This is a genomic window from Nocardioides sp. 616, assembly GCF_002930065.1.
In the GTDB taxonomy this organism is placed as follows: Bacteria; Actinomycetota; Actinomycetes; order Propionibacteriales; family Nocardioidaceae; genus Nocardioides; species Nocardioides houyundeii.
Window position 1 is genome coordinate 55,781 of the sequence record NZ_POAG01000011.1, and the last position, 57,671, is coordinate 113,451.

The 57,671-nt window shown below is 71.0% G+C and carries 48 protein-coding genes and 1 tRNA gene (2 of these 49 running past the window's edge); 17 read left to right on the plus strand and 32 right to left on the minus strand.

The features are described 5' to 3' along the window. On the minus strand, positions 1–744 hold the 5' portion of the coding sequence (locus C5H89_RS04120; protein WP_240181693.1) for an aminoglycoside phosphotransferase family protein. The gene continues 174 nt to the left of window position 1, outside the view; only the first 744 of its 918 coding nucleotides appear in the window; the start codon lies at positions 742–744; its stop codon lies beyond the left edge, outside the window. A gap of 2 nt (positions 745–746) precedes the next feature. Then, positions 747–2,618, minus strand: coding sequence for a translation elongation factor 4 (gene lepA / locus C5H89_RS04125; RefSeq protein ID WP_240181694.1), 1,872 nt, complete (start codon positions 2,616–2,618; stop codon positions 747–749). Positions 2,619–2,728: 110 nt separating this feature from the next. Between lepA and C5H89_RS04130 the strand changes: the two genes are divergently transcribed. Together C5H89_RS04130 and rpsT are read left to right on the plus strand one after the other, a co-directional pair. Beyond that, positions 2,729–3,688, plus strand: coding sequence for a phosphotransferase (locus tag C5H89_RS04130; RefSeq protein ID WP_104105823.1), 960 nt, complete (start codon positions 2,729–2,731; stop codon positions 3,686–3,688). Between the two features lie 129 nt (positions 3,689–3,817). Beyond that, a complete protein-coding gene (gene rpsT / locus C5H89_RS04135; protein WP_101524868.1) occupies positions 3,818–4,078 on the plus strand; it encodes a 30S ribosomal protein S20 in 261 nt (86 codons plus the stop codon). A gap of 128 nt (positions 4,079–4,206) precedes the next feature. On the opposite strand, the gene holA is transcribed toward rpsT, so the two are convergent. The 4 genes from holA to C5H89_RS04155 form a co-directional block, all read right to left on the minus strand. After that, positions 4,207–5,193 carry a DNA polymerase III subunit delta gene (gene holA, locus C5H89_RS04140; protein WP_104105824.1) on the minus strand — a complete coding sequence of 329 codons (987 nt, stop codon included), beginning with the start codon at positions 5,191–5,193 and terminating at the stop codon, positions 4,207–4,209. A gap of 23 nt (positions 5,194–5,216) precedes the next feature. Further along, a complete protein-coding gene (locus C5H89_RS04145; RefSeq protein WP_240181695.1) occupies positions 5,217–7,532 on the minus strand; it encodes a ComEC/Rec2 family competence protein in 2,316 nt (771 codons plus the stop codon). Between the two features lie 109 nt (positions 7,533–7,641). Further along, on the minus strand, positions 7,642–8,787 hold the full coding sequence (locus C5H89_RS19055) for a ComEA family DNA-binding protein (protein WP_205304853.1): 1,146 nt from the start codon (positions 8,785–8,787) through the stop codon (positions 7,642–7,644). Positions 8,788–8,857: 70 nt separating this feature from the next. Beyond that, positions 8,858–9,715 carry a DegV family protein gene (locus tag C5H89_RS04155; RefSeq protein WP_104105826.1) on the minus strand — a complete coding sequence of 286 codons (858 nt, stop codon included), beginning with the start codon at positions 9,713–9,715 and terminating at the stop codon, positions 8,858–8,860. 109 nt (positions 9,716–9,824) lie between these two features. On the opposite strand from C5H89_RS04155, the gene C5H89_RS04160 reads away from it, so the two are divergent. Together C5H89_RS04160 and C5H89_RS04165 are read left to right on the plus strand one after the other, a co-directional pair. Next, positions 9,825–10,718 carry an XRE family transcriptional regulator gene (locus tag C5H89_RS04160; RefSeq protein WP_162799202.1) on the plus strand — a complete coding sequence of 298 codons (894 nt, stop codon included), beginning with the start codon at positions 9,825–9,827 and terminating at the stop codon, positions 10,716–10,718. Between the two features lie 88 nt (positions 10,719–10,806). Next, positions 10,807–12,396: a S8 family peptidase gene (locus C5H89_RS04165; protein WP_104105828.1), complete on the plus strand. Its 1,590-nt coding sequence runs from the start codon at positions 10,807–10,809 to the stop codon at positions 12,394–12,396. An 86-nt stretch (positions 12,397–12,482) separates the two neighbouring features. On the opposite strand, the gene leuS is transcribed toward C5H89_RS04165, so the two are convergent. From leuS to C5H89_RS04245, 16 genes are all read right to left on the minus strand, one after another. After that, complete coding sequence (gene leuS, locus C5H89_RS04170) at positions 12,483–14,972, minus strand: leucine--tRNA ligase (RefSeq protein ID WP_104105829.1); 2,490 nt, start codon at positions 14,970–14,972, stop codon at positions 12,483–12,485. A 216-nt stretch (positions 14,973–15,188) separates the two neighbouring features. After that, on the minus strand, positions 15,189–15,572 hold the full coding sequence (locus tag C5H89_RS04175; RefSeq protein ID WP_205304854.1) for a DUF4870 domain-containing protein: 384 nt from the start codon (positions 15,570–15,572) through the stop codon (positions 15,189–15,191). Positions 15,573–15,798: 226 nt separating this feature from the next. Continuing rightward, positions 15,799–15,871: transfer RNA gene (locus tag C5H89_RS04180), tRNA-Ala, on the minus strand. Positions 15,872–15,941: 70 nt separating this feature from the next. Then, positions 15,942–16,568 carry a histidine phosphatase family protein gene (locus C5H89_RS04185; protein ID WP_104105831.1) on the minus strand — a complete coding sequence of 209 codons (627 nt, stop codon included), beginning with the start codon at positions 16,566–16,568 and terminating at the stop codon, positions 15,942–15,944. Continuing rightward, positions 16,561–17,001, minus strand: coding sequence for a ribosome silencing factor (gene rsfS / locus C5H89_RS04190; RefSeq protein ID WP_104105832.1), 441 nt, complete (start codon positions 16,999–17,001; stop codon positions 16,561–16,563). Before rsfS ends, C5H89_RS04185 begins: the two co-directional genes overlap by 8 nt. Next, complete coding sequence (gene nadD / locus C5H89_RS04195; RefSeq protein WP_275887099.1) at positions 16,998–17,630, minus strand: nicotinate-nucleotide adenylyltransferase; 633 nt, start codon at positions 17,628–17,630, stop codon at positions 16,998–17,000. Before nadD ends, rsfS begins: the two co-directional genes overlap by 4 nt. Positions 17,631–17,632: 2 nt before the next feature. After that, a complete protein-coding gene (locus tag C5H89_RS19060) occupies positions 17,633–17,779 on the minus strand; it encodes a hypothetical protein (protein WP_205304855.1) in 147 nt (48 codons plus the stop codon). A gap of 46 nt (positions 17,780–17,825) precedes the next feature. Next, entirely contained in the window at positions 17,826–19,076 is a 1,251-nt protein-coding gene (locus C5H89_RS04200) for a glutamate-5-semialdehyde dehydrogenase (protein WP_104105834.1), read from the minus strand. A gap of 32 nt (positions 19,077–19,108) precedes the next feature. Next, entirely contained in the window at positions 19,109–21,964 is a 2,856-nt protein-coding gene (locus tag C5H89_RS04205) for a DEAD/DEAH box helicase family protein (RefSeq protein WP_240181696.1), read from the minus strand. Positions 21,965–22,105: 141 nt separating this feature from the next. After that, positions 22,106–23,059, minus strand: a complete 954-nt coding sequence (locus C5H89_RS04210) for an electron transfer flavoprotein subunit alpha/FixB family protein (protein ID WP_104105836.1) — start codon at positions 23,057–23,059, stop codon at positions 22,106–22,108. A 14-nt stretch (positions 23,060–23,073) separates the two neighbouring features. Then, positions 23,074–23,862: an electron transfer flavoprotein subunit beta/FixA family protein gene (locus C5H89_RS04215; RefSeq protein WP_104105837.1), complete on the minus strand. Its 789-nt coding sequence runs from the start codon at positions 23,860–23,862 to the stop codon at positions 23,074–23,076. A gap of 167 nt (positions 23,863–24,029) precedes the next feature. Next, positions 24,030–24,878, minus strand: a complete 849-nt coding sequence (locus C5H89_RS19065; RefSeq protein WP_205304860.1) for a hypothetical protein — start codon at positions 24,876–24,878, stop codon at positions 24,030–24,032. A 301-nt stretch (positions 24,879–25,179) separates the two neighbouring features. Further along, positions 25,180–26,127 carry a DUF6801 domain-containing protein gene (locus C5H89_RS04230; RefSeq protein WP_104105839.1) on the minus strand — a complete coding sequence of 316 codons (948 nt, stop codon included), beginning with the start codon at positions 26,125–26,127 and terminating at the stop codon, positions 25,180–25,182. 212 nt (positions 26,128–26,339) lie between these two features. After that, the gene (locus tag C5H89_RS04235) at positions 26,340–27,233 is read right to left on the minus strand and encodes a hypothetical protein (RefSeq protein ID WP_104105840.1); all 894 of its coding nucleotides are present in this window, start codon (positions 27,231–27,233) and stop codon (positions 26,340–26,342) included. A gap of 191 nt (positions 27,234–27,424) precedes the next feature. Next, positions 27,425–27,763: a hypothetical protein gene (locus C5H89_RS04240; RefSeq protein ID WP_162799203.1), complete on the minus strand. Its 339-nt coding sequence runs from the start codon at positions 27,761–27,763 to the stop codon at positions 27,425–27,427. Positions 27,764–27,783: 20 nt separating this feature from the next. Then, entirely contained in the window at positions 27,784–28,563 is a 780-nt protein-coding gene (locus C5H89_RS04245; RefSeq protein WP_104105888.1) for an enoyl-CoA hydratase-related protein, read from the minus strand. 53 nt (positions 28,564–28,616) lie between these two features. Here C5H89_RS04245 and glgX point away from each other — a divergent pair, with 53 nt between their 5' ends. Both glgX and C5H89_RS04255 read left to right on the plus strand, forming a co-directional pair. After that, complete coding sequence (gene glgX, locus C5H89_RS04250) at positions 28,617–30,779, plus strand: glycogen debranching protein GlgX (protein WP_240181698.1); 2,163 nt, start codon at positions 28,617–28,619, stop codon at positions 30,777–30,779. 83 nt (positions 30,780–30,862) lie between these two features. Further along, positions 30,863–31,387, plus strand: coding sequence for a DoxX family protein (locus tag C5H89_RS04255; protein WP_104105843.1), 525 nt, complete (start codon positions 30,863–30,865; stop codon positions 31,385–31,387). Between the two features lie 28 nt (positions 31,388–31,415). Here C5H89_RS04255 and glgP read toward each other — a convergent pair whose 3' ends face one another. Next, positions 31,416–33,998 carry an alpha-glucan family phosphorylase gene (gene glgP, locus C5H89_RS04260; RefSeq protein WP_104105844.1) on the minus strand — a complete coding sequence of 861 codons (2,583 nt, stop codon included), beginning with the start codon at positions 33,996–33,998 and terminating at the stop codon, positions 31,416–31,418. Positions 33,999–34,135: 137 nt separating this feature from the next. Between glgP and C5H89_RS04265 the strand changes: the two genes are divergently transcribed. The 6 genes from C5H89_RS04265 (at position 34,136) to ppdK (ending at position 44,661) form a co-directional block, all read left to right on the plus strand. Further along, positions 34,136–36,106 carry a maltotransferase domain-containing protein gene (locus C5H89_RS04265; RefSeq protein WP_104105845.1) on the plus strand — a complete coding sequence of 657 codons (1,971 nt, stop codon included), beginning with the start codon at positions 34,136–34,138 and terminating at the stop codon, positions 36,104–36,106. Between the two features lie 14 nt (positions 36,107–36,120). Continuing rightward, complete coding sequence (treS, locus tag C5H89_RS04270) at positions 36,121–37,848, plus strand: maltose alpha-D-glucosyltransferase (RefSeq protein ID WP_240181702.1); 1,728 nt, start codon at positions 36,121–36,123, stop codon at positions 37,846–37,848. Then, positions 37,845–39,251 (plus strand): hypothetical protein, encoded by a 1,407-nt coding sequence (locus C5H89_RS04275; RefSeq protein ID WP_104105847.1) that lies wholly within the window; start codon positions 37,845–37,847, stop codon positions 39,249–39,251. The genes treS and C5H89_RS04275 overlap by 4 nt, the downstream gene beginning before the upstream one ends. After that, positions 39,248–41,128 (plus strand): 1,4-alpha-glucan branching protein GlgB, encoded by a 1,881-nt coding sequence (gene glgB, locus C5H89_RS04280; RefSeq protein ID WP_104105848.1) that lies wholly within the window; start codon positions 39,248–39,250, stop codon positions 41,126–41,128. Before C5H89_RS04275 ends, glgB begins: the two co-directional genes overlap by 4 nt. A gap of 70 nt (positions 41,129–41,198) precedes the next feature. Beyond that, complete coding sequence (locus C5H89_RS04285; protein ID WP_104105849.1) at positions 41,199–41,951, plus strand: NUDIX hydrolase; 753 nt, start codon at positions 41,199–41,201, stop codon at positions 41,949–41,951. A gap of 52 nt (positions 41,952–42,003) precedes the next feature. Continuing rightward, a complete protein-coding gene (gene ppdK / locus C5H89_RS04290) occupies positions 42,004–44,661 on the plus strand; it encodes a pyruvate, phosphate dikinase (protein WP_104105850.1) in 2,658 nt (885 codons plus the stop codon). A gap of 10 nt (positions 44,662–44,671) precedes the next feature. Here the strand turns inward: ppdK and C5H89_RS04295 are convergent, their stop codons facing one another. After that, on the minus strand, positions 44,672–45,607 hold the full coding sequence (locus C5H89_RS04295) for a tetratricopeptide repeat protein (RefSeq protein WP_104105851.1): 936 nt from the start codon (positions 45,605–45,607) through the stop codon (positions 44,672–44,674). A gap of 76 nt (positions 45,608–45,683) precedes the next feature. Next, positions 45,684–46,892, minus strand: a complete 1,209-nt coding sequence (locus C5H89_RS04300; RefSeq protein ID WP_104105852.1) for an acetyl-CoA hydrolase/transferase C-terminal domain-containing protein — start codon at positions 46,890–46,892, stop codon at positions 45,684–45,686. A gap of 154 nt (positions 46,893–47,046) precedes the next feature. Between C5H89_RS04300 and C5H89_RS04305 the strand changes: the two genes are divergently transcribed. Continuing rightward, positions 47,047–47,790 carry an SDR family oxidoreductase gene (locus C5H89_RS04305; RefSeq protein WP_162799204.1) on the plus strand — a complete coding sequence of 248 codons (744 nt, stop codon included), beginning with the start codon at positions 47,047–47,049 and terminating at the stop codon, positions 47,788–47,790. Positions 47,791–47,806: 16 nt separating this feature from the next. Here the strand turns inward: C5H89_RS04305 and C5H89_RS04310 are convergent, their stop codons facing one another. The 5 genes from C5H89_RS04310 to C5H89_RS04330 all read right to left on the minus strand — a co-directional run bounded on the left by C5H89_RS04310 (position 47,807) and on the right by C5H89_RS04330 (position 51,330). Beyond that, positions 47,807–48,295 carry a MarR family transcriptional regulator gene (locus C5H89_RS04310; RefSeq protein ID WP_104105854.1) on the minus strand — a complete coding sequence of 163 codons (489 nt, stop codon included), beginning with the start codon at positions 48,293–48,295 and terminating at the stop codon, positions 47,807–47,809. After that, positions 48,295–48,819, minus strand: coding sequence for a PH domain-containing protein (locus C5H89_RS04315; RefSeq protein ID WP_104105855.1), 525 nt, complete (start codon positions 48,817–48,819; stop codon positions 48,295–48,297). Before C5H89_RS04315 ends, C5H89_RS04310 begins: the two co-directional genes overlap by 1 nt. Positions 48,820–48,853: 34 nt before the next feature. Beyond that, positions 48,854–49,024 carry a hypothetical protein gene (locus C5H89_RS04320; RefSeq protein WP_162799205.1) on the minus strand — a complete coding sequence of 57 codons (171 nt, stop codon included), beginning with the start codon at positions 49,022–49,024 and terminating at the stop codon, positions 48,854–48,856. 126 nt (positions 49,025–49,150) lie between these two features. Beyond that, complete coding sequence (meaB, locus tag C5H89_RS04325; protein ID WP_104105857.1) at positions 49,151–50,140, minus strand: methylmalonyl Co-A mutase-associated GTPase MeaB; 990 nt, start codon at positions 50,138–50,140, stop codon at positions 49,151–49,153. Then, the gene (locus C5H89_RS04330) at positions 50,137–51,330 is read right to left on the minus strand and encodes an acetyl-CoA C-acetyltransferase (RefSeq protein ID WP_104105858.1); all 1,194 of its coding nucleotides are present in this window, start codon (positions 51,328–51,330) and stop codon (positions 50,137–50,139) included. The genes meaB and C5H89_RS04330 overlap by 4 nt, the downstream gene beginning before the upstream one ends. Before the next feature lie 125 nt (positions 51,331–51,455). Between C5H89_RS04330 and mce the strand changes: the two genes are divergently transcribed. The 3 genes from mce to C5H89_RS04345 all read left to right on the plus strand — a co-directional run bounded on the left by mce (position 51,456) and on the right by C5H89_RS04345 (position 54,773). Then, the gene (gene mce / locus C5H89_RS04335) at positions 51,456–51,908 is read left to right on the plus strand and encodes a methylmalonyl-CoA epimerase (protein WP_101526221.1); all 453 of its coding nucleotides are present in this window, start codon (positions 51,456–51,458) and stop codon (positions 51,906–51,908) included. Positions 51,909–52,019: 111 nt separating this feature from the next. Further along, positions 52,020–53,357, plus strand: a complete 1,338-nt coding sequence (gene ccrA / locus C5H89_RS04340; protein WP_104105859.1) for a crotonyl-CoA carboxylase/reductase — start codon at positions 52,020–52,022, stop codon at positions 53,355–53,357. A 156-nt stretch (positions 53,358–53,513) separates the two neighbouring features. Further along, positions 53,514–54,773 carry a hypothetical protein gene (locus C5H89_RS04345; protein WP_104105860.1) on the plus strand — a complete coding sequence of 420 codons (1,260 nt, stop codon included), beginning with the start codon at positions 53,514–53,516 and terminating at the stop codon, positions 54,771–54,773. Between the two features lie 125 nt (positions 54,774–54,898). Here C5H89_RS04345 and C5H89_RS04350 read toward each other — a convergent pair whose 3' ends face one another. Together C5H89_RS04350 and C5H89_RS04355 are read right to left on the minus strand one after the other, a co-directional pair. Next, positions 54,899–55,678 (minus strand): alpha/beta fold hydrolase, encoded by a 780-nt coding sequence (locus C5H89_RS04350; protein WP_205304856.1) that lies wholly within the window; start codon positions 55,676–55,678, stop codon positions 54,899–54,901. Positions 55,679–55,686: 8 nt separating this feature from the next. Further along, positions 55,687–56,448, minus strand: coding sequence for a hypothetical protein (locus tag C5H89_RS04355; RefSeq protein ID WP_104105861.1), 762 nt, complete (start codon positions 56,446–56,448; stop codon positions 55,687–55,689). A gap of 207 nt (positions 56,449–56,655) precedes the next feature. Between C5H89_RS04355 and C5H89_RS04360 the strand changes: the two genes are divergently transcribed. Beyond that, on the plus strand, positions 56,656–57,671 hold the 5' end (the start) of the coding sequence (locus C5H89_RS04360) for a LuxR C-terminal-related transcriptional regulator (RefSeq protein ID WP_162799206.1). 1,411 nt of this gene lie beyond the right edge of the window; only the first 1,016 of its 2,427 coding nucleotides appear in the window; it begins with the start codon at positions 56,656–56,658; its stop codon lies beyond the right edge, outside the window.

Genomic DNA, 57,671 nt, shown 5'->3' on the forward strand with positions numbered 1-57,671 from the left:
GAAGCGGCGTCGAACGCCGGCCCGAACGTCGCCGGCGAGCTCGTCCCAGCGGTTCCACAGCAACGGAGCCACCTCGTAGTGCGGGTCGCCGCCCAACGGCTTGGGATCGATCGCCAGCCAGGGATCCCGGACCCCGGCGCGCACGTTGTCGTAGTGCAGGTCGGTGTGGAGCAACCGGGGCGCAGAGGTGTCGGCGCCCAGGTCCCGTCCCAGCGACACCGCCTGGTCGACGAGCCGTCGAGGCAGCGGCGCCCCTGCGGCAAGCTCGCCCAGGGACGCGGTCCACCTCTCCAGGCAGGAGGTGAGCAGGCGCACCTGCGCGGGGGCGGGTCGGTGCAGGCGGCGGTAGAGATCGCCGACGATCTCGCAGGCCTGCACGTCCCACAGGTCGGCGAGGCTCTCGGGCGCCAACCGCTCCAGCAGCAGCACCCGACGAGCGGGGTCCGCCCGCAGCAGTCGGACCGCACCGTCGCCGGCCCAGCGCTGCAGCGCGAGCGCCTCGTGCTCGGACTCCTCGTCGGGGAGCGCGAGCTTGAGCACGCACCCGTTGCCCTCACGGTCCGAGACGGGAAGCACCAGGGAGCAGTGGCCGTGCATGGCTGCACCGTCCAGCTCCAGCTGCCACTCCCCGAGCATCTCGCGCGCCAGGGCGGGGAGGCGGTCCAGCCAGGAGACCCACGGCTCACCGAGCACGCGACGAGCCTCCAGGCCGTCGGGCACCCGCACCGCCGTGTGCTCCGGCACGGCTACTTCTTGGACTTCTCCGTGGGCTGCGTGGTGGAGAGTGCGGCGACGAACGCCTCCTGGGGGACCTCGACGCGGCCCACCATCTTCATCCGCTTCTTGCCCTCCTTCTGCTTCTCCAGCAGCTTGCGCTTGCGGCTGATGTCGCCGCCGTAGCACTTGGCGAGCACGTCCTTGCGGATCGCGCGGATGTTCTCCCGGGCGATCACCCGGGCCCCGATGGCGGCCTGGATCGGCACCTCGAACTGCTGGCGCGGGATCAGCTCCTTGAGCTTGCCCGCCAGCATCACTCCGTAGCCGTACGCGGCGTCGCGGTGCACGATCGCGGAGAACGCGTCCACCGGCTCGCCCTGGAGCAGGATGTCGACCTTGACCAGGTCGGCGGCCTGGTCGCCGGAGCGCTCGTAGTCCAGGGAGGCGTAGCCCTTGGTGCGCGACTTGAGCTGGTCGAAGAAGTCGAAGACGATCTCACCCATCGGGAGCGTGTAACGCATCTCCACCCGGTCCTCGGAGAGGTAGTCCATCCCCTGGAGGTTGCCGCGCTTGGTCTGGCACAGCTCCATGATCGTGCCGATGTAGTCCGAGGGCGACAGGATCGTGGCCTTGACCACCGGCTCGCGAACCTCGGCGATCTTGCCGTCGGGGTACTCGCTCGGGTTGGTCACCTCCACGACCGAGCCGTCCTCCATGACGACTTCGTAGACCACGTTGGGTGCGGTGGAGATGAGGTCGAGGTTGAACTCCCGCTCGAGCCGTTCGCGGACGATCTCCATGTGGAGCAGACCGAGGAACCCGCACCGGAACCCGAACCCCAGGGCGCCGGAGGTCTCCGGCTCGTAGGCCAGGGCCGCGTCGTTGAGCTGCAGGCGCTCCAGGGCGTCGCGCAGCGTCGGGTAGTCGTCGCCGTCGATCGGGTAGAGCCCGGAGTAGACCATCGGGTTGGGGTGCTTGTAGCCGCTCAGCGCCTGGGTCGCGCCGTGGTGCTGGCTGGTGACGGTGTCACCGACCCGGGACTGACGCACGTCCTTGACCCCGGTGATCAGGTACCCGACCTCGCCGACACCGATCTCGCCGGCCTTGACCGGCTCCGGGCTGATCACGCCCACCTCGAGCATCTCGTGCACGACGCCGTTGGACATCATCTTGATCCGGTCGCGGTGGCTCAGCTTGCCGTCGACCACCCGGACGTAGGTCACCACGCCGCGGTAGGTGTCGTAGACCGAGTCGAAGATCAGGGCTCGCGGCGGAGCGTCCGCGTCGCCGACCGGGCCCGGAGTCTGCTTGACGATCTCGTTGAGCAGCGCCTCGACGCCCATGCCCGTCTTCGCGCTCGTGCGCAGCACGTCCGAGGGGTCGCAGCCGATCAGCCCCGCCAGCTCCGCGGCGTACTTCTCGGGGTTGGCGTTCGGCAGGTCGATCTTGTTGAGCACGGGGATGATGTGCAGGTCGGCGTTCATCGCCAGGTAGAGGTTGGCCAGCGTCTGGGCCTCGATCCCCTGGGCGGCGTCGACCAGCAGGACCGCCGCCTCGCAGGCCTCCAGCGAGCGGGAGACCTCGTAGGTGAAGTCGACGTGGCCGGGGGTGTCGATCATGTTGAGGACGTAGGTGCCGGGCTCGGCACCCTCGTCGTTGTCGGCCGGCACGGTCCAGGGCATCCGGACGGCCTGGCTCTTGATGGTGATGCCGCGCTCGCGCTCGATGTCCATCCGGTCGAGGTACTGTGCCCGCGCGGCACGCGCGTCCACCACACCGGTCAGCTGCAGCATGCGATCGGCCAGGGTCGACTTGCCGTGGTCGATGTGCGCGATGATGCAGAAGTTCCGGATGATCGACGGGTCGGTCTTGCCGGGCTGCGGCGCGTTCTTCAGGGACACGGATGACTTTCGGTACGGCGTACGTGCGGGTCGCCTCCATTCTTCCATGCCGCAAACCCCGTGTCCGAACCCGCGACGACCCGAACGAGCCACCAGCAGGATGGAGCACCATGACGACCTACCCCGTGCCCGGTGACGGGAGTGCGATACGCCTGGACTGGCCGTTCCTGCCGCCGCGGCTGCGCACGTTCATCGAGCGCAAGTGCGGCTCGCCGGTGGTGGCGTCGCACTCCCGCGACGCCGGCTTCACTCCGGGCTTCGCCTCGGTGCTGGTGTGCGAGGACGGGACGCGGCACTTCGTCAAGGCGGCCTCCGCGGTCGCGCAGCGGATGTCTGCCTCCTCCTACCGGACCGAGGGCCGCACCCTGGCGGCGCTCCCGCGCTCCGTGCCGGCGCCGCGACTGCAGTGGATGCTGGACGACGACTGGGTGGCCCTCGGCATCCAGTACGCCGAAGGCCCAGCCCCGCGCCGCCCCTGGTCGCCTGTCGACCTCTCGGCCACGCTCGACGCTCTGCAGGCCGTGGCCGAGGACCTCAGCAGCGCTCCGGCCGGTCTGCAGCTCGGCTCCTTCGCCGACGACTTCGCCGCGAGCGACCACTGGGCCTCCCTCCGGGCCACGCGACCTCGCCTCGCCCACGCCGACGAGGCGTCCGCGCTGGCCGCCGAGGCCCTCGAGGCGGTCCGGGGCGGCGCCGTGGTCCACACCGACGTCCGCGACGACAACCTGCTGGTCACCGACGCCGGGGTCCTGGTCTGCGACTGGGGCTCCGCGGTGCTGGGGGCACCGTGGCTGGACTCCCTCATCGCGCTGATCGGCCCACGAGGCGACGGTCTGGACGTGCAGGACGCCTTGCGCGGCCCGATGCTCCGGGACGTGCCCGCCGAGGACGTCGACCGCGTGCTGGCGCTGCTCGCCGGCTACTTCCTCGCCCAGGGCGCGCTACCGGTGCCCGCCGGCTCCCCCTACCTGCGCCTGCACCAGGCATGGCAGGGTGAGGCCTGCTGGCAATGGCTCTGCGAGCGCCGCGAGTGGTCCCCCACCGTCACCGTGCGTGGCGCTGCAACCTGATTTGGGCGGCTCGGCGCGGGCGGGGTACTCTCTTCTCTGCATGTCCGGCGCCCGACCCTGCGGGGTCTGCCAGGCAGCCGACAAGCCAGACTTCCATTTTCCGAGCACAACGAGACCGAAGGTTCTTCCGTGGCGAACATCAAGTCCCAGATCAAGCGCAACAAGCAGAACGAGAAGGCGCACGAGCGCAACAAGGCCGTGAAGACCGGCCTGAAGAGCGCCGTCCGCAAGTTCCGCGAGGCCGCCGAGTCCGGCGACAAGGACGTGGCTGTGGCCGCTGGCCGCGAGGCCGCGCGCAAGCTGGACAAGGCTGCCTCCAAGGGCGTCATCCACAAGAACCAGGCCGCCAACCGCAAGTCAGCCATCGCGAAGAAGTCCGCCGCTCTCTGAGGCCCCTCATCGCCGAAGGCGCCGCACTCCGTCGGAGTGCGGCGCTTTTGTCATGCCTGCTTCGTCATGCCTAGGGCGAGGTGGCTGCGGCCCGGTGGTCGCTCCGCGCGGGTCGGGGAGCGCGAGACTCAGCGGGCCCTGAGCCCGACCAGGGTGAGCACCAGCCGCTCCAGGGTGTAGCTGGCATCGTGCGCCGCGCCCTTGATGTCGGCGTCCGCCTGCGCGACCGCACGCAGCGCACCGGCGATCCCGACGTCGTCCCAGCTGCGGGACTGGGCACGGATCGTCTTGACCTTCCACGGCGGCACTCCCAGCTCCCGGGCCAGGTCGTTCTCCCGGGACCGGTCCACCGACCCGAGGAAGCGCGCCACGCCCCGCACCGAGCCGGCCATCGCGGAGGTCACCAGGACAGCGGGCGTGCCGCCGTCCAGGGCCCAGCGCAGCTCCTCCAGGGCCTGGTCGGCGTCGCCGGCCATGGTGGCGTCGGCGACCGCGAAGGACTTGGCCTCGGCCCGGCCGCCGAAGTAGCGCTTGACCAGCTCCAGGGTGACCTGCTGGCCCGGGAAGTCACTGGTCAGCTGCTGGGCCGCCGCGGCGAGGGACCGCAGGTCGTGGCCGACGGCCACCACCAGGAACTCCGCGGCGTCGGGGGCCACGCGGGCCCCGAGCTGGGCGAACTCGCCCTTCACGAAGTCCTGGTAGCCGGAGGCGTACTTGACCTCGGCTGCCTTGACCTCGGTGACGGAGGCCTGCTTGCGCAGCTTGGTGAGCAGCCCGCTGCCCTTGGACCCGCCTCCGTGCATCAGCACCAGCGCGACGTCCTCGACCGGTGCCGCGGCGTAGGCCAGCACGCGGTCGTAGAGGTCGTCGGGAAGGTCCTCCAGCGACCGGACCACCGCGCACCGGGTGGCGGAGAAGAGGGACGGGGCCGACATCTCCTCCAGCGAGGAGGCGGTCAGGTCCGAGGCCAGGGACTCGCTGAACTCGGCGTCCGCGTCGTGCGCACTGACCGCCCGGCGCACCGCGTGCACCGTGCGCTCGTTGAGGAACTCCTCCTTGCCCGTCACCAGCGTGACGCGGCCGAGGACCTGGGACGAACTGGGAGCCGGGGCCATGGTGCGCCCAAGCCTGCCACACGTCACCGACGCTGCGGGCCCCGAGTGAGGGTGCTGACCCGGCCGCCGTCCTCGAGCACCCACAGGTCGCCTGCCAGGTCGGTGCGCAGCACCTGCATCCCGCTCATCTCGAGCAGCCGCACCAGTCCGGGCGCCGGATGCCCGTAGTCGTTGTCGGCGCCCACGCTGACCAGGGCGATCTCCGCGCCCAGCCCGGTCAGGAACTGCTCGTCCTGGTGCCGGCTCCCGTGGTGCGGCACCTTGAGCACGTCGACCTGCAGTCCCCCCACGACGTCGGCAAGACCGGCCTGGGCGGTCGGCTCCACGTCACCGGTGAGCAGCACGCGCACCCCGCGTACCTCGGCCACCAGTACCACGCTGGCGTCGTTCGCCCCGTCGCCGGTGACCGAGTCGGCCGGCGCCCCCGGCGGGGGCCACACCTGCTGGAGCCTCACCTCCCCCACCCTCCGGGGTTGTAGGTAGGGCGCCACGACCGGGCTCACGCCCACCGCCTCCAGCTGCCGGCGTACGTCGAGTGCCGCCGAGGCCGGTGCCGCCAGTGGCGAGACGTCCACCTCTCCCACCGTCCGCCCCGACAGCACCCCCGCGAGCCCGTCGACGTGGTCGGCGTGGAAGTGCGTCAGCACCAGCAGCGGCACCTGCTCGACGCCGAGCCGGCGCAGGCAGGCGTCGACCGGGCGCGGGTCCGGCCCCACGTCCACCACCACGGCCGAGCCCGGACCGGCCCGGAGCACCAGGGCATCGCCCTGGCCCACGTCGCAGGCCGCCAGCACCCAGCCGTCGGGGGGCGCCCCTCCGAGTGGGCGCAGCAGGACCACCACGAGCACGAGTCCCAGCACCGAGGAGCTGAGCCAGGGGCGGGCCAGCAGGCGAGGAGCCAGGCACGCCGTCGCGACCACCAGAGCGGTGAGCGCCACCAGTCCCGACGGTCGCGAGCTCCAGGGGATCGCCGGGGTCCGCAGCGAGGCACCCCACCGGGCGACGGTGATGATCCAGCCCACCGACCACGCGGCGGGCAGCGCCACCAGTCGGCCCAGAGCCGGTGAGACCAGGGCACAGAGACCACCGGCCAGCCCCAGCACCGTCGCGGGAGCCACCGCGGGCGCGACCAGCAGGTTGGCGAGCACCGCGACCAGGCTCACCTCTCCGGAGAGCGCCGCCACGACCGGGGTGCAGGCCAGCTGAGCGGCCGCGGGAACGGCGATCGCCTCGCACGCCCACCGGGGCAGCCACCGGGACATCGCGGCACTCCACTCCGGGGCCAGCACGAGGATCCCGGCGGTGGCCAGCACCGAGAGGGCGAAGCCTGCGGAGACGGCGTACCGCGGGTCCGCCAGGAGCAGCGCCACCACCGCCACTCCCAGGGTCCGAAGCCCCCGGTCGGTGCCGTTCCGGGAGAGGGCGAACAGGGCCACCGAGCCCATGGTGGCGGCGCGGACCACGCTGGGCTCGGTCCGGGCCAGCAGCACGAACCCCACGATGCCCAGGGCCCCGACCACGTACCTCCCCCGGCCCCGCACACCGACCAACCGTGCGATCACCAGCAGGAAGCCCACCATCAGCGTGAGGTTGGTGCCGCTGACAGCCAGCAGGTGGGTCAGGCCGGTGGTCCGGAAGTCCTCGGCCAGTGCGGGGTCCAGGCCCGCATCGTCGCCGACCACCAGGGACGGCACCAGGGCCCGCTGGTCCTCCGGCCGGTCGGCCACCGCCGTCCTGATCCCCGCACGGACCACCGCGGCGCCCCGCCACCACACGTCGGGCTGGGCGAGCACCTCCGGCCCGCCCCGGACCCGCAGGAGTGCCGCGACGTCTCCGTCGGCCTCCAGGAGCCGCCCCGAGGCACGAACTGTCGCTCCCAGGGGCACCGCCAACCACTCCTCGTCCCCGAGCAGCACCACGGGAGTGCGGACCCGCCAGACCCGGCCGCGCCCGGCCACCTCGGTGACCAGCGCACGCGCCACCACCACGTCGGAGAACTCCCCCTCCCGCAGGCGGGGATCGGCCAGCACCGTGAGCCGGGCCTCGACCGAGGCACCCGACCGGGCAAGGGCCGCGACCTCTCCCTGCTGGGTGTGCAGGTCCCGGGCACCGGCCGACAGCGTCACTGCCAGGCCGAGCAGCAGGGCGGCCCACCCCACCGTCGCGCCGCCCGTACGTCGCCTCGCCGCACCGACCCGAGCGGCCGGCTCCGTGGCCGGCTCCGTGGCTGGCTCCCCCCGCCCCGGCCGGTCGCGCGGGCTGGACACCAGGACCAGCAGCACCCCGAGCATGACCGCCAGCACCAGCAGGAGGCGGAGTCCGGACCAGGGCAGTGTCATGCCGACCAGACCGCCAACCCAGGCTGCCACTGCCAACAGTGGCATGCGGAGGTCGCGCTGGCGCGGCACCTCGGACCCCACCGTCGCCATGGGTCGACGCACCAGGGAATCAGAGCGTCACGAGGGGACTCAGCTGGTCCAGCGTGACCTCACCGATGCCATCGACCTCGAGCAGCTCGGTGACCGACGAGAAGCCCCCGTTCTCCGAGCGCCACCCGATGATGGCGCCCGCGGTCACCGGCCCCACGCCGGGCAGCGTCTCCAGGGTCGTCTGGTCCGCGGTGTTGATGTTGACCAGTGCCGCGGGCCCGCCCGTGGCCCCAGCGGTGGCTGGGGGCGTGACCGGCGGACCGCCCGGGACACTCGGCATCCCGACCAGGACCTGCTCGCCGTCGACCAGGAGCCGGGCCAGGTTGAGTCCGGTCAGGTCGACCCCGGGGCGGGCACCTCCGGCCGACTCCAGGGCGTCGACCACGCGAGAGCCAGCGGGCAGGACGGCGATGCCGGGACGGCGTACCTTGCCGGCGACGTCGACCGTGACGGTCGCGGTCGCCGGGTCCCGCTCGGCCGCCGGTTGCGCGGCGCCCTCCTCGCTGCCGGGCACAGGGCTCCCCTCCGTGCCTGCCTCGGTGCCTGCCGCCGTACCCTCTGTCGGACCTCCCGCCGGACCTTGCGGGGTCGAAGCCAGCGGGTCCACGCTCACCACCGGCGTCAGCACCGGCTCGGTCTGTCCGCGGACCAGCCACCAGCAGCACCAGCCCAGGGCCAGCGCCACCGCGACGGCCACGACGGAGAGATGAGCGGGGTGCAGTGCGACCCGGCCCCGTAGTCCCTCCGGCACCAGGCTGGTGGCCCCGCGGCGCGCGGCATGCCTGCCCGGCACGGAGATCGGCGCCAGCTCGTCGTGCCGGGCCGCGGGCGCAGGCACCACGGAGGTGGGCGCCACGGAGGCGGGCGGCTGCGGCGCTACGGAGGCGGGCTCCGCGACGAGACCGAGGGCCGGACGGACCCTGGTGTGCTCACCCCACTCCCAGCCCCCCGACCCCAGCCGCTGGGGAACGGACGGGGCTGCCTCGTACTGCGCACTGCCGGCGGGCTCGTCGGAGCCCGCCACTAGGCCGGCGTCCGGGTCGGCGTCCGGGCCGGCGTGGGAGGTGGTGGCGGCCGGCCGCACGGTGGCCAGCTCCGCGGAGAGCATCGCCAGCCTGCGGGCCACGGCCTGCTCGTGCTCGGGCGAGGGTCGACGGGAGCGCATGGCACGACGCTAGGGACTTCGCGCCCGGCGCCGCTCGGTGCGGAGCCTCAGCTGTGGATAACCCTCGCCCTCAGGCGCGTGGGGAGATCGCGGCGGCCACCATCCCGGGACCGACGTGGGCGCCCAGCACGGCACCCAGCTCGGTGCACCAGACCTCGCGGCCCTCGAGGTTCGCCGCGAGTCGCTCCGTGAGCCGCGCGGCGAGGTCGCCGGCCCGCTCGGGGTTGGCCAGGTGGGCCACGCAGACGTCCAGCTGCTGCTCCCCCGCAGCCTGCACGACCAGGTCCTCCAGGCGGCTCAGCGCGCGACCGGCGGTGCGCACCTTCTCCAGGCTCGCCACCTTGCCGTCCCGGATCTCCAGGAGTGGCTTCACCGACAGGGCGCCGCCCAGCAGGGCCGCGGCAGAGCCGATGCGGCCCCCGCGCCGCAGGTACTCCAGCGTGTCGACGTAGAAGAGCGAGTGCGACGCCGCGGCGCGGCTGGCAGCGGCCGCGGCCGCTTGCCGGGCGTCCCCGCCCGCGTCCCGGACGTCGGCCGCTGCCAGCGCGGCATAGCCGGTGGCCGCCCCCACCTGCCGGCTGTCCACTGCCAGCACCTCGACCGAGGCCTCGCGCGCGGCCAGCTGGGCGGACTCGAAGGTGCCGCTCATTTCGCCGGAGATGTGGACCGAGACGATCTGCTCAGCCCCGCGGGCAGCCAGCTCCTCGTAGACGGCCAGCAGCGCGGCCGGGGCCGGTCGCGAGGTCGAGACGGGCACGAAGTCGCGCAGTGCCTCGGCCACCAGCTCGGGGGTGGCCCCCTCGGAGCCCTCGTCGTGGACCTTGGCACCGATCACCACCTGGAGCGGCACGACGACGATGTCGCGCGCCTGGGTGACCGCGGGCGGCAGGCTGGCGGTGGAGTCGGTGACGATGAAGATCCGGGGCACGGACGAAGGCTAGCGAAGGACCGCGCTCCGGACCGCCAGGTCACGTTCGGCGGGACACGGTCGCCGGCCGCGGTTGCGCCCGCGGTTGGGGAGGTCTTGAATGTGGTGGGTGCCGGACCCACCAGTCGGCTTCGCCGAGGTCCTCCGCCAGGCCATAGACAGGCGCGGGCTGCCTTTGGAGCGCGTCCGCGACCACCTGGACCTGTACGGTGCGTCGGTCAGTGTCGCCACCCTGAGCTACTGGCAGTCCGGCCGGAGCCGTCCCGAGCGCAAGAGCTCGTTGGCGGCGCTGGCACATCTCGAGACGGTGCTGGACCTGCCGGTGGGGACCCTGCGCTCGGCCTTGGCGACACCCCAGCCGCGTCGACGGCGCATGGTGGTGACCCAGCTGGACTCGCTGTGGCCGGAGGGACGGGCCGCGCGCGTGCTGGGAGGGCTCGATACGCGTTGGGACGCCGATCTGGACCGGGTCAGCGTCCACGACCTGGTCGAGATCGGCCCGGATCGGCGCCAGCGGATGCTCAACGTCCGCCAGGTGATGAGAGCTCGGGCCGACGGGCCCGACCGGCGGGTGGTGCTCCACTCCCAGAAGGACTGCCACGCACCCCTGCCCGAGATCCGAGCGCTTCGCGGCTGTCGGTTGGGCCGTACGACGAGCGACGAGGAAGGCGGGATCATCGGCGCCGAGCTGCTGTTCCTGCGACCGCTGCGCCGCGGGCAGACCGTGCTCGCGGAGTACGAGGCGGTCTCCGACGGGATGGGCCCCCTGGAGGACTCCTACGGACGCCGGCTCAGGCTCCCGGCCGGCGAGCACGTGCTCTCGGTGAGCTTCCACCCGGCCGCTCTGCCGGCCTCGTGCACCGCGACCAGCAGTGCCGGCAGGGAGACCAGGCTGGTCCTCGATCCGGCGCACTGCGTGCACGTGGTGGCCACTCCGGCCGCCGCGGGCACCACGACCATCCGCTGGACCTGGCCCCCGCAGCCGTCGCCGGGCGGCGCCTGAGTTAACTGTTAACCCGCGCCGCGCCTTGTGGCCGGCTGCGGAAGCGGCTCACTCTTCGAAGACTCACCTCTTCTCGGGAAGGATCCTCATGTCCACAAACTCCTCTCGCCCGGCGGTGCTGGCCCTGGCCGCACTGACGGGCGCAGCGCTCGCCCTGAGCCCGCTCGTCGCCGGCGCCTCCGAACAGGCCCCCAGCACCGTTGCCCGCACCGACGACGGTCCCGCCCCGGTGCTGGGCACCGCCGCGGACGACCGCTACATCGTGGTTTTCGAGGAGGGGGTGACCGATGCCCGGGTGGACACCGCACGCCGTGACGCACGAGGCCGCGGCGCACAGGTGAGCGCCACCTACCGCACCGTGCTCGACGGCTTCGCCGCCCGCCTGCCCGAGGCGGCGTTGGAGTCCCTGCGCAACGACCCGCGCGTGGCCTACATCGAGCCCGACCGTCAGGTCACCATCACCGAGACGCAGACCCCGGCAACCTGGGGACTGGACCGCATCGACCAGCGCAACCTGCCGCTCAACAACGCCTACACCTACACCCCCTCGGGGGCCGGCGTGACCGCCTACGTGATCGACACCGGCATCCGCACCACCCACTCGGAGTTCAGCGGCCGAGCGGTCTCGGGCTACTCCGCCATCAACGACGGCCGGGGCACCGAGGACTGCAACGGGCACGGCACCCACGTCGCGGGCACCGTGGGCGGGGAGACCTACGGCGTCGCCCAGGACGTGCGTCTGGTCGCGGTCCGGGTCCTGAACTGCAGCGGCAGCGGCAGCAACTCCGGCGTGATCGCCGGGGTGGACTGGGTGACCAGCAACCACAGCGCCGGTGCGCCCGCAGTGGCCAACATGAGCCTGGGCGGCAGCGTCTCGACCGCACTTGACTCCGCGGTCTCCCGGTCGATCGCCGACGGCGTCACCTATGCGCTGGCGGCCGGCAACGACTCGGGAGCCAACGCCTGCAACGGCTCCCCCGCCCGGGTGGGCCCGGCGCTGACGGTGGGTTCCTCCACCCGCACCGACGCGCGGTCCAGCTTCAGCAACATCGGGAGCTGCCTGGACCTGTTCGCGCCGGGCTCGGAGATCACCTCTGCCTGGTACACCAGCAACACCGCGACCAACACGATCAGCGGCACCTCGATGGCGTCCCCGCACGTCGCCGGCGCCGCCGCGCTGTACCTGCAGACCAACCCGAGCGCCTCGCCGGCCACCGTGGCCTCGGCACTGGTCTCCGCGGCCACCCCCGGCGTGCTCTCCGGCGTGGGCAGCGGCTCCCCCAACCGGCTGCTGTACACCGGCTCCGGGACCAGCACCCCCACGCCGACGCCGACGCCCACCCCGACGCCCACCCCGACGCCGGGCGTGTGCGCCCTGCCGGAGAGGGCGACCGGGTCGCTCAGCGGCACGGGTGACGCCGACCGCCACCCCGGGACCAGCGGTTCCTTCACGGCGGTGGCCGGCACCCACGTGGGCTGCCTCAGCGGCCCGTCGGGCGCCGACTTCGATCTCTACCTGGACCGGTGGAACGGCTCGGCCTGGACCACGGTGGCCCGAGGGGTCAGCTCCACCTCGAGGGAGTCGGTGACCTACACCGGAACGGCCGGCACCTACTCCTGGCGGGTGGTGTCCTACTCGGGCAGCGGCTCCTACACCGTGGGCTTCGACCGCCCCTGAGCCCCTACGCCGCGAGGCCCCCGCGAATGCTCACCGCGGGGGCCTCGTGGTCTCGCGCCGAGACGCTCGTGCTGGTTCGGAACCGCTCAGACGACGATGTTGACCAGCTTCGGTGCCCGCACGACCACCTTGCGCACCGGGCGACCGTCGATGGCCCGCAGCACGGCCTCGTCGGCCAGGGCCGCGGCCTCCAGGTCCGCCTCGGAGATGTCCGGCGCGACCTCGAGTCGGCCCTTCACCTTGCCCTGCACCTGGACCACGGCGGTGACGGAGTCCTCCACTAGCAGAGCCTGGTCGACCTCGGGCCAGCCCGCCTGGCTCACCGAGGGCTCGTGGCCCAGCCGCTCCCACATCTCCTCAGCGGTGTAGGGGGCGACCAGGGACAGCAGCACCGCCACTGTCTCCGCTGCCTCGCGCACCGCGGGGTCCGCCGGTCCGCACCCGGAGTCGATGGCCTTGCGGGTGGCGTTGACCAGCTCCATGGTGCGGGCCACCACCACGTTGAAGCGGTGGCTGGCCACCAGCTGGTCGGCGTCCGCGACCGTCCGATGGGTGACGCGGCGCAGCGCCAGGTCGCCGCCCTCGGGCGAGGTGCCGGGCTGGCTGGTGACGTCGCCGGACAGGCGCCAGGCGCGGGTGAGGAAGCGCAGCGAGCCGGCCGGTGAGACGTCCGCCCAGTCGATGTTGTCCTCGGGCGGGCTGGCGAAGACCAGCGTCAGCCGGACGGCGTCCACGCCGAACGCGTCCAGCTGCTCGCCCAGGTTCACCCCGTTGCCCAGCGACTTGCTCATCTTGCGCCCCTGGTTGAGCACCTTGCCCTGGCTCAGGTAGGCCGAGAACGGCTCGTCCCAGCCGACCAGGCCCATGTCGCGCAGCGCCTTGGTGAAGAAGCGCGCGTACAACAGGTGCAGCACGGCGTGCTCGTCGCCACCGACGTACAGGTCGACAGGGCCCCACGCGTTCGCCAGTGCCTGGTCGAAGGGCTGGGTCTCGTCGTGGGGGGAGACGTAGCGGAAGAAGTACCACGAGGAGTCCACGAAGGTGTCCATCGTGTCGGTGTCCCGGCGGGCCGGACCACCACACGTCGGACAGGTCGTCTCCACCCACTCCGTGGCACCGCCCAGCGGGGAGGTGCCCTTGGGCTTGAGGTCGGCGCCCTTCAGCTCCGGCAGCCGCACCGGCAGCTGGTCGTCGGGGACGGCGACCTCACCGTGCTCGGCACAGTGCACGATCGGGATCGGAGCGCCCCAGTAGCGCTGGCGGCTGAGCAGCCAGTCCCGCAACCGGAAGTTGACCGTCCCGGTGCCGCGGTCCTCGGCCTCCAGCAGCTCGATGACCTGGTGAATGCCGGCGGCCTTGTCGGTGACGCCGTCCAGCGGGCCGGAGTTGACGTAGACGCCGTTCCCGGTGGTGGCCACCCCGGACTCCTCCGGGTTCTCCTCTCCGGTGTCGACGACACGGCGTACCGGCAGGCCCATCGCCCGGGCGAAGTCGAGGTCGCGCTGGTCGTGGGCCGGCACCGCCATGATCGCGCCCGTGCCGTAGTCGGCCAGCACGTAGTCGCTGGCCCACACCGGCATCTGCTCCCCGGTCACCGGGTTGGTCGCGGTGACGCCCAGGTCGACCCCGCTCTTGGGCCGGTCGGTGGCCAGCCGGTCGATGTCGCTGGCCTTGCGCACCTCGGCCAGGTAGTCCTCCAGCGCGTGTCGGCGGTCGTCGGTCACCAGACGCTGGGCCAGCTCCGCGTCGGCCGCGACCACCATGAACGTCGCACCCCACAGGGTGTCGGGACGGGTGGTGAAGACGGTGACCGGCTCCCGGTCCGCGATGTCGAAGGTCACGTGCGCGCCCTCGGAGCGACCGATCCAGTTGCGCTGGGCGTTGATCACCTTGCTCGGCCAGGTCGGCGCCAGGTCGTCCAGGCTGTCCAGCAGCTCCTGGGCGTACTCGGTGGTGCGGAAGAACCACTGGGTCAGCTCACGCTTGGTCACCTCCGCGCCGCAACGATCGCAGGCGCCGTCGACGACCTGCTCGTTGGCCAGCACGGTCTGGTCGACCGGGCACCAGTTGACCGGCGACTTCTTCCGGTAGGCCAGGCCCTTCTCGTGGAAGCGCAGGAAAAGCCACTGGGTCCAGCGGTAGTACTCCGGGTCGGAGGTGTTGAACCGTCGGGTCCAGTCGAAGCTGGTGCCGTAGCGCTGGAACGAGCGGAACTGGGTGTCGATGTTGTCGTAGGTGTACGCCGCCGGGTGGGCATCGTTCTTGATCGCGGCGTTCTCGGCGGGCAGACCGAACGAGTCCCAGCCCATGGGGTTGAGGACCTCGTAACCCTTCAGCCACCAGTAGCGGGCGACGACGTCGTGCAGCGCCATCACCTCGGCATGACCCATGTGCAGGTCGCCGCTGGGGTAGGGGAACATCGTCAGCGCGTAGCGCTTCTCCCGGGGACTGTCGTCGTCGGCCCGGAACTGCTGCAGCCGCTCCCACACCGGGAGCCACTTGGCCTCCACGGCCGCGACGTCGTACGCCGACTCGCGGTCGGTCTCGCTCGGTGCCGGGGTGGTCTGCTGGCTCATGTCCGTCTCCTCGTCGTCTGCGTCTGCTCCGGCCCGGGCCCCGCTGCGGGGCACAAAAAAACCCTCCGGGCAGGGAGGGTGGCCGCGGTGATCGTGCTGATCAGCGCGGCTGTCCAAGAAGGAGCGTCGTACGCATGGAGCCATGGTAACCCCGCCCGGCGCGGCGCGTCATGGCGAGGCGCGCGAGCCGGACGGGGCCGAAGGATCCCAAGGACGTCAGGAGACGAAGCGCGGGGTCAACGGCGGGCTCCACCACTCCCCCTTGTTCGCCTTCAGTGCCCCGATGACGTGCAGGACGAAGGCCACCAGCAGAGCCAGCGGGTAGGTCACGAACCCGATCAGCACCAGCATCAGCGGGAACGAGATCAGCAGGATGATCCCCGTCATGATCTGGACGTTGAGCGAGTTGGCCGCGTGGGTCCGGACGAAGTCTCCGCGGTCGCGGTAGACCAGGTAGATCACCAGGGAGCCCACGAAACCGAGCAGTCCGGCCGAGGCGACCATGGCCACCAGCGGCACGAGGTGGGCCAGCATGCCGAAGGTGCGCTCGTCACCGGCGGCAACCGGCGTCTGGGGCGGGCCGTAGTACGGCTGACTCATCTTCATCACTCCTCGAGGGTGGTCGGTCGCCGCCCTCACCACTACTCAACCACGGGGAGTGCCGCGACGTTCCCGACTTCGGGGTCTACTCAGGGGCAAGCCGGCTCATCCCCTCACCGCCACAACTGAGCATGTGCAGCCCCTGGAGGGCGCATAAATGCACCAGAGGCCGTGTCGCGTCCTGTTGCTAGGACTGCTTCACGGCCTCTGAGTCTTGCTACTTCGGTGGAGCTGAGGGGACTCGAACCCCTGACCCTCTGCATGCCATGCAGATGCGCTACCAGCTGCGCCACAGCCCCATCATTCCCACCTGTTCGGTGGCAACTCGCAGAATGTTAGCCAATGGCCGATCGGGATGCGAATCGGGGGTCAGGCATGGCGGTTGTAGGCGACCAGCCGGCGTCCGTCCGCCGGGCCGGTGGGGTCGCCGGAGTCGTCGACCAACGCCCAGTGGCAGTTGCCGAGCGCGCCCAGGACGGCGGAGGCGGCGGGCGGCAGCGCCAGCCACTCCAGCAGCGAGACCTTGGTCGCCGCGCCGTGCCCCACCACGATCCCCAGCTCCCCCGGCGCCAGCGCGGCCAGGGCGTCGTCCAGGGCGCCGGTGACCCGAGCGGTCACGGTCGCCCGCGACTCCCCGCCCGGCGCGACGTCGTACTGGCCGGCCCGGAAGCGCCGGAACTCCTCGGGATGCGTGGCGGCGTACTCGGCCATCGTCTGACCGGTCCGCGCGCCGAGGTCGAACTCACGCAGCCGGGCGTCGGTGGCGACCGAGACGCCGGCAGCATCCGCGACCGTCTCGGCTGTCACGCGGGCCCGAGCCAGGTCGGAGGAGCGCACGAAGGCGGGCTCCATCGCAGCCAGCACCGGCGCCACGCTCTTGGCCTGGAGCAGGCCGGTCTGGTCCAGCGGCACGTCGCGCTGTCCCTGCGCCCGGTGCTCGGCGTTCCAGGCCGTCTGGCCGTGCCGCAGCAGCAGCAGCCGCCGGGGCTCAGTCACCCGAGGGCGCGGCCGGGTCCGTGACGGTCTCGTCCTCGTCCTGCGCCCGGTTCGGGGCGGCCGTGGGCGCCTCAACACCCTCAGGCAGGGAGATGGACGGGCAGTCGCGCCAGAGTCGCTCGAGAGCGTAGAAGGCGCGCTCCTCCTCGTGCTGCACGTGGATCACCACGTCGCCGTAGTCGATGAGGACCCAACGCCCGTCCCGGCCACCCTCGCGCCGGATCGGCTTGACGCCGTGCTCGCGCAGCTTGTCCTCGACCTCGTCGACGATGGCCTTGACCTGACGGTCGTTGGACCCCGAGGCGATGAGGAAGGCGTCGGTGATGGCCAGCTGCTCGCTGACGTCGAAGGCGACGATCTGCTTGGCGAGCTTGTCGGAGGCCGCGAGCGCGGCCGTCCTCACGAGCTCGATGGCGTGGTCTGTGGCGGTCACTGGGTGTCCTTCTGCCCTGCGGGAACCGCAGGGACGGAGTAGAGGTGGTGCTTGGCGATGTACTGCACGACACCGTCCGGCACGAGGTACCAGACGGGCTCGCCGCGCTTCTTGCGCTCACGGACGTCGGAGGAGGAGATGGCCAGCGCCGGGATCTCGACCAGGGAGACGCGGTCCGCCGGGATGGCGTCGAGCGCCTGGGCGTCCATCTCGTAGCCGGGCCGCGTGCAGCCCACGAAGTTGGCGAGCTCGAAGAGCTCGTCGGCGTCACGCCAGGTGAAGATGTCTGCCAGCGCGTCCAGGCCGGTGATGAAGTACAGCTCGGCGTCGGGCAGCTCGACGTGCAGGTCGCGCAGCGTGTCGATGGTGTACGTCGGCCCGCTGCGGTCGATGTCGACCCGGCTGACCCGGAAACGTGGGTTTGCGGCGGTGGCGATCACCGTCATCAGGTAGCGGTGCTCGGCACCTGAGACGTCGCGGTCCGCCTTCTGCCACGGCGCGCCGGTCGGCACGAAGACGACCTCGTCGAGGTCGAACCAGGCCTGCACCTCGGAGGCGGCCACCAGGTGGCCGTGGTGGATGGGATCGAAGGTGCCGCCCATCACCCCGACTCGGCGCGGAGTGTCCACGCTCAGCTGTGCTCGCGCCCGCCGCCGAAGGCCACCAGAGCACCGAGGAGGGCGAGGAGGATGATCAACGTGCCAACGCCCACGGCGTAGGGGTGGATGGCGGGCTCACCGTGCTCGGACGCGGCCAGGATCAGGTCGTTCAGCGACATGTCCGCGATCCTACCGGCACGCTCCCCCGTTGCACGCGGCGGCGCCTCAGCGGACGTGCCCGTCGCCGGTGACGACGTACTTGGTGGAGGTCATCTCGGGCAGGCCCATCGGCCCCCGGGCGTGGAGCTTCTGGGTGCTGATGCCGATCTCGGCGCCGAAGCCGAACTCCCCACCGTCGGTGAACCGGGTCGAGGCGTTCACCAGGACCGCGGCCGAGTCCACAGCAGCGGTGAAGCGCTGAGCGGCGGCGAGGTCCTCGGTCACGATGGCGTCGGAGTGGGCGCTGGAGTAGCGGCGGATGTGGGCGATCGCCTCGTCCAGCGACTCCACCACCTTGGCCGAGATGTCCAGCGAGAGGTACTCGGTGCCGTGGTCCTCCTCGGTCGCGGCCAGCACGCCGTCGAAGTCGAGGAAGGAGTCGTCACCGTGGATGGTCACGCCCTCGGCCTGCAGCGCCTCGACCACCCGCGGCAGGAAGTGGGAGGAGATGTCCTCGTGGACCAGCAGCGACTCCGCCGCGTTGCAGACGCTGGTGCGGTGGGTCTTGGAGTTCACGACGATGGCCAGCGCCTTGTCGAGGTCGGCCGCCCGGTCCACGTAGACGTGGCAGTTGCCCACGCCCGTCTCGATCACGGGCACGGTCGACTCCTGCACCACCGAGCGGATCAGCCCCGCCCCGCCGCGCGGGATGAGCACGTCGACCAGCCCGCGGGCCCGCATCAGGTCCTTGACGCTGTCGTGGCTCTCCCCCGGCACCTGCTGCACCACGTCCGCCGGCAGGCCAGCAGAGGCCACCGCCTCACGCAGCGCTGCCACGATGGCGGCGTTGGAGGACCGGGCGCTCGAGGAGCCCCGCAGCAGCACCGCGTTGCCGGACTTCAGGCAGATCCCTGCGGCGTCGGCGGTGACGTTGGGCCGCGCCTCGTAGATCATGCCGACGACGCCGAAGGGCACCCGCACCTGGCGCAGCTCCAGGCCGTTGGCCAGCCGTGAGCCCCGGACCACCTCGCCGACCGGGTCCGGCAGCCCGGCCACGTCGCGCAGGCCCTGGGCCATCGCCTCCAGCCGCTCAGCGGTGAGGCGCAGCCGGTCGATCATGTTGGCCGGCGAACCGCCGGCCTCGGCCCGCTCGACGTCCTCGGCGTTGGCACGCAGGATGTCCGGCGAGCGCGCCACCAGCCCCTCGGCCATGGCGCGCAGCGCGTGGTCCTTCTGGGCACGGGTGGCCAGCGCGAGCTCGTAGCTGGCTTCGCGGGCCCGGAGCGCCACGGCGCGCAGGTCCTCGGTGGTCGTCATGGGTCGAGCCTATCCGCGGAGCGCGACGAGGCTCACGTCCAGTGACGGCGTATCACGGTGGTGACCTCGAACGGGTCGGCCCCCGCCTGGGCAGCGAGCACGCCGGCGCCCTCCGGGGACCCGGTGTAGAGCAGCCGCTCACCACCCACCCAGCGGTCCCAGGCCCGGGAGAAGCACCCGGCACGGGTGGCGTTGACGCCCAGCACCGTGGGGACGCTGTGCCAGACCACCCCCGTCGCTCCGCGGGCCCGCACGGCTGCAGCGGCCTGGGCCAGGGTCCGGGCTCGACCCACCGGGGACGCCGGGACGTCCCCCACGTGCCGGGCCACCACGTAGCGCGGTGCCGCCATCGGCGCGAGCACCTCGTCCAGCGCCTCGGTGAAGACCTCGGAGTCAGCCAGCGGGGCGCCCGCGATCCGGCAGCGGTACTCCCCGCCCTCGTGCACCTCGACCACCACGTCGTGCGGCCCGGCGCCCACCAGGCCGGCCTCGTTGAGTCCTTCGGCCACCGCGCACGCCACCGCGTGGACCGTCGGGGGCGCCGACGCCTCGAGCAGCAGGTCGCGAGCCCAGGCATTGAGCGCGTGACTGCGCAGCCGCCAGGAGAGGCCGGCGAGCCCGAGCCCGCCCGCGCTGACCAGCCCCAGGGCCGTCGCCACGGCCAAGCCGACGGTGCCCGGAACCGCCCCCGCAGCCGGCACCAGCGCCGCGCCGCCGCCGGCCAGCAGCACACCCGCGCCGAGGGGCCCGCCGGCCGCGACGCCGATGAGCTCCGGGCCCTCCGGCACCTCGCGCAGCACCACCGCGTCCGGGCCCTGGACGACTCGGGCGGGCTGCGGAGTCGGCAGTCGCACCGGCTGTCCCGCCGTGACGGTGCTCGCGGGTCCACCGACAACCCGCAAGGTGGCCACGGTCCGGTCGTCGTACGGCTCCCCCACCCGCCAGCGCCGAGCGATCTCCGCCCGCTGCGCGCATCGCACTCGCATCCGGGCGTTGACGCTCGCGATCTCGGTGGTGGGCGGCGGTCCGAACTCCGAGAACGCCGAGTCCAGGTGGGCGACCCCGTCGACCACGTCGCCGTCCTCGTCGACGCAGTGGAACCCGTGGTGCTTGCGGACCAGGCGGTCCCAGTCGTTGCCGCCCTTGGGGTGGGCGTCGGAGACACAGACCACCGACCAGTTGATCGCGACCTTGTCGGGCCATCCCGGGTCGGTCCGCAGCGCGCGACCCCGGGTCTGGACCACCGCAGTCAGGGTGGTCGCGGTGGTCAGGTCCACCAGGCCGGTGACCCCGCGCGCGTCCCATCCCTCGCCCAGCAGTCCTCGAGTCCCGACCAGGACGCCGCACCCGCCCGACTCGAAGAACCGCGTGACGTGACCCACCCAGCGCCGGCTGGTCCAGGGCCCGGCGAGCTGGCACACCGAGGTCCCCGGAAGCGGTAGGACGGCGAGCCGGGCCGCGACCCCGGGCTCGGTCTCGGCGACGTGCTCGACGAGGGCCAGCAGCGGCCCGCGCTCCCCCGCCACCGTGGAACCGGTGACCATGAGGGGCGACAGCGCGCGTGTCGTGGGATCGGCAACGAGCGTCTCCAGGACCGCCACCGCCGAGCCGGACTGCTGGTCGAGGACGCCGTCGAGTCCCGTCGGCAGCGTCGCGGACGCGCGTTCGTGGTCGCAGAGGACCAGCATCCGCAGCCTCGGTCCCAGGACCGCCAGCTCGCAGGCCACGATGTCGACCGTGGCGTTGGCCTTCGCGCGCGAGCGGGCCAGCACCCGGTCGACCGAGGACCGGCCACGCCGGATCCCGTGGCGGGTCCACGAGAAGCCCACGGAGCTGAGCGCTCGGCGCACCACCTGCACGACCTCGTCGTCGCGGGGGTCCCCAGTGACCGCGACGTGCCTCAGCAGCCAGTCCTCGACCACCTCCAGCCAGTCCTCCACGGACGGAGGACGGCGGTGCTCCTCGCCGGGACGAGCGCCGTGCGGCAGTGCGACGAGACCCTGGTGGTGGAGCCGGAGCACTGCTCGCGCGGCTGCAGGGCTCTGCCGGGCCAGGGTGGTCCAGGTGAGCGTCCGCGGCACCGGGAGGACGAAGCGGCGGTCGATCCACTCCAGGAACGGCACAGATCCGAAGCCGGGATCCGTCAGGTGGGTGGTGAGCTCGGCGAAGCGGGTCCCCTCCTCGGCCAGCCACTGCTCCTCGTCGGCGGTGGGGGTCGTCAGCCAGGCCAGCTCGGCGAACGGAGCCAGGTCCCCCTCCTTCACCACCGCGGGCACCCCGGCGGAGAACGTCACCTCCCCGAAGAGGTCGTCGACGAGCTGGGCCTGGTCGGGGCGCAGCGTCTCGGGCGGCGTGGCGGTCAGTCCCAGCACGCGGGCTGTGGGCAGCTGTTCCAGGAGCTCCCCCAGCAGCCGTCCCCAGACCTCCAGGAGGTGGTGGCACTCGTCGAGCACCAGCAGCAGTCCCTCTTCCCGGCGCATCCGCTCGACCAACGCCAGACCTCGTGGATGGAGCCGGTCCAGGAGTGCCGTCGGCGCCGGGGGATCGGACTCCTCGGACTCCTCGGACTCCGGGTCGAACACGGCCAGCGACTGGTAGGTCAAGGAGGTCATCGTGTGGGCGAGCTCGCGCGTCTCGCTCACCTCCAGACCCTGCGACTCGCCGGCGCGGGTCCACTGAGCCTGGATGGCGGTGTTGGGGCTCAGCACCACCGCATGGGTGACCTCGCCCGCTGCCAGGTGCGCACCGATGGTCTCGATCCCGACCCGGGTCTTGCCGGCCCCTGGCGGTAGTACCACCCAGGCCCGGGTGCGCCCCATCGCCCAGGTCGCGTGCAAGGCGGCCAGCGCCCGCCGCTGGTGGACGCGCAGCACAGGGGGTGGAATCACCGCGTCACGATAAGCGGTCGGCGTGCACGGCACCGCCAGGTGTCGCGGCCGCGGTGGCCGCCTGGTCGGGAAACGGCCGGGAAATGGCTGGCGCCCCGACCCCAGCGGGGACGGGGCGCCGGCGTGCGCGGGTGGAGCGGCTCAGCCCTTGCGGGCCTTGACGAGCTCCGTGGCGGCGGGCAGCACCGAGTGCAGGTCGCCGACCACACCGAAGTCGACGAGCTCGAAGAGCGGCGCCTCCTCGTCCTTGTTGATGGCGACGATGGTCTTCGAGGTCTGCATGCCGGCCCGGTGCTGGATGGCACCGGAGATCCCGGCGGCGACGTACAGCTGCGGCGAAACGGTCTTGCCGGTCTGGCCGACCTGGAAGGTGTGCGGCTTCCAGCCGGAGTCGACCGCAGCGCGCGAGGCACCGACGGCAGCACCGAGCGAGTCGGCGAAGTCCTCCACCGGCTCGAAGTTGCCGCCCGTGCCACGGCCACCCGAGACCACGATCGCGGCCTCGGTCAGCTCGGGGCGACCGGTGGCCTGACGCGGCTGGGAGGCCACGATCTGGGCGGTCTTGGCGCCGTCGGAGATCGTCGCGGCGAACTCCTCGACGGTGCCGGCACCGGCCTTCTCCTCCGGTGCGGCGGAGTTGGGCTTGACGGTGATGATCGGGGTGCCCTTGGTGACCTTGGCGGTGACGGTGTAGTTGCCGGCGAAGACCGACTGGGTGGTCACCGGACCCTCCTGCACGTCCACCGCGTCGGTGATCAGGCCGGAGGAGGTCTTGATGGCCAGACGCGCGGCCACCTCCTTGCCCTCCACCGAGGAGGGGATGAGCACAGCGGCAGGCGAGGTCTTCTCCACCAGCTGCTGCAGGGCCTCGGCCTTGGGGGCCACGAGGTAGCCCTTGATCTGCGCGTCATCGACGACGTAGACCTTCTCCGCGCCGTACTTCTTCACGGCCTCGGCCACCTCGGCGCCCTGGGCAGCCGAGCCGATGAACACCGCGGACGGCTCACCGAGCCGCGCGGCGATGGTGAGCAGCTCGTACGTCGGCTTCTTGACAGCACCGTCGACGTGGTCGACCACAACGAGAACTTCAGACATGGGTCACACGCTCCTCAGATGAACTTCTTCGAGGCGAGGAAGTCCGCGAGCGCCTTGGCACCCGTGCCGTCCTCGTCCTTGACGATCTCGCCGGCGGTGCGCGGCGGGCGGGCAGTGGTGTCCTCGACGGCGCTCCAGGCGACGGAGAGGCCGACCTCGCCGGCGTCCACACCCAGGTCTGCGAGCGAGAAGGTCTCCATCGGCTTCTTCTTGGCCGCCATGATCCCCTTGAAGGAGGGGTAGCGGGCCTCGCCGGACTGGTCGGTGACCGAGAGCACGAGCGGCATGGTGGCGCCGATCACCTCGGTGGCTGCGTCGCCGTCGCGCTTGATCCGGACCTGGTCGCCCTGCGTCTCCACGACGGAGGCCTGGGTGACCTGCGGGAGGCCGAGACGCTCGGCGAGCATCGCGGGCACCACGCTCATGCCGGCGTCGGTCGAGGCCATGCCGCACAGGACGAGGTCGACGGAGCCGAGCTTCTCGATGGCCTTGGCGAGCACCAGGGAGGTGGCGATGGAGTCCGAGCCTGCGATGGCCTCGTCGACCACGTGCACGCCCTTGTCGGCGCCCATCTGCAGCGCCTTCCGCACCGCGTCGACTGCCTTCTCAGGTCCCACGCACAGCGCAGTCACCTCGACACCGTCGCCGGCCTTCTCCTTGATCTGGAGGGCCTGCTCGACGGCGTACTCGTCCAGCTCGGAAAGGAGACCGTCGACGCCAACGCGATCGACGGTGTTGTCCGACTCGAACTGCCGATCGGCAGTGGCGTCGGGGACGTGCTTCACGCAGACAACAATGTTCATGGTGGTGTGCCCGAAGGCTCCTCCTGTGCGCTGGGAATGTGTTCGCGAGGTTACAACGCAAGACCCCACCGCGGCACATGCGTCCACGGTGGGGTCTCTCACACCGGCGGGCCGGTGCTTCGAGCCGGTCGTCCTGGTCAGGACGACCGGCTCTGCTGCTCAGCTGTTCAGCACTTGAAGATGATGCAGGCGAGCCTCTTCAGGGCGGCCAGGATCTTGGCGAAGAAGTCGTTCGGGCCCGGCGTCGGCGTCACGGTCGGGGTCGGCGTCGGCTTCACGGTCGGCGTGGGCGTAGGCGTCACGGTCGGCGTCGGGGTCGGCGTGGGCGTCACGGTCGGGGTGGGGGTCGGCGTCGGCGTGGGGGTCGGCGTCGGCGTGGGGGTGGGCGTGGGGGTGGGCGTGGGAGTCGGAGTCGGCGTCGGCGTGGGGGTCGGCGTGGGCTTGGCCACAACCTCGAAGGTGTCGACCGTGGTGTCCGCGCCGGCGGCTGCCGTGCACTGCACGTCGACCGCGGTGGTGCCGCCGGTCGCGGAGGTGAAGACCAGGTCCGCGGTGTAGCTGGGCACCTTGACGGTCTTGACGCCGACGGTGTCAGCCACGTAGTTGGCGGTGGCCGATCCGGAGATGGCCAGGACCAAGGGGGTACCGGCGGCACCCAGGGGGGTGCTCGGGATGTTGGCCGTGGCGGGGGCAGCTGCCCCGTTGACCGTGGTCGCGATGTTGGCGGTGCCGGAGACCGTGACGCCGAGGTTGCGGGAGACGTCCGCGGTAGCAGCAGGGACAGTGATCGTCGACGTGAAGTTCACGGCCCTGGAGTCGCCCACGGTCAGGGTGGCGGGCAGGTTGGTGTCGGAGACGGTTCCGAAGTCGGACGACAGGAAGCCGCCCAGCAGCTTGCAGTTGTAGGTGACGTTGCCGCTGACAGCCGAGGCGGACGGCGCGAAGGCGGCGAGACCGGCGGCCGCCATCGCGGTGGTTGCGGTCAGCGCGAGGCTGCGCTTGAGAACATTGAGCATGGGTTTCCCTCCCCTAGAAAAGTGAGCCTTACGGACAGGTAGGTTACTGATCCGTAACTCAAATGTGACCTTAGCCACTTCTCACCGGGAAACGGGAGGTCCTTCTCAGGTTCTGGACACTTTGTTTCGAGCAGATGTCGAAGGGCTCTCAGCACAGACAAGTCCATCCCCGATAGTGGGGATCATTGAGCCCCGATGTCGCCTCGGGGGCCGACCGGGCACCGTCCGGGACGAAATGGGACGAACCCCGCCCGGTCAGACCGGGGCGGGGTTCGTCGATGGTGCGGGGATCAGGCAGGAATCACTTGATCTTGATGGTGTACGTGGTCTTCGAGCGCTTGGACAGGTCGGCACCCTTGTAGTTCGCCTTCAGGGTGTACTTGCCCTTCTTGGAGATCTTGGTGAAGACGTTGGTCGCCTTGCCCTTCTTGTTCAGGGTGACGGTGACCGTCTTGCCGATCTTCTTGTTGCCCTTCTTCAGCACGAGCTTGACGTCACCGGCAGCGGCAGTCTTGTCCTCGTTGCGGACCTGGACCAGGGTGACGAGCTTCTTGGCCTTCTTCTTGTACGTGGCCTTCACCACCTTGGTGGTGGTGTCCTGGGCCGCCGGCGCCGGGGTCGGGGTCGGGGTCGGAGTGGGGACCGGGGCGTTCGGGTCGGTCACGGTGAAGGTGTCGACCGTGGTGTCCGCGCCGGTGGCGGCGGTGCACGAAACGGCCACCGGGGTGCCCGCGGCAGTGCTGCCGGAGTTGGTGAAGACCAGTGCCGCGGTGTAGTTGGGCACCTTGACGACCTTGGTGCCAGCGGTGTCGGCGACATAGTTCGCCGTTCCGGACCCGGCGATGCTCAGGACCAGGGGGGTGCCTGCTGCGCCGAGGGAGGTGGTGGGCACGGGTGCGGTGGCCGGAGCTGCGGCACCGTTGATGGTCGTCGCGATGCTCGCGGTGCCCGCGACGGTGTCGCCCAGCAGGTTGCGAGCGGCGTCGGCGGTGGTCGCCGGGACGGTGATGGTCGAGGTGAAGGCGACCGGCGTCGAGCTGCCGAGGGCAACCGAGGCGGGGAGGTTCGTGTCCGCGACCGTGGTGAAGTCGGACGGGACGACGAGCCCGCCGCCGATGTCGAGGTTGCAGTTGAACGTGATGTTCCCGCTGGCGGCCGTGGCCGACGGAGCGAAGGCCGCGAAGCCGGCGGCTGCGACGGCGATCGAGGCGCCGGCTGCCAGGGAACGACGGAGTGAAGAGTTGCGCATGAAGTATTGCCCTCCAGGTAAGTGCGTAGAGGGGCAGTTCTTGTTACCCCCCCGTAACTGAACGTGACTCTAGCCACAATTGGGGAGAACTCCTAGCCAGACCGACATATGACGTAGGGGCGCGCGCAATTGGTGCTCGCGGTCTCCCGGGCCAAATGCAACGTTCCCCGCACCGGCGAGCCGGTGCGGGGAACGAGGTGCTGCTGATCAGGTCACTTGATGACGAGCTTGACCTTGCTGCTGGACTTCTTCGAGGCGTCGCTGCCCTTGTAGTTGACCTTCAGGGTGTACTTGCCCTTCTTGGCCACCTTGGTGAAGACGTTCTTGGCCTTCCCCTTCTTGTTCAGGGAGACGGTGACGGCCTTGCCGACCTTCTTGTTGCCCTTCTTGAGCACGAGCTTGACGTCGCCGGTGGCGGCGCTGTCGTCGGCGTTGAGGACCTCGACCTTGGCGACGACCTTCTTCGCCTTCTTCTTGTAGACGGCCGACGCCTCGGTGGACGTCTTCTGGACGGCCGGGGCGTTGGGGTCGACGACGTTGAACGTGTCCACCGCGGTGTTGGCGTCGGCCGCGGCGTTGCACACCACGTCGACCTTGGTCTGGGTGCCGGTGGCGGCCTTCACGAAGACCAGGTCGGCGGTGTAGCTCGCGAGCTTCACCGTCTTCTTGCCGGCCTTGTCGGCGACGTACGGAGCCGAGGAGGAGCCGGTGACCTTGAGGTCCAGCGCGCCGGTGGTGCCGGCGATGTTGGTGGCGGGCAGCGTGGCCGTGGCGGCAGCGGCCTGGCCGTCGACGGTGGTGGCGATGGCAGCCGAGCCCTGCACGGTCTCGCCGAAGGTACGGGCGGTGTTGGCGGTGCTCTCCGGCACGGTGATGGTGGCGGAGAAGTCGATCTGCGTGGAGCTGCCCAGCGGCACCGAGGCCGGCAGGGTGGTGTCGGCCACGGTGGTGAAGTCGGCCGAGACGAGGCCACCGAGCAGCTTGCAGTTGAACGTCATCTTGGCGCTCTCAGCCTGGGCGGCGGGCGCGAAGCTGGCCATCCCGACGGCGGCGACGGCAACCGAGGCGCCGGCGGCGATGGAGCGGCGAAGTGCAGAAGTACGCATGAAGATATTTCCTCCGAAGTGGTTCTTCACGAGAAGATCGAAGTCTTCCGTGGCTGAGATCGTGACTGTAGTCACTCGTGGTGCCCATCGACGGGAAGAGCCAAACCTTCGACGTTTCGTTGCACCGCTCACGCTCAGGGTGTGCAAGTTCCGGGCGACACCGGTCGCGCGTCGCCGCAGGCCTGCCCTGCTCAGGGACGCGTCAGGCGGTCCAGCACCCGGCCGATGGCCAGCCACGCGACCGCCGCGAGTCCCCAGTTCAGCAGCGTGCTCCGGATCAGGGCCCGCTCCCCCGAGAACTGCCCCAGCCCGGTATGCCGGTCGAGGACGTGCAGGTCTGCCCTGTCGGCTCCCGAGAGCACCAGGGAGACGAGGTAGTGGTCCTCGCTCGCCCGCAGCGCCACCAGCAGGGCACCGCACGCCATCAGGTTCGCGGCCAGCGCGCACGCGATCCACAGCAGCTGGGCGACCCGCCCCCGCGTCGCCGCCACCACGGGTCGGGCCCTGACCTGCTGCTGCTGAGTTGTCACGCGTCGGCCCCTCTGTCGGATCAGCGGCCGACGAACTCGGCCTTGCCAGGTCCCCGTTCAACGAACGACCCCATGCCGAGGGCACGGTCCTCGGTGGCGAAAAGCGCCGCGAACTGCTGGCGCTCAATCTCCAGACCCGTCTCCAGGTCGACCTCGAGGCCGCGGTCGATGCTCTCCTTGGCGGCCCTCAGCGCGAACGGGGCACCCTTGACGAACTGGCTGGCCCACGCGACGGCCTCGACATAGACCTGGTCCGCGGGCACGACCCGGTCCACCAGGCCGATCGCCAGCGCCTCGTCCGCCTTGACGAACCGTCCGGTGAAGATCAGGTCCTTGGCCTTCGAGGGCCCGACCAGCCGAGCCAGCCGCTGCGTGCCACCGGCGCCGGGGATGATCCCCAGGAGCACCTCGGGCTGGCCGAGGACGGCGTCCTCAGCCGCGATGCGCACGTCCGCGCAGAGCGCCAGCTCGCAGCCGCCACCCAGGGCGTAGCCGGTGACGGCGGCCACGACGGGCTTGGGGATCTTGGCCACCGCGGTGATGGCGGACTGGAGACCTCCGGAGCGCTTGACCATGTCGGTGTGCGACATCTGGGCCATCTCCTTGACGTCCGCACCGGCAGCGAAGACCCGCTCCCCGCCGTAGACGACGACGGCGCGCACGTCGTCGCGGTCGGTGGCCTCGGTCGCAGCGGCCCGGATCTCCTCCTGGACCTGCTGGTTCAGGGCGTTCATCTTGGGGCGGTCGAGCCGGATCGTGCCGACGCCGTCAGTCACCTCGAGGTTCACGAACTCGCCCATCACCACTCCTTGGTTCCTCGGTTGCGCGGTCCCCGTGACCCTAATCGGCGACAATGAGGACCGTGACACCGGGAATGTGGGACCACGAGCACGAGACCACCGACGTCTGGCCCGGCAGAAACTGGCCGCTGGGCTCGAGCTGGACCCCCGAGGCCACGAACTTCGCCGTCTACGCACCCCAGGCCACCCGGGTCTGGGTGTGCCTGTTCGACGACGACGGCGTCGAGCACCGCGTCGAGCTGCTCGAGCAGTCGCTGGGGGTGTGGCACAGCGCGATCCCGGCGGTCCCGGTGGGCACGGCGTACGGCTATCGCGCGGACGGGCCCTGGCTCCCCTCCGAGGGCCTGCGCTTCAACGCCGCCAAGCTCCTGCTCGATCCCTATGGCCAGGCTGTGTGCGGTCAGCTCGCGAGCCACCCGGCGGTCTTCGGCTACCTGACGGACGCGCCCACCCAGCGCAGCGAGCTGGACTCCGCGCCGTACGTGCCGCGCAGCGTGGTGGTCCACGACTCCTTCGACTGGGGCGGGGAGGTCCCGCTCCGTCGCCGGTGGCGCGACACGGTGATCTACGAGCTGCACGTCAAGGGCATGACCGCGCTGCACGACCGGGTGCCCGAGGAGCTCCGCGGCACGTACGCCGGCCTGGCGACGCCCGCGGTCACCGACTACCTGCGGGACCTCGGCATCACGGCCGTGGAGCTGCTGCCCGTCCACCAGTTCGTCTCCGAGCCGGCTCTGGCCGCACGCGGCCTGGTGAACTACTGGGGCTACAACTCCATCAACTTCTTCTCTCCCCACAACGCCTACTCCGCCAGCGGCGACCGCGGGCAGCAGGTCACCGAGTTCAAGCAGATGGTCAAGGCGTTCCACGACGCCGGGCTCGAGGTGATCCTGGACGTGGTCTACAACCACACCGCCGAGGCCGGCCCCCTGGGCCCGACCCTGAGCTTCCGGGGACTCGACGACCTGGGCTACTACCAGCGCGTGGTCGACGCGGACGGCCGGCCGCAGCGGCCCGACACCTACTGGGACGTCACCGGCTGCGGCAACACCGTGGACGCCACGCACACCCAGTCGCTGCGGATGATCCTGGACTCGCTGCGCTACTGGGTGAACGAGATGCACGTCGACGGCTTCCGCTTCGACCTGATGTCCGCCCTGACCCGCACCAACCAGACCGTCGACATGGGCAGCCACCTGCTGACCGCCATCGGCCAGGACCCGGTGCTGCGCCACGTCAAGCTCATCGCCGAGCCGTGGGACACCTCCATGGACGGCTACCGGGTCGGTGAGTTCCCGCCGCCCTGGGTCGAGTGGAACGACCAGTTCCGCGACACGATGCGCGACTTCTGGGGAGGACAGAGCAGGGGGATCCGCACCGTGGCGACGCGGCTCGCCGGCTCCAGCGACCTCTACGCCGACGACGGACGGTCGCCGTACGCCTCGGTCAACTTCGTCACCGCCCACGACGGCTTCACCTTGCGCGACCTGGTCTCCTACGAGCGCAAGCACAACGAGGCCAACGGCGAGCACAACGCCGACGGCAGCGACAACAACCGGTCCTGGAACTGCGGTGTCGAGGGCGAGACCGACGACCAGCGCGTGGTCGCGCTGCGCCGCCGCCAGGCGCGGAACCTGATGACCACGCTCTGCCTCAGTGCCGGGGTGCCGATGCTCACCGCGGGTGACGAGCGTGGGCGGACCCAGCGCGGCAACAACAACCCCTACGGCCAGGACAACGAGACGTCCTGGATCGACTGGCGTCCCGACGACGCGTGGCTCGACGTCTACGAGCACACCAAGACCGCCCTGCGCCTGCGGCGTGAGCACCCGGCCCTGCGCCAGCGGCACTGGTTCGAGGGGCGGCCGGCGATCCGCGGCGGCGCCAAGGACCTCGCGTGGCTGCACCCGCAGGGTCGGGAGATGTCGACCGAGGACTGGTACGACGAGTCGATCAGGGTGGTGGGGATGTTCGTCTCCGGCAACCCGCTGCGCTCCCCCGGCCCGCGCGGCGAGCAGCTGCACGACAAGTCGTTCGTGGTGTGGCTCAACAGCGAACCCGAGCCTGTCGAGGTCACCTTCCCCGAGAACCAGTGGGTCCAGGAGGGCGAGATCGTGCTCTCCACCGACACCGACAACCCACCCGGGACCCTGGTCACCGCGGGGCAGACGGTGCGACTGCAGGGGTGCTCCGGCGTGGTGGTGCGCCAGACCTGAGCAGCAGTCCGGGGTGCCGCCGCCAGCAGGGCACGCCGCCGATGACAGGTGTGCTGGCCAGCCTGACGGGGTAGGCATGGGTCATGGCCATCTCACGACTCATCGCCCGTCCCCTGCTCAGCACCCTGTTCGTCTACGGCGGCTACCACGCGGTCAAGAGCCCCGACGCCCTGGTCGCCAAGGCGAGGCGCGTCACCGACCGTCTGGTGCCGCTCGCCAAGGCGCAGGGCATCCCGATCCCCGAGGACCCGGCGACGCTGGTCCGGATCAACGGCGCGGTCCAGGTGGGCGCCGCGGCCATGCTCGCCACGGGCCGCGCCCCCCGAACCTCAGCCGCCGTGCTCGCCGCCTCCCTGGTGCCCACCACCGTGGCCGGTCACCCCTTCTGGGAGGACAGCGACCGCGCCGCACGAGCCCAGAACAAGATGCAGGTCGCCAAGAACCTGAGCCTGCTCGGCGGGCTGCTGCTCGCCGCGGTCGACACCGAGGGCAAGCCGGGAGTCGCCTGGCGTGCCCGGCGGGTCGCCCGAGACGCACGTCGTCAGGCCCGGCACCTCGCCCACGACGCGAAGCTGGAGGCGCGGCTCGCGGCCAGGTCGATCCGCTGACCTGGCCCCGCCAGCGCAGCTGCGCAGCCTAGGGCAGCGCCACGAGTCCCAGCTCCGCGACCGAGGCGAGCACGTCGTTGCGGGGCACCACCCGGACCGTGTAGCCGAAGGACCCGGAGTGGTCCAGGGGCAGCTCGGCGTCGAACCGGTGCCGCCCGTCCTCGTAGGACTCGGTCACCGACATGGGCAGCACCGAGGTCTGGGCGATCACGTCCTCGGCTCCGGTGCGGCCGTGCACGACCTGCACCTCCACGTCCTGCGGCGAGAGTCCGTCCAGGGCCACGAAGGCACGCACGGTGAGGGTGTCCCCCACCTCCGGGGTGTCGCCCTGGCCGTGGGACTCCACGTGCTCCACGTGCACGCCACCCCAGGCGGCGGTCACTCGCTGCTTCCACGCGGCCAGGTCGCGGGCCCCGGAGTAGTCCGCGTTGAGCCGGCGTGCGGTCCGGGCCGCGGGGGCGTAGAGCTCGATGACGTAGTCGCGCACCTGGCGGGTGGCCAGCACCTTGGGCCCGAGGGACTTGAGGGTGTGCCGCACCATCTCCACCCACCGGGTCGGCACGCCCTCCTCGTCAACGTCGTAGAAGCGGGGCGCGACCTCGTGCTCGATCAGGTCGTAGAGGGCGGCGGCCTCCAGGTCGTCACGCCGGTCGCCGTCCTCGATGCCGTCGGCCGACGGGATCGCCCAGCCGTTGTTGCCGTCGTACCACTCGTCCCACCAGCCGTCGAGGATGGAGAGGTTGAGGCCGCCGTTGAGGGCGGCCTTCATGCCCGAGGTGCCGCACGCCTCGTAGGGCCGCAGCGGGTTGTTCAGCCACACGTCGCAGCCGGGGTAGAGCGGCTGCGCCATCGCGATGTCGTAGTTGGGCAGGAACGCGATGCGGTGCCGCACCTCGGGGTCGTCGGCGAAGCGCACCATCTCCTGGATCAGCCGCTTGCCGCCGTCGTCCGCCGGGTGCGACTTGCCGGCGATCACCAGCTGGATCGGGCGGTCGGGGTCCAGCAGCAGCCGCTTGAGCCGGGCCGGGTCGCGCAGCATCAGCGTCAGCCTCTTGTACGACGGGACGCGGCGGGCGAAGCCGATGGTCAGCACGTCCGGGTCGAGGGCGTCGTCGATCCATCCGAGCTCAGCGCGGGTGAAGCCGCGCTTGAGGCTGGAACGGACCAGCCGGGCCCGGGCGTCATCGACCAGTCGGGCGCGCAGCGTGCGCTTGAGGTCCCAGATCTCCCGGCCGCTGACCGCATCGACCATCGGCCACAGCGCGTCGGTGTCGTCGCCGTCGACGTCCGCGCCCCGTGCGGCCACCAGCTCGAAGATCTCTCGCGCGATCCAGGTGGGGCCGTGGACCCCGTTGGTGATCGAGCCGATCGGCACCTCGGCCTCGTCGAAGGCGGGCCACAGACCGTTGAACATCCCCCGTGAGACCTGCCCGTGCAGCTGGGAGACGCCGTTGGCCCGCTGGGCCAGCCGGAAGCCCATGACGGCCATGTTGAACACACCGGCGTCGCCGCCCTCGTAGTCCTCGGCCCCGAGACCCAGGACCCGGTCGACGGGGACCCCCGGCGCCGGGGAGGAGCCGCCGCCGAAGTACTGGTCGACCAGGGTCCGCTCGAACCTGTCGATCCCCGCGGGCACCGGCGTGTGCGTGGTGAACACGGTGCCGGCGCGGCAGACCTCCAGCGCGGTGTCGAAGTCGAGCTGAGGTCCCTCAGGTGCAGCAGTGAGCTCGCGGATCCGCTCGATCCCCAGGAACCCGGCGTGGCCCTCGTTGGTGTGGAAGACCTCCGGCTCGGGGGCGCCGGTCAGCCGCGACCAGGTGCGCAGCGCGCGGACCCCGCCGATGCCCAGCAGCAGCTCCTGCCGCAGGCGGTGCTCGGAGTTGCCGCCGTAGAGCCGGTCGGTGACGTCGCGGTAGTGCTGGGGGTTCTCCTCGATGTCGGAGTCCAGGAGCAGCAGCGGCACCCGGCCCACCGAGGCCACGAAGATCCGGGCCAGGAGGTCGGGCCCGTCCGGCAGCGCGATCGAGACCATGGCCCGGGAGCCGTCCGCCTCGCGCAGCATCCGCAGCGGCAGCTCGTCGGGGTCGAGCACCGGATAGGTCTCCTGCTGCCAGCCGTCACGGGAGAGCGACTGCTTGAAGTAGCCGTGGCGGTAGAGCAGTCCCACCCCGGTCAGCGGGATGCCGAGGTCCGAGGCGGCCTTGAGGTGGTCTCCGGCCAGGATGCCGAGACCACCGGAGTACTGCGGGAGCACGGCGGTGATGCCGTACTCGGGTGAGAAGTAGGCGATGGAGCGGGGCGCCTCGGCTCCGGCGCGGCGGGCGTACCAGCGCTCACCGGAGAGGTACTCCTCCAGCGAACGGCGAGCCTCGGCCACCGAGGTCCGGAAGGCGTCGTCGGCGGCCAGCTCGGCCAGCCGCTCCCGGCTGACCACGCTGAGCAGCCGCACCGGGTCGTGGTCGACCTGCTGCCACAGGGCGGGGTCCACGGCCCGGAACACGTCCTGGGTCGGCGGATGCCAGGACCAGCGCAGATTGCCGGCCAGCACCCCCAGGTCGGAGATCGCCTCGGGAAGGACAGGACGGACGTTGAATCGTCGAATCGCTCGCACCCACGTGACCGTAGGGCATTTTCTTTGATCGATCCAACAAAAGCCGTGCTCGGCCAGTGGTACCCACTCGGACAGGTGCTGAATCCTGGGGGTACCCCCGCTTGCGCAGCGCCGGAACGGTCAGCAAGGGTTGCCCCATGGTCGGACGAATTCCAGTGATGTCGGTACACCCTGTGGTGGACCTCGGCAGGCTCCCCGCGAAGGCAACAGTGGGCGAGCCGCTGCCGGTGCGCGCCGTCGTGTTCCGAGAGGGGCACGACAAGCTCGGCGCGGAGGTCGTGCTCGTCGACCCCGACGGCGTACGCCGTCCGCCGAGCCGCATGCAGGCGCACCCGGAGGTCCCGGACCGCTACGACGCCGAGGTCGTGCCGGACGCCGTGGGCTCCTGGTCGTTCGAGATCCAGGCCTGGTCCGACCCGTGGGCCACCTGGCGCCACAACGCCGGCGTCAAGGTCCCGGCCGGCGTCGACGTGGAGCTGATGTTCACCGAGGGCCGTCTCCTGCTGGAGCGGGCCGCCGGGTTCGCCGGTCTGGACCGGGCCTCGAAGACCGCCATCAAGGGCGCCCTGCAGGCCGCGGCCGACACCGAGCGGCCCGTCGAGGCGCGTCTGGCGGTGCTGGAGTCCCAGGAGCTGGACGCGGTCCTGCAGGCGCACCCGCTGCGCGACCTGGTCACCGTCGAGGGCCCCTACCCCCTCTTCGTCGACCGGGCTCGCGCCCTGTGCGGCAGCTGGTACGAGTTCTTCCCGCGCTCCGAGGGTGCCTCCGTCGACGAGGTCACGGGCAAGGTCCGCAGCGGCACCTTCCGCACTGCGGCCCAGCGCCTGGACGCGGTGGCCGAGATGGGCTTCGACGTCATCTACCTGCCACCGATCCACCCCATCGGCGAGGTCAACCGCAAGGGACCCAACAACACCCTCACGCCCGGTCCCGACGACCCGGGCTCACCCTGGGCGATCGGCAGCAAGGACGGCGGCCACGACGCGATCCACCCCGAGCTGGGGACGCTGGAGGACTTCGACGCCTTCGTCGCCCGGGCTCGCGAGCTCGACCTGGAGGTGGCCCTGGACCTGGCCCTGCAGGCGGCACCGGACCACCCCTGGGTGACCTCCCACCCGGAGTGGTTCACCACCCAGGCCGACGGCACCATCGCCTACGCGGAGAACCCGCCCAAGAAGTACCAGGACATCTACCCGATCAACTTCGACAACGACTCGGTCGGCATCTGCCGGGAGGTGCTGCGCATCGTGCGGCACTGGATGTCGCACGGGGTGCGCATCTTCCGGGTCGACAACCCGCACACCAAGCCGCTCGCGTTCTGGGAGTGGCTGCTGCGCGAGGTGCGTCGTACCGACCCCGACGTGGTGTTCCTGTCCGAGGCGTTCACCCGCCCGGCGATGATGCACGGCCTGGGCGCGGTGGGCTTCCAGCAGTCCTACACCTACTTCACCTGGCGCACCGCGAAGTGGGAGATCGAGGAGTACCTGCTCGAGGTCTCGCACGAGAGCGACCACGTGATGCGGCCGAACTTCTTCGTCAACACCCCCGACATCCTGCCGGCGTTCCTGCAGTACGGCGGTCCCGCTGCGTTCAAGATCCGCGCCGCGCTGGCGGCCACCGGCTCGCCCTCCTGGGGGGTGTACGCCGGGTACGAGCTGTACGAGCACGTCGCGGTCAAGCCCGGCAGCGAGGAGTACCTGGACTCGGAGAAGTACCAGATCCGGATCCGCGACTGGGAGGGTGCCGAGCGTGAGGGCCGCACCCTGGCGCCGTACCTGCGGCAGCTGAACGAGATCCGGCGCGCGCACCCGGCGCTGCAGCTGCTGCGCAACATCAGCATCCACTCCTCCGACGACGAGAACGTGCTGGTCTTCAGCAAGCGCCGCGACGACGACGTGGTCCTGGTCGTCATCAACCTGGACCCGCACGCCACCCGGGAGACCATGGTCCACCTGGACATGCCGGCGCTGGGCCTGGGCTGGCACGACTCCTTCATCGCCTCCGACGACCTCACCGGCGACGAGTGGAGCTGGAGCCAGCACAATTACGTCCGCCTCGACCCGGGGCACCAGCCAGCACACATCATCACCGTGAGGAGTCCCCGTTGAGCGAGACCGGTTCCATCGAGGAGCGAGGTGCCACCAACGACTTCGAGGACACCAGCTCGACGGCCGAGCAGCCGGACTGGTTCAAGACCGCGGTCTTCTACGAGGTGCTCGTCCGCTCGTTCCGTGACTCCAACGGCGACGGCATCGGCGACTTCCGCGGCCTGATCGAGAAGCTGGACTACCTGGCGTGGCTGGGGGTGGACTGCCTGTGGGTGCCGCCGTTCTTCACCTCGCCGCTGCGCGACGGTGGCTACGACGTCGCCGACTACACCAACATCCTGCCCGAGTGCGGCACCGTGGAGGACTTCCACGACTTCCTCGACGAGTGCCACCAGCGCGGCATCCGGGTGATCATCGACTTCGTCATGAACCACACCAGTGACGCCCACCCGTGGTTCCAGGCCAGCCGCAACGACCCCGACGGGCCGTACGGCGACTTCTACGTCTGGTCGGACACCGACGAGCTCTACGAGGACGCGCGCATCATCTTCGTCGACACCGAGCCCTCGAACTGGACCTTCGACCCGGTCCGCGGCCAGTACTACTGGCACCGGTTCTTCCACCACCAGCCCGACCTCAACTTCGACAACCCCGCGGTGCAGCAGGCCATGCTCGACGCCATGGGCTTCTGGCTCGACATGGGCCTGGACGGGTTCCGGCTCGACGCCGTTCCCTACCTCTTCGAGCGGCCCGGCACCAACGGCGAGAACCTCCCCGAGACCCACGACTTCCTCAAGGTGTGCCGCCGCTTCGTCGACGAGAACTACCCCGGCCGAGTGCTGCTGTGCGAGGCCAACCAGTGGCCCAGCGACGTGGTCGAGTACTTCGGCGACCCCGAGGTCGGCGGCGACGAGTGCCACATGGCGTTCCACTTCCCCGTCATGCCGCGCATCTTCATGGCCGTGCGCCGGGAGTCGCGGTTCCCGATCTCGGAGATCCTCGAGCAGACGCCCGCGATCCCCGAGAACTGCCAGTGGGGCATCTTCCTGCGCAACCACGACGAGCTGACCCTGGAGATGGTCACCGACGAGGACCGCGACTACATGTGGGACGAGTACGCCAAGGACCCCCGCATGAAGGCCAACATCGGCATCCGCCGCCGGCTGGCGCCGCTGCTGGAGAACGACATCAACCAGATCGAGCTGTTCACCGCTCTGCTGCTGTCGCTGCCCGGCTCCCCGGTCCTCTACTACGGCGACGAGATCGGGATGGGCGACAACATCTGGCTCGGCGACCGCGACGGCGTCCGCACGCCGATGCAGTGGACCCCGGACCGCAACGCCGGCTTCTCGGCGGCCACCCCCGGCAAGCTGCACCTGCCGACGGTCCAGGACCCCGTCTACGGCTACCAGTCGGTCAACGTGGAGGCCCAGCTGGCCAACTCCTCCTCGCTGCTGCAGTGGACGCGCCGGATGATCCACGCCCGCCGCCAGCACCCGTCGTTCGGGCTCGGGGACTTCACCGACCTGGGGGGCTCCAACCCCACCGTCCTCTCCTACGCCCGCTCCCACACCGACGCCCAGGGGAACCGCGAGGTCATCCTGTGCGTCAACAACCTCTCCCGCTTCCCCCAGCCGGTCGAGCTCGACCTGCGTCAGTACGAGGGCATGGTCCCGGTCGAGATGCTGGGCGGTGTGCCGTTCCCGGCCATCGGCGAGATGCCCTACCTGCTGACCGCGGGTGGGTACGGCTTCTACTGGTTCCAGCTCACCGAGCCGATACACGAGGAGGGGCACGCATGAGCGCACACGAGGACCTCATGTCACTGCTGAGCGGCGCACGCTGGTTCGGCGGGAAGGGGCGCCAGGCATCCGTGACGGGCACCCGCCGCCTGGGCGTGGTGCCAGGCGACGGACCCTCGGTGGTGATCGACCTGGTGCAGGTGGAGTACCCCGACGGCGGCGGGCCGGACCTCTACCAGGTGCCCCTCTCCCTCTACGAGCACCCCCAGGAGCGTCTGGACCACGCCCTGGTGGGTGTCTGGGAGGACCCGGACTTCGGGTGGGTGCACGCCTACGACGCGCTGCACGACCGCGACGCCATGGCGCTCTGGCTCCACTCGTTCGCCGCGGAGCCGGCCCCCCAGGGCGACCTGCTGTTCCACCGGGTGCCCGGTCACGAGCTGGACCTGGAGGCGCACTCCACGCTGTTCACCGGCGAGCAGTCCAACTCCTCGGTCCGCTTCGGCGAGGACGCGGTGCTCAAGGTGTTCCGCAAGGTCACCCCGGGGGTGAACCCCGACATCTCCATCCACGAGGTGCTCACCCGGGCCGGGTCCGACCACGTGGCGGCCCTCTACGGCTGGCTCGACGTGGTCGACGCGGAGTCCGACGCCGTGATCCAGCTGGCGATGCTCCAGCAGTTCCTGCGCACCGCCAGCGACGGCTGGGAGCTGGCGCTGGCCAGCGTCCGCAACCTCTTCGCCGAGGGCGACCTGCACCCCGACGAGGTCGGTGGCGACTTCGCCGGGGAGGCCGCCCGTCTGGGGGTCGCCCTGCACGAGACCCACCAGGTGCTCGCCGAGAACTTCCCCCGGCTCCAGCGAACCCCCGAGGAGATGGCCGAGCTGTCCGCCACGATGCACCGGCGGCTGGACGAGGCCCTGGGGGTCGTGCCGGAGCTCCAGGCGTACGCCGACCGGTTGCGCCAGACCTACGACGCGGTCGCGGGCCTGCGCGACGTGACGGTCCAGCAGGTCCACGGAGACCTCCACCTGGGCCAGACCCTGCGCACCGTCAGGGGCTGGAAGATCGTGGACTTCGAGGGCGAGCCCGCGCGCCCGCTGGCCCAGCGGATGCTGCCGGACTCGGTCTGGCGCGACGTGGCCGGAATGCTGCGCTCCTTCGACTACGCACCGCGCGCCACAGCCATGACCTACCCGGCCAGCGAGGGTGCCGAGCAACGCGCATACCGGGCGCGGGAGTGGTCGGCGCGCAACCGCGCTGCCTTCCTCGATGCCTACCACGAGGGCCCGGTGACCGGTGAGGACCACGTGCTGCTGACGGCGTACACGGCCGACAAGGCGGTCTACGAGGTGCTCTACGAGGCCAGGAACCGGCCCAGCTGGCAGGGCATCCCCCTGGCCGGCCTGGAGCAGCTGGCCGCCCACGACCTGAACCCCGAGTCGAACGGAGAGACCTCATGACCGGACCCGGCGAGCTCGACATCCACCTGATCAACGAGGGCCGCCACGAGGACCTGTGGCAGGTGCTGGGAGCTCACCTGGTCGACGACGGCACCACCTTCTCGGTGTGGGCGCCGAACGCCCGCGAGGTGCAGGTGATCGGCAGCTTCAACGACTGGGACGGGGCCAAGACGCCCCTCGCGGCGATCGGCTCCTCCGGCGTGTGGCACGGCATGGCACCCGGGGTGGGCAACGGCGCCCAGTACAAGTTCCGGATTCTGAGCGCGGACGGCGTCTGGCGGGAGAAGGCCGATCCGATGGCCTTCCACACCCAGGTGCCCCCGGAGACCGCCTCGGTGGTCTTCGAGTCCGACTACACCTGGAACGACCAGGAGTGGCTGCGCCAGCGCGCCGAGCGGCGCCACGTGGACGAGCCGATGTCGATCTACGAGATGCACCTGGCCTCCTGGCGGCGGCACCCCGACGGCCGGATCTACACCTGGTCCGAGATCGCCGACCAGCTCGTGGACTACGTGCGCGACCTCGGTTTCACCCACGTGGAGCTGATGCCGGTGATGGAGCACCCCTTCGGCGGCTCCTGGGGCTACCAGGTGACCTCCTACTTCGCGCCGACCTCGCGGATGGGAGACCCCGACGGCTTCCGGCTCCTGGTCGACCGGCTGCACCAGGCCGGGATCGGCGTCATCGTGGACTGGGTCCCGGCCCACTTCCCCAAGGACGACTTCGCCCTCGCCAGGTTCGACGGCACCCCGCTCTACGAGGACCCGAACCCCTCCCGCGGCGAGCACCCCGACTGGGGCACCTACGTGTTCAACTTCGGCCGTCGTGAGGTGCGCAACTTCCTGGTCGCCAACGCCCTGTACTGGCTGGAGGAGTTCCACGTGGACGGCCTCCGGGTGGACGCGGTGGCCTCGATGCTCTACCTGGACTACTCCCGCGAGGCGGGACAGTGGACGCCCAACGTGCACGGCGGCCGCGAGAACCTCGAGGCGGTGCAGTTCCTGCAGGAGATGAACGCCACCGTCTACGCCCGGGTGCCGGGTGCCATCACCATCGCGGAGGAGTCCACCTCCTGGCCCGGCGTGACCCGGCCGACGTCCGAGGACGGCCTGGGCTTCGGCTTCAAGTGGAACATGGGGTGGATGCACGACTCCCTGGCCTACGTGGAGAAGGACCCGCTGTACCGCAGCCACCACCACGGCCAGCTCACGTTCTCCCTGGTCTACGCCTGGTCGGAGAACTTCGTGCTGCCGATCAGCCACGACGAGGTCGTGCACGGCAAGGGCTCCCTGCTGCGCAAGATGCCCGGGGACCGCTGGAAGCAGCTGGCGAACCTGCGGGCCTACCTGGCGTTCATGTGGGCCCACCCCGGCAAGCAGCTGATCTTCATGGGCACCGAGTTCGCGCAGGAGGCCGAGTGGGCCGAGGCACGCGAGCTCGACTGGTGGCTGCTGGACCACCCCGAGCACCGCGGCGTCCACGACCTGGTGCGGGACATGAACCAGGTCTACCGCGAGTCCCCTGCGCTGTACGGCCGGGACAACTCGCCGGAGGGCTTCGCCTGGATCGACGCGCACGACGCCAACCGCAGCGTCTTCAGCTTCGTCCGCCGCTCCCCCGACGCCGAGGACCTCGTCTGCGTCGCCAACTTCTCCGCGGTGCCCCACGAGGGCTACCAGCTCGCGCTGCCCTCGGCCGGCACCTGGGACGAGGTGCTCAACACCGACGCCGAGGGCTACACCGGGTCCGGGGTGGGCAACCTGGGCCGGATCGAGGCGGCGGCGGAGCCGTTCGGCGGGCAGCCCGCCAGCGCCACGATCGTGGTGCCTCCCCTGGCCACCCTCTGGCTGCGGCGCCAGCCGGCGGCCCGGCCCTAGGGCGCGCGGGGCCTGTGGACGCCGCGACGGCTCGGCGGCCGGCTGGTGCGTCCTCGGTAGGGTTGGCGCCGTGACCGATCCGATCAGCGTGACCGTCGTCGCGCCCGGCGTGGTACGCCTGGCGTGGACGCCCGACCACACGATCGACGAGGTACGCCGCGAGGTGGCGTCCGCGCTGCTCACGCACCCCCGGGTGGAGGTTCTGGTCGCCCCCGAGGACCAGTCCGCGCAGCGCACCGCGACCTGGTCGGGGATGCACCGCGAGGGAGTCCGCCGCGGCGTCGAGGCCGACGGGCGGTCCGGTGACCGGATCGTCTACGCCCGTCTCGCCACCGACCAGCCGGTCGGTGAGCCGGGCGGGTTCCGGGCCCTGCTCAACTCCTTCCTGCCCCGCAAGCGGGCGATCAGCCAGATGCTCATCCGGGACGAGTCCGACCGGGTCCTGCTCTGCCAGCTGACCTACAAGAGCGACTGGGACCTGCCCGGCGGCGTGGTCGAGGTCGGGGAGTCCCCCGCGGTCGCGGTGCGCCGGGAGGTCGAGGAGGAGCTCTCCCTCGACCTGCCCGCGGGCCCGCTGCTGCTCACCGACTGGCTACCGCCGTGGGGCGGCTGGGACGACGCGCTGTGCCTGGTCTTCGACGGCGGCGTGCTGCCCGCCGACGCACTGGCTCGGGTGGTGCGCCAGGAGCGCGAGATCGCCGCCGTCCGCTTCTGCACCGTCGAGGAGGTCCGCGCGCGGGCCGCCGACTTCACCGCCCGTCGGGTCGAGGCCGCACTCGCCAACCTCGGCGGCGGACCGGCGTACACCGAGTCGGGACGCTAGAGGCGGCCGCGCCCTCCCTGCGCCGCGGGGCGGATGGGTGTTGGATGGACCCATGGCATGGGTGACGAACTTCGGTCAGGGCAGCAAGGAGCAGAAGGACCTGCTTGGTGGCAAGGGGGCCAACCTCGCGGAGATGACGAACCTGGGGCTGCCGGTGCCGCCGGGTTTCACCATCTCCACCCAGGCCTGCCGCGCCTACCTGGGTGAGGGCGGCGCACCCGAGGGACTGGTCGAAGAGGTGACCCAGCACCTGCGGGTCCTGGAGCGCACCATGGGCCGCACCCTGGGGGACGCCGACGAGCCGCTCCTGGTGAGCGTGCGGTCCGGGGCGAAGTTCTCGATGCCGGGGATGATGGAGACCGTCCTCAACATCGGTCTCAACGACGACTCGGTGCGTGGCCTGGCCGAGCGCAGCGGCAACGAGCGGTTCGCGCAGGACTCCTACCGCCGGCTGCTGCAGATGTTCGGGTCCACGGTGCTGCACGTGGACTCCGAGCACTTCGCCCGCGCCCTGGACGAGGCGAAGTCGGCCAAGGGCACCACCGCGGACCTCGACCTCGACGCCGCGGACATGACCGAGCTGGTGGCGAGGTTCAAGACGATCATCTCCGAGCAGACCGGGGCCGACTTCCCCCAGGACCCTCGCGACCAGCTCGACCTGGCCATCCACGCCGTCTTCGACTCCTGGAACACCGACCGGGCGCGCCTCTACCGCCGTCAGGAGCGGATCCCCGAGGACCTCGGCACGGCCGTCAACGTGCAGACCATGGTCTTCGGCAACTTCGGCATGGACTCCGGGTCGGGGGTGGCGTTCACCCGCGATCCCGCCTCCGGCAACCAGGGGGTGTACGGCGACTACCTGCAGAACGCCCAGGGCGAGGACGTGGTGGCCGGCATCCGGAACACCGTCTCGCTGGCCGACTTCTCCGAGATCGACCGCCGCTCGCACGACGAGCTGCTGGAGATCATGGCCACCCTCGAGCGCCACTATCGCGACATGTGCGACATCGAGTTCACCGTGGAGGAGGGCAAGCTCTGGATGCTGCAGACCCGGGTCGGCAAGCGCACCCCGGAGGCGGCGTTCCGCATCTCCCAGCACATGGTGGACGAGGGCATGATCGACGCCGACGAGCAGCTGCGCCGGGTCACCGGCGACCAGCTCGCCAGCCTGATGTTCCCCCGGTTCGACGCCTCCGCCGAGCGTGAGCTGATCGCTCGCGGGATGAACGCCTCCCCCGGCGCGGCCGTCGGCAGGGCCGTCTTCGACTCGGTCGCCGCCGTGGAGTGGGCCGGGCGCGGCGAGCCGGTGATCCTGGTGCGCAAGGAGACCAACCCCGACGACCTGTCCGGGATGGTGGTCGCCGAGGGCATCCTCACCAGTCGCGGCGGCAAGACCAGCCACGCGGCCGTGGTGGCCCGGGGCATGGGCCGCACCTGCGTGTGCGGGGCGGAGAGCCTCGACGTCGACGTCGAGGCGAAGCAGGCGCGCATCCGCGACGGCGGGGTCATCAATGAGGGCGACACCATCTCGATCGACGGCGCGACCGGTGAGGTCTTCCTCGGGGCGGTCCCGGTCTCGCCCTCCCACGTGGTGCGGCACTTCGAGGGCGAGGAGGTCGCCGAGCACGTGGTGACCGCCGTCGCCAACGTGATGAAGCAGGCGGACTCCCGGCGCCGGCTGCGGGTCCGGGCCAACGCGGACACCCCGGAGGACGCCGCACGGGCGCGCAGGTTCGGCGCCGAGGGCATCGGGCTGTGCCGCACCGAGCACATGTTCCTGGGCGAGCGACGCACCCTGATCGAGCGCCTGATCGTGGCCGAGGACCGGACCACCCAGCTGGAGGCGCTCGACGCCCTGCTCCCGCTCCAGCGCGAGGACTTCAACGGCATCCTGGAGGCGATGGACGGACTGCCGGTGACGATCCGGCTGATCGACCCACCGCTGCACGAGTTCCTGCCCGACTACACCGAACTGTCGGTGAAGGTCGCGCTGGCCGAATCCCGCGGCGAGGTCGACGAGCACGACCGGGTGCTGCTCGACCACGTCCGCAGGCTGCACGAGCAGAACCCCATGCTGGGCCTGCGGGGCGTCCGGCTGGGCATCCAGATCCCCGACCTGTTCCTGATGCAGGCTCGCGCGATCCTCCAGGCTGCTGCGGACCGGGTCGAGGCCGGCGGTCACCCGCTCCCGGAGATCATGGTTCCGCTGGTGGCCAGCGTGAGGGAGTTCGACGTGGTCAAGCGCGACATCCTCGCAGTGGCCGAGGAGGTCCAGGCCGAGCGCGGGGTGCGGGTGGAGTTCAAGCTGGGCACGATGATCGAGCTGCCGCGGGCGGCGTTCCTGGCCGACCGGATCGCGAAGTCGGCAGAGTTCTTCTCCTTCGGCACCAACGACCTGACCCAGATGGCCTGGGGATTCTCCCGCGACGACGTGGAGTCGGCGTTCTTCTCCAAGTACTTCGACCACGGGATCTTCGACGTCTCCCCGTTCGAGTCCCTGGACCAGCTCGGCGTGGGCGGCATGGTCGCGATGGGCACCGAGAAGGGTCGCCAGACCAAGCCCGACCTCAAGGTGGGCGTCTGCGGCGAGCACGGTGGCGACCCGGTCTCGATCCACTTCTTCGACCGCACCGGCCTGGACTACGTCTCCTGCTCGCCGTTCCGGGTGCCGGTGGCCCGCCTCGAGGCCGGTCGCTCCGCGCTGGGCTGAACGCCCCGCCTCAGAACAGGGCGGAGGCGAGGTTCTGCCGACCCCGCAGCACCCGGGGGTCGTCGTTGCCCACAGCCGCGAAGAGCCCGAGCAGGTGGTCGCGGGCGCGGGTGCGCTCGTCCCCGGCCGTACGGCGGACCAGCTCGACCAGTCGGGTGAAGGCGTCCTCGACGTGACCGCCGAGCATGTCGAGGTCCGCGACCAGGGTCTGGGCATCGACGTCGTCCGGCGCTTGGGCAGCCGCAGCCCGCGCCGAGTTGAGGTCCACGCCGGCCGTGCGCTGCAGGACCCTGGCCATCGCCAGGCCGGCGGCGGCCTCGAGGTCCGCAGGGTTGGCGTCGATCAGCTTCTGGTACTCCGCGACCGCACGGTCCACGTCCCCCTCCCCCAGTGCGTCCTGCGCCGCGGCGTACCGGGGGTCCACCTCGTCGAGGTCGACACCCTGCACGGCGGCGGCGTCCCGCGGCTGGTGCCGCTCGACGATGCCCTGCGTGGTGAGCTGCTGGACCACCTGGGTGAGGGCGGTGCGCAGCTCCTCCCGGGGCAGCACGTCCTGGAAGAGCGGCATCGGGCGACCCTCGATCACCGCGACCACGAGCGGGATCGACGGGATCTGCATGGCCTGGGCGATCTGCGGCGCGGCGTCGATGTCCACCAGCCCCACCAGGAACCTGCCCTCGAACTCGCCCGACAGGGCTCGGAGGTCGTCGGCGAGCTGCCCGCTCTCGGGCATCCGGGTGTGGGAGTAGAAGACCAGCAGCACCGGGGCCGTCATGGAGGACTCCAGCACCTGCTGGAAGTTCTGCTCCGTCACCTCGACCGCGTAGGCACTGGAGCCGGCGTCGGGCTGAGGCGTCGAGCCGGCCCCGGCGGCGGGGGCCGGGGCGGGTCGCTTGAGGGCGGAGAGGTCGATGGCTCCGGGACGGGAGAACGGACGCTGCGTCATGGGCACATTGTCGCGGATCGCTCCACACCGCGCATCCCGGCCCCTGGCGGGCGGACCACTTCGGACCTGCGTCGCCTCAGGCCAGACCGAGTCCCGCCGCCTCCTCCCACAGCTCCTCGCGCACCGAGGGGTGAGCCGCCTGCTCGATCAGGGCGCGCGCCTGCTCGCGCTGGTCGTGGCCGAAGACCTGGGCCACCCCGTTCTCGGTCACCACCGCGCTCATCTGAAACGAGGTGACCGGCTCGTCGACGAGCGGGACGATCGTGGAGCAGTCCGCCTTCGGGTGCCACGACTTCAGGGCGATCAGCGCCTGTCCGCCCTGGCTGTGCAGCGCACCGACGATGAAGTCGGTCTGGCCCCCGAAACCGGAGTGGATGCGGGCGCTGATCCGAGACGCGTTCGCCTGGCCGAACAGGTCGACCTGCAGCGCCGTGTTGATGCTGGTCATCCGCGGGTTGGCGGCGATCCGGGCAGGGTCGTTGGACACCTCGGTGCGCAGCATCTCGATCCGCTCGTTGCCGTCCACCCAGTCCAGCAGCTCGGCCGAGCCGAAGAGGAAGGAGGAGCGGATCGGCATGGCCTGGTCCAGCGCCCCGGCCAGCTCCAGGGCCAGCACGCTGTCGGAGAACATCTCGGTCCAGATCTGCAGCCCTCTGCGCCCCACCAGGCCCCTCATGCTGGCGTCCGGCACCGCGCCGATGCCGGCCTGGAGGCACGAGCCGTCCGAGACCCGGTCCGCCACCCGGGCACCGATGAGCGCGTAGTCGTCGTCGATCCTGCCCGGAGGAGCGGTGGGCAGCGGACCGTCGGCCGGGATCATCAGGTCGATCTGGTCCACCGGGACGAGCGCCGCCCCGCCGGTCCACGGCATCTGCCGGTTGACCTGGGCCACCACCCGTCCCCCACGGGCGCGCGCGGCCTCGATGGCCGCCGGCATCACGTTGACCTCGACCCCCAGGGAGACGTACCCGTTGCGCGGCTCGGTGGTGTGCACCAGGACCAGGTCCGGCGGCTGGGTGCTGTGGAACAGGCTGGGGACCATGGAGAGCCGGCACGGGACGTACCGCAGCCGGGCGCTGCGGCGCTGCCCGGGCCCCACGAAGGAGGTCTCCAGCTCCACCCCGGGCCGGTCGGGCAGACCGTGCTGGCCGTTGAGCGCCCACAGTCGGTAGGAGTCCAGCTCGGCGTCGACCAGTCCCAGCACGTGCCAGGGCGTCGCATGGTTCCCGGTCACCACGATGCGGGGGATGGCGGGCAGGGCGGAGAGCACGTTCGTCAGGGTCACGGGGCCATTGCATCAGGTCTGTACCGCACCTTCACAGCGACTCCGATTCCTGATAGAAACCTCTCACCCACATTCGCTGCCGCGCACGTGGGTCACCCGTTTTCCGCGCAGGCCTGAGCAACCCGCGCGAGGGACTTCCTGGAGGGGATGTCGTGTGATCGACGTCGGATTCGACTTCACCGGCCGGCACGTGCTGGTCACCGGAGGGACACGTGGCCTCGGACTGGCCGTGGCGCAGGCCTTCCTGGACGCAGGGGCCCGGGTGTCCATCACCGGGACCAAGATCCTGCCGTCGCTCTACGACGCCGATCTCAGCCGTTTCGAGTACCACCAGCTGCGCCTGGCCAGCAGTGACGCGATCGAGTCGTTCGTGGAGCGCATCGGTGCGCTCGACGTGCTGGTCAACACCGCCGGCGCCCGCCTCTCCACCGACCTTGCCGAGCACGAGCGGGAGTTCCTCTGCCACTCCGCCCGCCTCGGGTTCGTCGGCCCGCTGCGGCTGACCCAGCAACTGAGACCGCGACTGTGCGCCTCGCGCGCGCCGGGCGGCGGTGCCGTCATCCACGCCGGGTCCACGGCGAAGTGGCTCGAGCTGACCCAGACCCCGGCCGACGCCGAGGCGGAGCTGGTGGCCCAGACGTCGCGAACCGGTCGCGCCTGGCAGCGCCTCGGCTGCCGGGTCAACATGGTGCTGCCTCCCCCGCGGTTCAGCGTGCCGCACCAGCAGCGCGGGCACTTCTCCTCCTACGCCACCACCGGGGACAGTGCTCTCCTCACCCGCCCGCGGACCGCCTCCGGTGTCACGGCGGAGCAGATCGCCTCGGTCATCCTGTTCCTGGCCAGCGGGGGAGCCGCCGCGGTCAGCGGCCAGACGATCCGCACCGACGCCACGCGCTGAGGCGCAGGCGCGCGGCTCAGAAGTCGCCGGCGTCCTCGCGGACCGGCCGCAGCAGCGCACTGACCTCGCGGAGCTGGTCCCGACTGAGCACGCCAAGTCCGAAATCGGCCGAGACCAGGTCGTCCGTCGCGGCCACCACGAGCCGGCGTCCGGCGTCGGTGATCTCCGCCAGCACCGTCCGGCCGTCCTCGGGATGGGGCCGGCGCGCCACCAGCCCGGCCACCTCGAGACGCCGCACGATCGAGGTGACGGAGGTGGGGTGGACCTGGAGCCGCTCCCCCATCTTGCCCAGCGGCAGCGAGCCGCGCGAGGAGAAGACCAGCAGCACCAGTGCCTCGTAGCGGGCGAACGTGAGCCCGTGCGGCCGCAGCAGCCCGTCGAGACGGGACAGCACGATCTGCTGGGCGCGCATCAACGAGGTGACCGCGTGCATCGCGGTGACACCCTCCCAACGGGCCTCCCACTGCCGGGCCGCCTCGTCGATGGGGTCGAACGGCAGGGACATCAGTTGGCGACCCTCGGCCCCCGGAGGCCGGCCCGCTGGACGACCCGCTGGATGGAGTGGTCACGCTCGTTGGCCCGTCCGACGAACTTGATGTCGCGAAGCCCTTGCTCCTGGGCTGCGGACTCGAAGCAGAAGTGGCCGTATCCCAGCACCCGCCCCAGGAACGGCTTGCTCACGGTGATGTCGAGGATCCGCGACAGCGGCATGGTCGCCTGCTGCCGGGAGAACACCCCGTGCACGCGAAAGACCCGCATGTTGGTGATGACGAAGCGGTCCATGTGCTCTCTCATCGCCAAGAAGGTGCCGTGCAGCCCCAGGGCGGCCCCGAGCAGGAACGGCAGCCAGGCGATGTCCGGGTCCAGGAACAGCATGCCCACCAGCAGCGCGGCGGCGCCCGCGAGCTCCAGCGAGGCCCGGACGTACGCCGCCCAGTGGTGCCGGACCTCGTCGACGACGACCTCGCCCTCCTCGCGCAGCAGGTGCTGCCCGATGTCAGGGTCGGTGAACCACGAGGTCAGGCCCATGCCCGGTCCGTCGCAGCGCCAGCGCGAGGCTGGGTCACGTGAGCGCCCCGAAGAAGTTGATCAGGGCCCGGAAGAGCTCGGTGGTCAGCTCCCACGCCTGGCCGGCGCCCGACTTCGCAGCCTCGGCGAGTCCACTGGGGTCGGTGAACATCCAGAAGCCGAGGAACACCACGACCAGCACCAGGATCAGTTTCTTGGCTTTCACGTCCGAGAACTCCATCCACGTCAGGCCACAGGATGCCTATTACTAGCAGGTTCTCAAACACCTGCTCCGCAGGCGCGCCACGATGTGGGCAGGCGCCGAACGTGGCGGCTCTGACGGCAGCGGCGGTCACTGAGCAGCCGCGACCGCGCTGACCAGCCGGTCGGCTGCGGCATAGGGGTCGACGCTGCCACCGACCACGTCGGCCGCCAGGGCGTCCAGCGAGGCGTGCCCGTGCACGGCTGCCCATCGGGCGCGCAACGTGGCCACGGCGATCGCCTCGATCTCCTCCCGGGCCCGCCGGGTCCGGCGCACATCCAGCGCGTCGCTGGAGGCGAGCCACTGGTGGTGCCGGGCGATCTCCGCGGCCACCTCGTCGAGCCCTTGACCCATGCGGGCCACCGTCTTGACGATGGGCGGATTCCAGGCCTCCGCCGGGCGATCGCCCAGGGTGAGCATGGTGCGCAGGTCCCGACGTACCTGGTCGGCGCCGTCGCGATCAGCCTTGTTGATGACGTAGATGTCGCCGATCTCCAGGATCCCGGCCTTGGCGGCCTGGATCCCGTCGCCCATCCCGGGGGCGAGCAGCACCAGCGTGGTGTCGGCCAGCCCGGCGACCTCGACCTCGCTCTGGCCGACGCCGACCGTCTCGACGAGCACGATGTCGTAGCCGGCGGCATCCAGCACGCGCAGCGCCTGGGGCGTCGTCCAGGCGAGGCCACCCAGATGTCCGCGCGAGGCCATGGATCGGATGAAGACCCCGGGGTCGAGCGCATGGTCCGACATGCGCACCCGGTCCCCCAGCAGCGCTCCGCCGGAGAAGGGCGAGGACGGGTCCACGGCCAGCACCCCGACGCGCTTGCCCGCCTTGCGCAGCTGCGTCACCAAGGCGCTGGTCGAGGTGGACTTGCCCACCCCCGGGGACCCGGTGATGCCCACCACGTGCGCCTGGCCGGCGTAGGGGGCCAGCGCGGCCATCACCTCGCGCAGCTGCGGCGACTCGTCCTCCACCAGCGAGATGAGGCGCGCCACGGCCCGCGGGTCACCCTCACGGGCCCGGGAGACGAGTTCGGGGACCGACGCCGCTGAGCGGCGCCGGTCCCCGGACTGTGAGGTCACGCCTGCGGGACCCGGATGATCAGTGCGTCACCCTGACCGCCGCCTCCACACAGGGCGGCAGCGCCCACGCCGCCCCCGCGACGCTTGAGCTCCAGGGCCAGGTGCAGCACGATGCGGGCCCCCGACATCCCGACCGGGTGCCCCAGTGCGATGGCACCGCCGTTGACGTTGACCTTGTCCTCGTCCACCCCGAGCTCGCGCGCCGAGGAGATCCCGACCGCGGCGAAGGCCTCGTTGATCTCGAAGAGGTCGATGTCGGTGACCGCGATGCCCTCCTTCTCGACCGCCTTGGCGATGGCCGCCGCGGGCTGCAGCTGCAGCGTGGAGTCGGGCCCGGCCACCTGGCCGCTGGCACCGATCTCGGCCAGCCAGGTCAGGCCCAGCTCCTCGGCCTTGGCCTTGCTCATGACCACCACGGCGCAGGCGCCGTCGGAGATCTGGGAGGAGGTGCCGGCGGTGATGGTGCCCTCCTTGGAGAAGGCGGGACGCAGCTTGGCCAGGGTCTCGGCCGTGGTCTCGGCACGGACCCCCTCGTCCACCGACACCACGGTGTCACCGCGCCGCGAGCTGATGGTGACCGGGACGATCTCCTCCTCGAAGGCGCCGTTCTTCTGGGCCTCCACCGCCAGGCGGTGGCTGCGCGCGGCGAAGATGTCCTGCTCCTCGCGGGTGAGGTTCGCGGCCGCCGCGTTGCACTCCTCGGTCAGCAGCCCCATCGCCTGCTTGGTGAACTGGTCGTAGAGCGCGTCGTAGGCCATCGAGTCCACCAGCGCGGTGTCGCCGTACTTGAAGCCCTCGCGGGACTTCGGGAGCAGGTGCGGCGCCTGGGTCATCGACTCCATGCCGCCGGCCACCACGATCTCGTGCTCGCCGGCGCGGATCAGCTGGTCGGCCAGCGCGATGGCGTTGATGCCGGAGAGGCAGACCTTGTTGATGGTCAGGGCGGGCACGTTCATCGGCACCCCGCCGTTGACGGCCGCCTGGCGGGCGGTGATCTGCCCGGCGCCGGCCTGGATCACGTGGCCCATGATGACGTACTCGACCTGGTCGCCCGAGACGCCGGCCTTGTCGAGGGCGCCCTTGATGGCGACCCCGCCCAGGTCAGCCGCGGACTGGTCCTTGAGTCCGCCGAGGAGGCGGCCGATCGGGGTGCGAGCCCCAGCGACGATGACGGAAGTGGTGCCTGACATGCGGGTGCCTCCTGTGCTGGCATGGTGGATGCCGCCGAGCCTAGCCCGAGGCGCCGGACACCCCTCTGCTGTCCCTGATGTGGACCGGTGCACACAGAGCCGGGCGCACCAGCCACGATGTGGCCATGAGCGCACCACTGGAAATCCCCGACCACCTGTTCACCGCGATCGACCACGTCGGCATCGCCGTCCCCGACCTCGACGAGGCCATCGCGTTCTACCGCGACACCTTCGGCATGAAGGTGGCCCACCAGGAGACCAACGAGGAGCAGGGCGTGCGCGAGGCGATGATCGCCGTCGGCGACTCCGGCTCGATGATCCAGCTGCTGGCTCCCCTGAACGAGGAGTCCACGATCGCGAAGTTCCTCACCCGCTCCGGTCCCGGACTGCAGCAGCTGGCCTACCGGGTCACCGACGTCGACGCGGTGTGCGAGATCCTGCGCAGCCGCGGCGTCCGCCTGCTCTACGACGCCCCCAAGCGCGGCACCGCCAGCTCGCGGATCAACTTCGTGCACCCCAAGGATGCCGGCGGCGTGCTGGTCGAGCTGGTCGAGCCGGCGGCCTCGGGTGGCCACTGAACCACCCGGCGACGCGACGCTGTGACTATGACCTCACGCACATTCGGTTCGCATAGTGTTACCCGTGGGTAATCTTCGCCCCAGCACCCTGACCCCCTAGGAGACGATCCAGTGCAGAACATCCTCGATGCCATCCTCGCCGGTGACACGGCGGCGGAGGACTTCGCCAACCTCCCGCTGCCCGAGTCCTACCGTGCCGCGACGGTGCACAAGGACGAGGTCGACATGTTCGAGGGCATTGCGACCCGCGACAAGGACCCCCGCAAGTCGCTGCACGTCGAGGACGTGGCCCTACCCGAGCTCGGCCCGGGTGAGGCCCTCGTGGCGGTGATGGCCTCCGCCATCAACTACAACACCGTGTGGACCTCGATCTTCGAGCCGGTCTCCACCTTCGGTTTCCTGGAGCGCTACGGGCGCCTCTCGGAGCTGACCAAGCGCCACGACCTGCCCTACCACGTCGTCGGCTCCGACCTGTCCGGCGTCGTCCTCCGGACCGGCCCGGGCGTGACGAAGTGGAAGCCGGGCACCGAGGTCGTGGCGCACTGCCTCTCGGTGGAGCTGGAGGGTCCCGAGGGTCACGACGACACGATGATGGACCCCGAGCAGCGGATCTGGGGCTTCGAGACGAACTTCGGTGGGCTCGCCCACGTCGCCCTGGTCAAGGCCAACCAGCTGATGCCGAAGCCGAAGCACCTCACCTGGGAGGAGGCCGCCTCGCCGGGCCTGGTCAACTCCACCGCCTACCGCCAGCTGGTCTCCAAGAACGGTGGCGCCATGAAGCAGGGCGACAACGTCCTGGTCTGGGGCGCCTCCGGCGGTCTCGGCGGGTTCGCCACCCAGTACGCCCTCAACGGCGGCGCCACCCCGATCTGCGTGGTCTCCAACGAGGAGAAGGCGAACATCGCGCGCTCCATGGGTGCGGAGCTGATCATCAACCGCTCCGAGGAGGACTTCAAGTTCTGGAAGGACGAGCACACCCAGGACCCCAAGGAGTGGAAGCGCCTCGGCGCCAAGATCCGCGAGCTCACCGGTGGTGAGGACATCGACATCGTCTTCGAGCACCCCGGCCGGGAGACCTTCGGCGCTTCGGTCTACGTCACCCGCAAGGGGGGCACCATCACCACCTGCGCCTCGACCTCGGGCTACATGCACGAGTACGACAACCGCTACCTGTGGATGAACCTCAAGCGGATCGTCTCCTCGCACTTCGCCAACTACCGCGAGTCGTGGGAGGCCAACCGCCTCATCGCCCAGGGCAAGATCCACCCCACGGTCTCGCGGACCTACACCCTCGACGAGGTCGGCCAGGCCTCTCTGGACGTCCACAACAACGCCCACCAGGGCAAGGTGGGCGTGCTCTGCCTGGCGCCCGAGGAGGGCCTGGGGGTGCGCAACCACGAGATGCGCGCCCAGCACATCGACAAGATCAACCGCTTCCGCGGCGTCTGAGACACCGCGCTGCGGCGCCCCGCTCAGCGACACACCCCGGTTCGCGTGACTTCCATCCCGGAGTCAGCGAGCCGGGGTGTGTTAGTTGGCAGGCATCAGTAACACTGGAGAGCACCGCACACCGCACCGAGATCCCAGAAGGGGTGCCCCACCACCATGAGCCGCGACGAGGGCCTTTCCATCTTCGACGAGCAGAGCGATCTGACCGACGACCAGCCGACCCAGCGTCTCGAGGTCGACCCGGCGCGAGAGAGGCCCAAGAGCGTCGCCCCTGCCGAGGATCGGACCCCGACCCAGGTGCAGCCGGTGGTGCCGCCCAAGCGCGTCAACGGCTCCGCTGCCGCCCCCCGGCCGGCAGTCGCCACGACCAGCGCTGCCAGCTCCTCTCCGCGGACGCCGGTGACGGCGCCGGTGGGTCATCCCGCCGAGTCGCTGCCCCTGGTGCGTCGTGGGGGGTACGACAAGGAAGCCGTGGAGCGCAGGCTGGCGCAGCTGGCCGACGAGAGCGCCAGGCTCGCCAGCCGCCTGGCCGAGGCGGAGGCGCGCAGCAAGGCGCTGGAGACCGAGATCGACCAGCTGCGCGCCCTGGCCGCCGAGGCGGAGAACCCGACGTACGCCGGCCTGGGTGGCCGGGCGGCGTCCATGCTGCGGCTCGCCGAGGACGAGGCGGCGGACGTGCGCGCCGAGGCCCAGCGGGAAGCCCAGGAGATCCGGGACCAGGCCCACCGGGACGGCAAGGCGATCCGGGCCGAGGCGGCACGCGAGGCCGAGGACATGCGGATCGTGCAGCTCAAGGAGCTCGAGGACAGCCGCGAGCGGGTGCTGGCCGACGCCGAGCAGGAGCGCACCCTGGCGCTCAGCGAGGCTGAGGACCTGCGCGCCTCGGCGCGTCGGGAGTCCGAGCAGCTCCGCCTGGCAGCCCAGCAGGAGACCAACGACCTTCGGGTGACGGCCACCCGCGAGGCCGAGCAGATGCGCGCCGCTGCGGACCGCGAGGTGCAGGAGGCCCGCCGCACGCTGGCCGTCGAGAAGGAGCGGCTCGCTCGCGAGGCGACTGACCACCACACCAACGCCACGGCCGAGACCGCACGGCTGGTCACCGAGGCGGAGCAGCGGGCCAACGCCGCCGAGCAGCGCGCCCGCGAGGCCACGACCCAGGCCAGCACGATGCGCCAGCAGGCCAAGAAGGAGGCCGACGCCCTGCTGTCCAGGGCCCGGCGAGAGGCACAGCAGATCGTCACCTCGGCCAAGACCCAGGCCGAGTCCGTCGCGACCAGCGGCCACGCCGAGTCCGAGCGCCAGCTGGCGACCATCAGGTCCGAGGTGGAGCGGATGGCCAAGCGGCGCGACGCGATCACCGCGCAGCTGGGTGCCCTGCGCGACGTGGTGGCCAGCTTCACCGAGGACGAGGACTGATCCCACACCCGTGTCGGGTGCGACGACCCGGCAGCCCCGCGCGGGCTGCCGGGTCGTTGCGCGTGCGCGTCGTGACGATCGGCCGGCGCCCCGGCCCTGCCTGCGGCTGACCGCAGGAGGCCGGCCTAGGTGAGGAACCGCTGCAGCACCGCGATGAACGTCTCCGGCTGCTCGGAGTGCACCCAGTGCCCGGCGTTCTTGATCGTCACCCGTCGTACCCGGGGGAAGAGGCCCTCCATGGCCGGGGCGTACTCGTCGAGCACGTAGGCGGAGTCGGCACCGGCGATCCACAGCGCGGGCCCGTCGTACGGGGCGACGCCTGCCAGCCCCTCCTCGGGCCAGCCGCCGATCTCGGCGAGCTGCTCCCCCAGGGTCGCGAGGTTGATCTGCCACCGCCACCCGTCGTCCTCGCGGCGCAGGTTCTGCAGCAGGAAGCCGCGCACCGTCGGGTTGGGCACCGCCTCGCGCAGCTGGCGGTCCGCATCGTCACGCCGCTGGAGCAGCGTGAGGTCGATGGCCTGCATCGCCGCGATGTAGGCAGCGAACTCGCTGGTGTGGCGGTAGCTGACCGGAGACACGTCGACCACGCACAGACGGCTCACCCGCTCGGGGTGGAGCAGTGCCGTGAGCATCGCGACCTTGCCGCCCATGGAGTGCCCCACCAGGGTCACCGGCTCCGGTCCCAGCACGTCCGCGAGCCGGTGCGCGTCCTCGATCAGGTCCAGGTCCTCGGTCCATGCCGAGCGCCCGTGGTTGGGCAGGTCGACCAGCAGGACCCGGTGGTCTGGCAGCGCCTTGGCGATCTGCGTCCAGTTGCGGCCCTGTCCGAAGAGACCGTGGCAGAACACCACGGGCGAGCCGTGGTCACCGAACGACGTGGTGTGCAGCGTGGTGTCGTCCGGCACCAGCGCGCTCAGAAGTCGAACCCGTCGAACATGTCCCCGAGACCTTCCCCGATGCCGCCGAGCGTGTCCCCGATGCCTTCGCCCACCGCGCCGAGGCCCTCGCCCAGGCCTTCCAGGCCGCCGCTGAACATCATCCCCATGAACATCCACTGCATCGGGCCGAAGGCGCCGTAGTAGCCCTGGGCGTAGGGCTCGTAGGCCCGCCCACCCTGCCAGTAGGGCACGCGCTGCGAACCCACCATCACCTTGCGCACGTCAGGTTCGGCGCCGACCCGCACCCGTTCGGCGTCCAGGGCGCAGGCGGGCACGTCGCGCTGGACCCCTCCTGGCGGGACGTAGGCGACGTCGGTCACCGAGAGGCCGTGCCGGGGATCGAAGAAGCAGGGCGGGCGACGGGTGGGCAGCGGCTGACCGGCGACCCGGGCGCGGACGCACGACATGGCATACCTGCCGTCATCCAGGATCTCGGTCACGTGACGCACCTGGTCGGGGGCGGTGAGGGCGTCCGCGGCGGTCTTCGCCGCCTCGTAGGCGTCGAGAGCACGCTGGTAGTCGGCGTTCTCCCCGGCTCCCAGCGGCTGTCCGGCGAGGTCGGTGTCGAGCTCCTGAAGCTCCACGCCCAGGGCGGTGACGTCCTCCTCGACCAGCCGGCGTACCGGCGCCAGCTCTGCCTCCGCCTGCGCCGCCCGGCGGCGCTGGCCGGCCCGCGAGCCGACCACCACGGCGCCCAGCGCCGCGACGAGGACCAGCACCAGCAGGACGAGCTCCATGACGCCACTGTACAAAGCGGGACGAAACGAGGCGGCCACGAGCAACCCCCCGGTGCTCGCGGCCACCTGACCGCTCCGTCCTTCTCGCCGGCCCGTCCCCCGATCGGGCCGCCGCGAGGAGCGTGCTGCTCACTCTCTCCCGCCCAGGCAGCGCACGGCATCGGTAGTCCTACGTAATTGCCCCGGCGCTCGCGATAGATTGCCGCTGTGCTGACTCCTTGCGTGGGACGCGAGCAGGTGCAGGACCTGCTCGCCGTCGCCATGTCCACCTCCCGGTGGGTCACCGTCGTGGGTCCCCCAGGATGTGGCAAGACGCTGCTGGTCCGCCACGCCACCGAGCACCTGCCCGACCGGGTCTGGGTCAACGCGACCGGCCTGCGCTGCACCCAGGAGGTGCTGACGGCCTGCCTGGACGCGCTGAACACCCAGCCGGCCCCCGGGGACAGTGCCGAGGGCGTGCTGCGCCGGGCCCTGGACGGGACCGGCACCATGCTGGTGATCGACGGCCTGGAGACGCTCGAGGAGGATCTGGGCACCACGCTCCAGCAGGTGCTCGACGCCACCTCGGGCGCACGCCTGACGATCACCACCCGTGAGATGGCAGGACAGCCGGGCGAGCACGTCGTCCGGGTGGGGCCCCTGCCGGTCCCCGGCTCCCTCGACCCGCTCACCGGCCCCGCCGTGGAGCTGTTCACGCGGCGGGCGCAGGCGGCGGGCGGGTTCCCGCTCGACCTCTCCGCCCACGAGGCAGACGTACGGCGGCTGCTGCGAGCCACGGGCGGTCTCCCCCTCCTGATCGAGCAGCTGGCGGTGCAGAGCGCGCTCATCGGGGTGGCGAACGTGGAGCCCGCCGCCAGCCTGGCGATGGCGGTGCAGGCCTCCTACGACCTGCTGGACGACGACCACCAGCGGTGCTTCCGCCGGCTGGCGCTGATGCAGACCCCGGTGAGCATCGCGGTGCTGGCCGCCATCACCGAGGTGGACCGCGCCGAGGCCAGCCGTCTCGGCACCGGCCTGGCGCGGCGCAGCCTGGTCGAGGTGCTGCCCGACGGTCGGTTCGACATGCTCTCCCCCATCCGTCGTCACGGCGCCTTCCTGACCGCGTCCACCCAGGACTCCGCACGCACGCGCGCAGCGCTGGTCGCCTGGGCCGACTCGGCGGCGCCGGACCACGACAACGTCGGGGCGGGAGACGCCGCGTGGCTGCCTGACCTGCCCGTGAT

Excerpts from the sequence above, each read along its gene's own strand:
- C5H89_RS04355 (WP_104105861.1), bottom strand. The coding sequence starts at position 56,448 with ATGGAGCTCGTCCTGCTGGTGCTGGTCCTCGTCGCGGCGCTGGGCGCC.
- C5H89_RS04210 (WP_104105836.1), bottom strand. The coding sequence starts at position 23,059 with ATGTCTGAAGTTCTCGTTGTGGTCGACCACGTCGACGGTGCTGTCAAG.
- C5H89_RS04255 (WP_104105843.1), top strand. The coding sequence starts at position 30,863 with ATGGCCATCTCACGACTCATCGCCCGTCCCCTGCTCAGCACCCTGTTC.
- C5H89_RS19065 (WP_205304860.1), bottom strand. The coding sequence starts at position 24,878 with ATGCTCAATGTTCTCAAGCGCAGCCTCGCGCTGACCGCAACCACCGCG.
- C5H89_RS19055 (WP_205304853.1), bottom strand. The coding sequence starts at position 8,787 with ATGCGCTCCCGTCGACCCTCGCCCGAGCACGAGCAGGCCGTGGCCCGC.
- C5H89_RS04295 (WP_104105851.1), bottom strand. The coding sequence starts at position 45,607 with ATGACGCAGCGTCCGTTCTCCCGTCCCGGAGCCATCGACCTCTCCGCC.
- holA (WP_104105824.1), bottom strand. The coding sequence starts at position 5,193 with ATGGCCCCGGCTCCCAGTTCGTCCCAGGTCCTCGGCCGCGTCACGCTG.
- C5H89_RS04215 (WP_104105837.1), bottom strand. The coding sequence starts at position 23,862 with ATGAACATTGTTGTCTGCGTGAAGCACGTCCCCGACGCCACTGCCGAT.
- C5H89_RS04235 (WP_104105840.1), bottom strand. The coding sequence starts at position 27,233 with ATGCGTACTTCTGCACTTCGCCGCTCCATCGCCGCCGGCGCCTCGGTT.
- C5H89_RS04175 (WP_205304854.1), bottom strand. The coding sequence starts at position 15,572 with ATGAGTCAGCCGTACTACGGCCCGCCCCAGACGCCGGTTGCCGCCGGT.
- C5H89_RS04345 (WP_104105860.1), top strand. The coding sequence starts at position 53,514 with ATGAGCCGCGACGAGGGCCTTTCCATCTTCGACGAGCAGAGCGATCTG.
- C5H89_RS04330 (WP_104105858.1), bottom strand. The coding sequence starts at position 51,330 with ATGTCAGGCACCACTTCCGTCATCGTCGCTGGGGCTCGCACCCCGATC.
- C5H89_RS04310 (WP_104105854.1), bottom strand. The coding sequence starts at position 48,295 with ATGTCCCTGCCGTTCGACCCCATCGACGAGGCGGCCCGGCAGTGGGAG.
- mce (WP_101526221.1), top strand. The coding sequence starts at position 51,456 with ATGAGCGCACCACTGGAAATCCCCGACCACCTGTTCACCGCGATCGAC.
- leuS (WP_104105829.1), bottom strand. The coding sequence starts at position 14,972 with ATGAGCCAGCAGACCACCCCGGCACCGAGCGAGACCGACCGCGAGTCG.
- C5H89_RS04130 (WP_104105823.1), top strand. The coding sequence starts at position 2,729 with ATGACGACCTACCCCGTGCCCGGTGACGGGAGTGCGATACGCCTGGAC.
- C5H89_RS04315 (WP_104105855.1), bottom strand. The coding sequence starts at position 48,819 with ATGGGCCTGACCTCGTGGTTCACCGACCCTGACATCGGGCAGCACCTG.
- C5H89_RS04275 (WP_104105847.1), top strand. The coding sequence starts at position 37,845 with ATGAGCGCACACGAGGACCTCATGTCACTGCTGAGCGGCGCACGCTGG.
- C5H89_RS04165 (WP_104105828.1), top strand. The coding sequence starts at position 10,807 with ATGTCCACAAACTCCTCTCGCCCGGCGGTGCTGGCCCTGGCCGCACTG.
- ppdK (WP_104105850.1), top strand. The coding sequence starts at position 42,004 with ATGGCATGGGTGACGAACTTCGGTCAGGGCAGCAAGGAGCAGAAGGAC.
- C5H89_RS04200 (WP_104105834.1), bottom strand. The coding sequence starts at position 19,076 with ATGACGACCACCGAGGACCTGCGCGCCGTGGCGCTCCGGGCCCGCGAA.
- C5H89_RS04265 (WP_104105845.1), top strand. The coding sequence starts at position 34,136 with ATGGTCGGACGAATTCCAGTGATGTCGGTACACCCTGTGGTGGACCTC.
- glgB (WP_104105848.1), top strand. The coding sequence starts at position 39,248 with ATGACCGGACCCGGCGAGCTCGACATCCACCTGATCAACGAGGGCCGC.
- C5H89_RS04230 (WP_104105839.1), bottom strand. The coding sequence starts at position 26,127 with ATGCGCAACTCTTCACTCCGTCGTTCCCTGGCAGCCGGCGCCTCGATC.
- C5H89_RS04245 (WP_104105888.1), bottom strand. The coding sequence starts at position 28,563 with ATGGGCGAGTTCGTGAACCTCGAGGTGACTGACGGCGTCGGCACGATC.
- C5H89_RS04145 (WP_240181695.1), bottom strand. The coding sequence starts at position 7,532 with ATGACACTGCCCTGGTCCGGACTCCGCCTCCTGCTGGTGCTGGCGGTC.
- C5H89_RS19060 (WP_205304855.1), bottom strand. The coding sequence starts at position 17,779 with ATGTCGCTGAACGACCTGATCCTGGCCGCGTCCGAGCACGGTGAGCCC.
- glgX (WP_240181698.1), top strand. The coding sequence starts at position 28,617 with ATGAGGACCGTGACACCGGGAATGTGGGACCACGAGCACGAGACCACC.